Origin of the sequence: Prevotella sp. P2-180, from assembly GCF_002251435.1 — a bacterium.
GTDB lineage: Bacteria > Bacteroidota > Bacteroidia > Bacteroidales > Bacteroidaceae > Prevotella.
In genome coordinates this window covers 1-43176 of sequence record NZ_NPJI01000008.1, presented here as the reverse complement: position 1 = coordinate 43176, position 43176 = coordinate 1, and the positions used below count along the sequence as shown (strand labels likewise).

Annotated in this window: 29 protein-coding genes and 1 pseudogene; 10 read left to right on the top strand and 20 right to left on the bottom strand. The window is 47.8% G+C overall.

Features of this window, described 5'->3' with window-relative positions; translation table 11 throughout:
* The 9 genes and pseudogenes from CIK98_RS01035 to CIK98_RS00995 all read right to left on the bottom strand — a co-directional run.
* Nucleotides 1-2578: pseudogene (locus CIK98_RS01035) on the bottom strand (hypothetical protein); the annotation flags it as partial.
* A 413-nt stretch (nucleotides 2579-2991) separates the two neighbouring features.
* On the bottom strand, nucleotides 2992-4491 hold the full coding sequence (locus tag CIK98_RS01030; protein ID WP_094382442.1) for a BACON domain-containing protein: 1500 nt from the start codon (nucleotides 4489-4491) through the stop codon (nucleotides 2992-2994).
* 16 nt (nucleotides 4492-4507) lie between these two features.
* Nucleotides 4508-7780 (bottom strand): TonB-dependent receptor, encoded by a 3273-nt coding sequence (locus tag CIK98_RS01025; RefSeq protein ID WP_094382441.1) that lies wholly within the window; start codon nucleotides 7778-7780, stop codon nucleotides 4508-4510.
* A 161-nt stretch (nucleotides 7781-7941) separates the two neighbouring features.
* Nucleotides 7942-8988 carry a M23 family metallopeptidase gene (locus tag CIK98_RS01020; protein WP_094382440.1) on the bottom strand — a complete coding sequence of 349 codons (1047 nt, stop codon included), beginning with the start codon at nucleotides 8986-8988 and terminating at the stop codon, nucleotides 7942-7944.
* A gap of 35 nt (nucleotides 8989-9023) precedes the next feature.
* Nucleotides 9024-9809: a peptidoglycan editing factor PgeF gene (gene pgeF / locus CIK98_RS01015; RefSeq protein WP_094382439.1), complete on the bottom strand. Its 786-nt coding sequence runs from the start codon at nucleotides 9807-9809 to the stop codon at nucleotides 9024-9026.
* Nucleotides 9810-9812: 3 nt separating this feature from the next.
* Complete coding sequence (obgE, locus tag CIK98_RS01010; RefSeq protein ID WP_094382438.1) at nucleotides 9813-10985, bottom strand: GTPase ObgE; 1173 nt, start codon at nucleotides 10983-10985, stop codon at nucleotides 9813-9815.
* 109 nt (nucleotides 10986-11094) lie between these two features.
* The gene (locus CIK98_RS01005; protein ID WP_141210352.1) at nucleotides 11095-11592 is read right to left on the bottom strand and encodes a hypothetical protein; all 498 of its coding nucleotides are present in this window, start codon (nucleotides 11590-11592) and stop codon (nucleotides 11095-11097) included.
* Nucleotides 11593-11609: 17 nt separating this feature from the next.
* A complete protein-coding gene (locus tag CIK98_RS01000) occupies nucleotides 11610-12854 on the bottom strand; it encodes a dicarboxylate/amino acid:cation symporter (protein ID WP_253249600.1) in 1245 nt (414 codons plus the stop codon).
* Nucleotides 12855-13176: 322 nt separating this feature from the next.
* Entirely contained in the window at nucleotides 13177-14631 is a 1455-nt protein-coding gene (locus tag CIK98_RS00995; protein ID WP_094382435.1) for an ATP-binding protein, read from the bottom strand.
* 409 nt (nucleotides 14632-15040) lie between these two features.
* Here CIK98_RS00995 and CIK98_RS00990 point away from each other — a divergent pair, with 409 nt between their 5' ends.
* The 8 genes from CIK98_RS00990 to CIK98_RS00955 all read left to right on the top strand — a co-directional run bounded on the left by CIK98_RS00990 (nucleotide 15041) and on the right by CIK98_RS00955 (nucleotide 25525).
* Complete coding sequence (locus CIK98_RS00990; RefSeq protein ID WP_094382434.1) at nucleotides 15041-15931, top strand: Rpn family recombination-promoting nuclease/putative transposase; 891 nt, start codon at nucleotides 15041-15043, stop codon at nucleotides 15929-15931.
* Between the two features lie 109 nt (nucleotides 15932-16040).
* On the top strand, nucleotides 16041-17207 hold the full coding sequence (locus tag CIK98_RS00985) for an iron-containing alcohol dehydrogenase (RefSeq protein WP_094382433.1): 1167 nt from the start codon (nucleotides 16041-16043) through the stop codon (nucleotides 17205-17207).
* A 139-nt stretch (nucleotides 17208-17346) separates the two neighbouring features.
* Nucleotides 17347-17841: a methylated-DNA--[protein]-cysteine S-methyltransferase gene (locus tag CIK98_RS00980; protein WP_216358944.1), complete on the top strand. Its 495-nt coding sequence runs from the start codon at nucleotides 17347-17349 to the stop codon at nucleotides 17839-17841.
* 177 nt (nucleotides 17842-18018) lie between these two features.
* Nucleotides 18019-19101 (top strand): SGNH/GDSL hydrolase family protein, encoded by a 1083-nt coding sequence (locus tag CIK98_RS00975; RefSeq protein WP_094382432.1) that lies wholly within the window; start codon nucleotides 18019-18021, stop codon nucleotides 19099-19101.
* On the top strand, nucleotides 19098-22064 hold the full coding sequence (locus CIK98_RS00970) for a PEP/pyruvate-binding domain-containing protein (protein ID WP_094382431.1): 2967 nt from the start codon (nucleotides 19098-19100) through the stop codon (nucleotides 22062-22064). The genes CIK98_RS00975 and CIK98_RS00970 overlap by 4 nt, the downstream gene beginning before the upstream one ends.
* A 17-nt stretch (nucleotides 22065-22081) precedes the next feature.
* Nucleotides 22082-23668 carry a glycoside hydrolase family 43 protein gene (locus CIK98_RS00965; protein ID WP_253249599.1) on the top strand — a complete coding sequence of 529 codons (1587 nt, stop codon included), beginning with the start codon at nucleotides 22082-22084 and terminating at the stop codon, nucleotides 23666-23668.
* A 190-nt stretch (nucleotides 23669-23858) separates the two neighbouring features.
* Entirely contained in the window at nucleotides 23859-24863 is a 1005-nt protein-coding gene (locus tag CIK98_RS00960) for a class II fructose-bisphosphate aldolase (RefSeq protein ID WP_094382430.1), read from the top strand.
* A 125-nt stretch (nucleotides 24864-24988) separates the two neighbouring features.
* Nucleotides 24989-25525 carry a prolyl-tRNA synthetase associated domain-containing protein gene (locus CIK98_RS00955; protein ID WP_094382429.1) on the top strand — a complete coding sequence of 179 codons (537 nt, stop codon included), beginning with the start codon at nucleotides 24989-24991 and terminating at the stop codon, nucleotides 25523-25525.
* A 10-nt stretch (nucleotides 25526-25535) separates the two neighbouring features.
* On the opposite strand, the gene CIK98_RS17505 is transcribed toward CIK98_RS00955, so the two are convergent.
* The 6 genes from CIK98_RS17505 to CIK98_RS00930 all read right to left on the bottom strand — a co-directional run bounded on the left by CIK98_RS17505 (nucleotide 25536) and on the right by CIK98_RS00930 (nucleotide 35058).
* Entirely contained in the window at nucleotides 25536-25709 is a 174-nt protein-coding gene (locus tag CIK98_RS17505) for a bacteriocin (RefSeq protein WP_141210351.1), read from the bottom strand.
* A 129-nt stretch (nucleotides 25710-25838) separates the two neighbouring features.
* Nucleotides 25839-26381, bottom strand: a complete 543-nt coding sequence (gene rbr, locus CIK98_RS00950; RefSeq protein ID WP_094382428.1) for a rubrerythrin — start codon at nucleotides 26379-26381, stop codon at nucleotides 25839-25841.
* A 231-nt stretch (nucleotides 26382-26612) separates the two neighbouring features.
* On the bottom strand, nucleotides 26613-27260 hold the full coding sequence (locus tag CIK98_RS00945; protein WP_094382427.1) for a hypothetical protein: 648 nt from the start codon (nucleotides 27258-27260) through the stop codon (nucleotides 26613-26615).
* A 28-nt stretch (nucleotides 27261-27288) separates the two neighbouring features.
* The gene (locus CIK98_RS00940; protein WP_094382426.1) at nucleotides 27289-28359 is read right to left on the bottom strand and encodes a hypothetical protein; all 1071 of its coding nucleotides are present in this window, start codon (nucleotides 28357-28359) and stop codon (nucleotides 27289-27291) included.
* Between the two features lie 139 nt (nucleotides 28360-28498).
* Entirely contained in the window at nucleotides 28499-34453 is a 5955-nt protein-coding gene (locus CIK98_RS00935; protein WP_094382425.1) for a hypothetical protein, read from the bottom strand.
* A 269-nt stretch (nucleotides 34454-34722) separates the two neighbouring features.
* Entirely contained in the window at nucleotides 34723-35058 is a 336-nt protein-coding gene (locus tag CIK98_RS00930; RefSeq protein WP_253249598.1) for a LytTR family DNA-binding domain-containing protein, read from the bottom strand.
* Between the two features lie 1020 nt (nucleotides 35059-36078).
* On the opposite strand from CIK98_RS00930, the gene CIK98_RS00925 reads away from it, so the two are divergent.
* A complete protein-coding gene (locus CIK98_RS00925) occupies nucleotides 36079-37215 on the top strand; it encodes an ATP-binding protein (RefSeq protein WP_141210349.1) in 1137 nt (378 codons plus the stop codon).
* A 415-nt stretch (nucleotides 37216-37630) separates the two neighbouring features.
* On the opposite strand, the gene CIK98_RS00920 is transcribed toward CIK98_RS00925, so the two are convergent.
* From CIK98_RS00920 to CIK98_RS00905, 4 genes are all read right to left on the bottom strand, one after another.
* A complete protein-coding gene (locus CIK98_RS00920) occupies nucleotides 37631-38164 on the bottom strand; it encodes an N-acetylmuramoyl-L-alanine amidase (protein ID WP_094382422.1) in 534 nt (177 codons plus the stop codon).
* Between the two features lie 148 nt (nucleotides 38165-38312).
* Nucleotides 38313-38807: an HU family DNA-binding protein gene (locus tag CIK98_RS00915; RefSeq protein WP_094382421.1), complete on the bottom strand. Its 495-nt coding sequence runs from the start codon at nucleotides 38805-38807 to the stop codon at nucleotides 38313-38315.
* Between the two features lie 258 nt (nucleotides 38808-39065).
* Nucleotides 39066-39266, bottom strand: a complete 201-nt coding sequence (locus tag CIK98_RS00910; protein ID WP_094382420.1) for a DUF4248 domain-containing protein — start codon at nucleotides 39264-39266, stop codon at nucleotides 39066-39068.
* A gap of 169 nt (nucleotides 39267-39435) precedes the next feature.
* A complete protein-coding gene (locus CIK98_RS00905) occupies nucleotides 39436-41676 on the bottom strand; it encodes a VapE domain-containing protein (RefSeq protein ID WP_094382419.1) in 2241 nt (746 codons plus the stop codon).
* A gap of 225 nt (nucleotides 41677-41901) precedes the next feature.
* Between CIK98_RS00905 and CIK98_RS17845 the strand changes: the two genes are divergently transcribed.
* Nucleotides 41902-42048, top strand: coding sequence for a hypothetical protein (locus CIK98_RS17845; RefSeq protein WP_172409764.1), 147 nt, complete (start codon nucleotides 41902-41904; stop codon nucleotides 42046-42048).
* A gap of 724 nt (nucleotides 42049-42772) precedes the next feature.
* On the opposite strand, the gene CIK98_RS00900 is transcribed toward CIK98_RS17845, so the two are convergent.
* Nucleotides 42773-43176 (bottom strand): PD-(D/E)XK nuclease family transposase (locus CIK98_RS00900; protein WP_172409763.1); only part of this gene is annotated, 404 nt, incomplete at its 5' end.

Here is a 43176-nt window from a genome sequence, read left to right as displayed (position 1 = left end):
TATCGTTCGGCACATATACCGCCATGTTTGGCAGCTGCCACAGCGACACGTCGGAATAAGGATCATCAATGCTGATGTTGTAGAAATAGTTCTTCTTCGGGTTTGCTTCGGGGATGGCGTCGAAATAGGCATCCGCTCCTTCCGGCGACTTCGCCTTATAGTGCTTGGCGGAAACAAGCAATGGACGATAGACACCTTGCAGCCAGCCTGTCTTGCCATTGAACTTACTGTTCAATTCCGACTCTGAATCCAACTTTTTGCCACCGTTATTGTTGTCACTCACTCTGTAGTCGGAACATACAAAATAGTTGCCATTTGATTCGTTATTAAGGCCATTGGTGATTCCGTATGTATTTCGGGATCCCATCACGCTTGCCTCCACTTTGACATCAAACGAGGCATAGCAATTGAATATGCCCTCAGGGGATTCTGCCGATGTGTTTACTGTGCTATTGTTGTTATAGAAGGCAATTCCCGCCACATTGTAAGTACTGAACGTTTGTTGCTTGACGACAAACCTTCCCTTGAAATAGCAGTCGTGGATGGAAGAGCCATTGGCAAGTTGGAAGGCGAAGGTTGACGCATAGCCCAACTGGTCCCAAGGCGTATTGAAGGATATCGTGCCCGAAATATAGCAGTTGCTGACCTCTGCCTTATTGCTCTCGTCTCCAACCCTACTTGCGAGTGCCGTGGCATAATTGCCGTCCCAAATGTTGCAGTCAACGAGGGCAAGGTTCTTCACCGTGCCGTACATATATCCGAAGAGGCTCTTGCGCAGGCCTATGATGGCGTGACCGTTGCCGTCTAAATGACCATTGAAAGGCTTTTCATCACTACCGATGCACTCGTTTAGAGTGCCAGTTATACGGATGTCGGAGCCTAACTGTATATACTTACCGCTAAAATCTGTGCCATTATTGACAGCTTCCTTCAGTTTGTTGAGTTCACTCTCCGTATTTATTACGTACGGATTTCCCTCACTTCCATCTCCGTTATAAAATGGGCTGCCGCCGCAGATGACGGGCATGGGGTAGTCTTTAAGGTCGCCCTCAGTGGTTATCCTGCCCCACTGGTTGCCGCCATCGCTCAGAGCGTTCAGCCCGGCGAGAAGCTCATCTCCTTTCAGCTCTTCGGGGGTGATTGACTTGAATTTTATATTTTCGTTTTTGAAATAGAAGCCCTCGTCCTTCACACCGTTTACGTAGGTACAGTATTTTACTCCTTTTGCCCATTCCCAGGCGTCGTCAACATCTTGCTGTGAATCCCCATTATTATAGTCAAGGACTACTGGGTTGTAACCTATAGCGGTATTGCTCTTAATGATGTGGTTGCCTGCCACAATACAGTTTTTCAGCTTTAATCCCTGATACTCAGTATTACTTATCGCCAGTCCAAAAGAGGTGATGAAGGCATTGCCTTTGCTGTCGTCATGAAGATACAGTTCCACATTGGTATATGCAGCACACTGGTCTTTCATGTATGCTTTAACTAATTTTCCTACAGAGCTGAAGGTTCCTATACGTATGCTATACCACTCACGACATCGACTATCCAAGGGTTGCACACGTACCGGGTTGTCAGGCTCACCTACCTTGATGGTTCCGTATGTGGTGCACAGTGTACATCGTCCTGATGTATAAGCAAAGCTGGCCACGTCAAGTGAATGATACTTAGTCTCTCCGATATAGTATTCGCCGTGTGTCTGTATGTCGAAGTCCATGCCAGCCACACAGCCGTATGCATCCCCTATATCTGATCCTATACCATAGACGCCGATGGCGGGAGAGCCTGTAACCTTGAACTTACCTTTGGTAGAGCAGGAATAGAGATTGGTTATGCTTCCATTTCCTAATATTCCGCCTGCATTGACTAAGGATTTTATGTGGAAGGAATGTAGGACGAAGTTGCCGTTGAACGAACATTTGCGGAAAACACCATAATTCATGCTGCTGCCTACCAGGCCGCCAATAGCTACTTTATTCCATGAGTCGTTGCCGGTGTTCGTGACGCACGAGTTCTTGACGTGACAGTTCAGGAGGGTGGCATTGGATGTCTGGCCGGCAATAAAGCCATAAAAGTTGGAACTGTAGGAGTTGGATGCGCGCATATAGCTGTCGGCAATGGTGAGGTTGCGTATTGTGCCCTTGACAACCACGCCGAACAGACCATTGTAATAGTCATTGTCTTCGATAAATAGTCCGGAGATGGTATGGCTATTGCCGTTGAAGTTGCCCTTGAATATATTATCTCTCCCATTATTGCCTATGGGAGTCCATACCTGGAAGTTGCCTGTGTTGCGGTCTGTACAGTCGGCATTGACCAGGTTTTCGTTGAGGGTGATGTCATTGGTCATCACGAAGTGCTTGCCCGAGTAGTCCTCCCCTCCCTCGCGTACCATATAGGCAAGGTTGGCAAGGTCCTGGGCGTTCCTTATCTCGTATGGATTGGAGTATGAGCCGTCGCCGCTGGTAAAAGGGTATGACGGCTTAGAGGTGGGATAAGTCCAAGCATACAACTCAACCTCCCCAGTGAAGAATAGGAGGAGGTAAAGAATACTAATAATTCTATTCAAGTTCATATCGTTATTATTTTAGTTATTGTCAAAAACGCTGCAAAGTTAATGGAAAAAAGGGAAACAGGAATGTCAAAACGGAAAAACAATTTGTCAAAACAGCAAAATGTTTATTAAAAACGCGAAAAAGTTACAAAATCACCGTTATTTTTAATTCAACCTTCACTCTTAATTTTTAATTCTTAATTTCTAAATGCTTTCTTCCCATTCACGATAACCAGCCCTTTGGTCCGCTCATTGCGCCGACGACCGAGCAGGTCGTAGATATATGCTATATGAATAATTGGTGCGAAGATACACTATTTATTCAATATTCACAAGAAATAAAAGGGGAAAAACAGCAAAAGCAATAAAAATCGGCGCCATAACACCTATTAGGGTTATGTCGCCGAAATAATATAGATTAACTAAAGGACGTATTATTCAGCCTTTTTTACGCCGAAGCAAACAGCGTTCTTGCCTTGAGGAGCATTCTTATTTGATGTCTTGATGGTCACTACAGTGATGGTGTCGCCAACAGCGATTGCATTGTCCTTAATGAAGTACTGCTTGTTTTCACCTGTCCAGTCGCCATATACTCCATAGAGATAAACTTTCTCACCTGTCTCATCCTCGATATATACATTGCCATACTTGTCGTTGGCAATCTCCGTTATCTTACCGGTAAGGACATAGAACTTGTCGTTGCTGTCCTCAGCAGCATTGAAGTCGGCAAGTGAGATAGGCTCAGCAGAGGCGCATATTTCCTCGAGCTTTCCACTACCCACCTGAGGTGTACCCTTATATTCGGCATGCTTACCAACGATAGTAACTACATCATTAAGAGCGACTTCGCCAGATGCCTTATAAACATATACCTGACCAGTGTAGTCGCTGATATAGTACTTGCCAGAGGCGGCGTCGTCAACCTTTGTTACAAGACCAGTCAGGCGATACTGTGCATTACCTACCTCTGTGGCAATAAAATCAGCCACGGAAACCGGCACGATGGCACCCTTCTGGGCGATGTCAACCTTAGAAGTGTACTCCTTTTTGCCGTCGGTGGTGGTGAAGGTAATTGTGGTGCTGCGGTCGCCGCCCGTGTTAGGAGCAGCCTTGAACACAACCTCCGTACCGCCGTTTCTGATGGCAGCGATAGAGAGCCAGTCCTTGGCATCCTCAGGAATGTCAACCGACACGCCCTTGCCCTTGCATGATACGTAGGCAGTGAGTTCACCTCCTTCGAGAGGCAGTGTGTTGCCCATTTCTCCAGCCACGTATGTAGAGTCAACTTTGATGAGCGACTTTGTGATGCTGTTCACGGTAACATTCTTAAGTTCTATAGTACCATTGTGGGTAACTCTTGGACCCTCACAGTCCACCACATCACCAACCTCAATACCGAGGGAAGAGAAGTTTTTCTCAGCTCCCTTAGCGTCGAGAGTACCATAAATATACACCTCGCCAGTACCATCGTTGATGTACATGTTTCCGTATGTGGTGTTCTCAATCTTTGTCACAGCACCCTTAATACGGTAGCTGACGTTGTCAGAACCCTTGTTTACTTCAGCACAAGTAGAGACAGCCAGTTCCACCTTCTCTGCCATCTGCATTACCTTCAGCATCTGCTTGTCGCCGTTGCACTCAATAGTGACATACGCCTCATTCGACTTTGAAGTTGCTGGTGCAGTGAAGGTTACGGTAGTATTGCCAGAGCCAGATGTTGGCGACACAGTCACCCATTCAGGTATGTCAGATATAGTCCAATCTCCAGAGGCAGTTACATCTATGCTTGTCGAGCCTCCTTCTGCAGGCAGTGCCACGTAAGAAGAGGTGACACGAACATTGTCGAGATAGCTCACGACATCTTCATCAGAGCAGCTCGTTACAAATGTTGCAAGAGCCGCGATGACCATCGGGAAGAAATATTTCAGTTTCATATTTTTTGTTCTCTTATTAGTTGAAAATGTACTTGATACCGACAGAAGCATACCAGCACTGTCCCACGGCATGATTGAGGGTCCATGTCTGAGTATTACCGTTGATGGCTTCTGGTGTAGAGAATGTAGCATATCCTTGCTTGTCAACGCCCTCATACTTCAGGATTCGTGGGTCAGAACCAATCTCCGGATTGAGATACTTGCTCACGCCCCACTTCGAGTTGAAGAGGTTGAGTACATTCTTCACGTCGCAGCTGAGCTGAAGGGTATGCTTTGTTCTTCCCACATTGAGTGTAAAGTCATGCTTGTAGCTTATGTCAACACGATGAACCCATGGGTTGTAGAGGCTGTATGCCTCTGCATATTCGCCCTGGTGCTTGCTCAGATAGCCGTCATTGTGCACGAAGTCCATAAAGCGGGTCTTGTCGTCTTCTGACACGAAGCGGAACTCGCCGTTGGCAACCTGCTGGTCTGTTGGTATATACAGTGCATCGTAGTTATAGCCGTCACCGTTGATGTCATTCATCATCATGTACGAGTAGTTGTAGCCGCCGCGCCATGTCTCGTAGATAAGGCTCAAGTGGTTGCCGTGGCTGTCGTTGTTGGTTACGGAGAAGACGAATCGGTCTGGTGTCACGTTCTGTGAGTTATGGAGGTGCATGTTGTTAGGACCTTCCACTGTTGACACATAGTTGAGCACCGATGCTGCATTTGAGCCAGGGAGGCTGGTCACTTCCTTGCTTACAGAGTGAGTGTAGGCAGCCATAAGGCTAAGCCACTCAAATGGTTGCGCGTTAAGTTGGATGCTTGCCGACCATCCGTAGCCTCGGCTAGTGTTCTCAAGCACGTATGCGCTCTGCAGGGTCTGGAATCCCTTAGGGAATATGGCGCGGTTGTCGGCACCGTTCAGTCGTGGGAAATTAGTCACGTCAGGCACTGCCCAGTCTTTGATCATGGCAGCATTGAGAGTCTTGTTGTAGATATACTCTCCTGTGATGGTGAACGGGAATGACACTGGCAGCTGGTAGTCGATAGCTATTGAAGACTTCCACACCTGTGGCATCTTGAAATCGGGATCAACGCCGCAAATGGTTGAAGGTATTGCTCCTTCTTCAGGAGTGATGGTAGTTGGGAATCCCATAGATATGATTTTGTCGCGCAGGGCTGCGATAGAGGCGTTGCCGTTGGCATCGGTAACAAGACCTCCTTCAAACTGGCTCATGTCGACTTTGGTTCCCTTTACTCCTGTTGCATTGAGCTGTGCCTGATACTGCACCATACCACCGTTTGTAGGCATATTGGTGAAGAACACGAGCGGCAGACGACCCTGGAAGAGTCCGGTACCTCCGCGTACCTTAAGGCTTCTGTCGCCGAGTACGTCCCATGTGAATCCTACACGTGGAGATATGGAGAATCGTGAGTCAGGCCATTTTCCTGTGTCAACGTGGCGGCCAAAGTAGTCAAGTTCGAGCACGGCGTTGTTGGTCATCAGGTCGGCGTTGTCGAAGAACAATCCGTCGAAACGTATTCCCGCCGTGAGTTTGAAGTTGTCGGTGGCGTTCCACTCGTCTTGTGCATAGAAGCCGAGTTTGTTGAATGTCACTCGTGCAGCAGGACTCGACTCGCCATTGTAGCCATAGGTGAGACATACGATTTCAGGAGCGGCACCGTTGATGAAGTCGTCAACACTGTTGTAACGATAGTAGCCAGTACCGTTTCGCATATACTGGTTGTCGGCCATTTGGTGTTCATAGCTTACGCCACCCATGAGTTTGTGGTTGCCGAGATAGAAGGTCACGTCATCCTTCACGTTCCACACTGTGTTGTGTACGGCGTTGTTATATGTAAACAGCTCATAGCCAAGAGCTATGTAGTTGTTAGTGTCGCCCGAACCATCAAGAATGTCGATGAAGGGGAATTCGGAAGAGTCAGTTCCACGCACGTCGTCGAGTTTAGAGAAAGTAGCGAGGAACTGGTTTGATATATTGTCGCCGAAGCGGCTGTTCAGGTCGAATGACAAAGAGTGTACGAGATTCTTTATCGAGTACATTGAGTTGGCATACGACATTGCATACTGCGATGTACGTGCATAAGCCGAACGCGAACCACCGTCCATTGAAGAAGCGTTTGGTGCACTCCAGTTGGTGTTGTTGGTATGGTTGTAACGCAGCGCGAGGTGATGGTTGTCGTTGATGTTCCAGTCGATGCGGGCAAGAATCTTGTAGTTTTTCTCGTCAGCCGGGAAACTGGTCCAAGAGCCTGTGTCATATCCGTACTTGTTCTTCACATGCTCGCTCACTCGCTGAAGGTCGTATTCCGTACACTTGGAAATGAAGTTGTCGGCATCGGCAACACCATCTTGCGAAGCTCTCCAGCGGTTAGCAATGGTTGGAGTCTTAATATACTCTCCATTGGCGAAGAAGAATAGCTTGTCCTTGATGATTGGTCCGCCGAGGGTGAAACCGTATGTGGTCTGCTGGTCTTTCTCACGGGCACTCTGTATCTGCTCGCGGTCCACGGCGTCGCCACGCATGTTTTCGTTTCTGTGATAAACATACGCAGTACCCTTAAATGTGTTGGTACCCGACTTGGTCACGGCATTCACTCCACCACCGATGAAGTTTGTCTGACGCACGTCGAATGGCGAGATGACCACCTGGAGTTCCTCGATGGCATCAAGTGAGATTGGATTGCCACCACCAGGGAGAGCCGATGAAAGACCGAAGTTGTTGTTGAAGTCGGCACCATCTACTGTGAAGTTTGCCGTACGTCCGTCAGACCCCTGGAATGTCATTCCGTTACCTCCGTAAGGAGAGAGGCGCGTAACGTCGGTAATAGAGCGGCTGACAGTAGGCAGAGCCGTGATTTGTGCGCTTGTGACGTTGGTCGATGCTCCCATCTTCTCGATGTTGAGCTTTGTTGCCTTTCCCTTTACCACCACTTCGCCGAGCACCTGTGAGTCCTCTCTCATGGTCGTATTGAGGTTGTAGGTCTCACCAAGCTGGAGGACAACGCCCTGCACCTTCTTGGTCTCAAAGCCAATGTAGCTTATGGTCACCTCGTAAGGTCCACCAGAGCGCATACCATTGATGTTGAACTGACCTTTTGCGTTTGTTACTGCCACATACTTTGTGCCTGAAGGAGTGTGAACGGCTTCCACCGTAGCGCCGATGACGTCATCTCCGTCAGCCGACACTCTACCAGACAACCCAGACGTAGTAACCTGTGCCACCACCGACGATACCATCAGCATGAGTGTGGCGATTAGGAAGTACAATCTCTTTTGCATAAGAAATTTGAATGTTAAAAAATTAATACCTAATACCTATTTCCGGAGGCTTTTTGACTGCCTGCCAGATATATCGGGTGCAAATTTAACTAAATATTCTGATATATGTGTTACATAAGTGTTAAAACATGAATATACATACGCTTTTTTATCTATTTTATCTACTTATTCCTCAGTTTCCCTGTTTTCTGGAACGATTTGTACACATCTTCCTTCACTTTGTGTGCATTATGATCGAAGAGTGTCGAGGGGTTTACGGCACGACCGTTCAGCCTAAGTTCGAAATGCAGGTGGGCTGTTGAGGCACGGCCTGTCTGTCCGGTGAGGGCAATCACCTGTCCGGCCTTCACCTTGTCGCCCACACTGACCAGATTCTTCGAGTTGTGGCTGTACCATGTCTCCAGTCCGTTCTTGTGTTTGATTTTTATGAGGTTGCCATAGGCTGCATAGCGTTGCGACATGGTCACCTCACCATCGAATGCCGCAAAAATGTCGTCGTTAGGTTTTGTCTTTATGTCCACTCCAGAGTGCATTCGTCCTCCTCGCTTACCGTAAGCGCTTATCACCTTTGCGTCGGGCAGCGGATAGAAAGCCTGTTCGGTGGCTTTTCCCGTTTTCTGGTTTCCACCCACAACAATTGTTTCCACGTTTTTCCCCTTCAACTTAAACATCAGCGTCCGCCTTGTGAGCTTATGGCTTTTGGGGAATACTAACATTTCGGGGTTCAACCGTCCACCGTTGACCATTATATAAAAGGTGAGAAACGTACGTCCGTTTTCTCCACCTACAATGGCGATGGTCTGTCCGGCCTCCACCTTGTCGCCCACCTTCACAAGGTTCTCGGCGTTGCGTGCATATACAGTCTCAAGTCCGTTGTCGTGGCGCACTACAATTACGTTGCCATGTCCTGCAATATGCTTTGCGAGTCTTACCTTTCCATCAAACATAGCTTTCACGGCATCGCCTTTCTGCGAAGAGATTTCCATTTCGGTGCCATTCACTATTATAGCCTTTCCCACTGGCAGCGGGAAGGAGAAATCGGATGTACGGTAAGCGCCAAAGTCGATGGTGAAAGCGTCCGAATGGTCAAACAGTCCTGGGGTTTCGATGCTTATCTGCTGGCGTTCGAGTGCAGTAAACTCGTCCTTCACTGCTGAGGTAAGGACGATTATCACTGTATATATATATAATAGGTATCGTATTTTCATTATTCTTTTTTATAAGTAGTGAGGAGTGGGAAATGTTATGGGAGTAGTGCTCCGGTAAATATTCTGCCACTGTTTATTCCTTGTCTCCGTGCTGAGAAGAAGTCTGCATTTTCATTATAGGTGCATATTGGACTCACGATTATTGCCTCCGGTTTCACGCCGAGTTCCACGAGTTGCAGTCGGTTGCATTCCTTAAGGTCGATGTGCCATTTGCCCCGAACAAATCCCGTAACCATCTCGAAACCAGCCTGGCGGAACTGTTCGTACACTTCCATTCCCACTTCAAAGGCATCGAACGATATTCCCGGCCCTATGACGCAACGCAAGTCCTGTGGCTCACTCTTATATGCCACGGCCATAGCCTTGACCGCCTTCTCTACTATTCGTGCCACAGTTCCCCGCCATCCAGCATGAACCACTGCCACTGCATGATGCGGCTCGTCATATATAATAATAGGTATACAGTCGGCTGTTGACACTCCGATGCAGATGCCGCTTTCGTTGGTCATTACGGCATCCACCCCTTCGAGAATCATCCGTCTGATGTTGTCGGGCAGGCATATGAAGTCAGCTGCAATCTGCCTCACCTCCACTCCGTGGGTCTGGTGTGGCATTACAAGATGCGCCTCGTCTATTCCTAATTCGTCACACAACGCCCTTCGGTTGACTGCAATATTCTCCGCCAAGTCGCCGCAATACTCGTTTATGTTAAACTCCGCATATTCCCCTTGGCTCACTCCTCCATGGCGTGTAGTAGAGAAAAATACCGCTTCGCCCTCTTTATAATAGTGCAACCGTGGTACGAATTCCTCATTCTTCATTCTTCACTCTTCATTTTCTTCTTCTTCGTACTCAAAGTCGTCGAGTTCGTCAATATCCTCAACGTCAATATATTCAATATCCTCGTCCTCGCCTTCTTCCTCCATCTCTGCGGCAAATCGGGTCATGTCCTTGTCGCGGTGAACGATGATGTCCTCCTGCGTGATGGCCTGCAACTTGTTGCTTTCGCTGTTGAGTTCCTTCCACAGCAAGTCTTTCAGTTCTGTCAGTCCCATATTTGCCACCGACGAAATGAACACCACCGGCAGATCGTCGGGCAGTGTCTCTTTGAGCATCTCTATGAGTTCCTCGTCCAGCAGGTCGCATTTCGTCACTGCCAGCACGCGATGCTTGTCGAGCAGGTCGGGATTGAAGTTGCGTAGCTCGTTGAGAAGTATCTCATATTCCTTTTTTATGTCGTCGGTGTCGCCGGGCACCATGAATAGCAGCAGTGAGTTGCGCTCGATGTGTCTTAGGAAACGTAGTCCCAGTCCCTTTCCTTCGCTCGCACCCTCAATGATGCCAGGAATGTCAGCCATCACAAACGACTTATGGTCGCGGTAGCCAACGATGCCGAGAGATGGTTCAAGCGTGGTGAACGGATAGTTGGCTATCTTTGGCCTTGCGCTCGAGAGAGCGGAGAGCAGTGTCGACTTGCCGGCATTCGGAAATCCCACGAGTCCCACATCGGCCAGTAGCTTAAGCTCGAGAATGATGGTCATCTCCTGCATCGGCTCTCCAGGCTGTGCATAGCGTGGAGCCTGGTTGGTGGCTGTTCGGAACTGGAAGTTTCCCAGTCCGCCTCGTCCTCCCTTCAGCAGCAGCACCTCCTGTCCGTCGTAAGCCACGTCGCATACATATTTTCCTGTCTCGGCGTTATATACCACCGTACCGCATGGCACGTCTATGTAAACGTCCTTTCCGTCGGTTCCGTGACATTTGTCTCGTCCGCCGTTACCTCCATGTTCAGCAAAAATGTGGCGTTCATATTTCAGGTGGAGCAGTGTCCAGTAGTTATGGTTGCCTCTAAGATAGATGCTTCCACCCTTACCGCCGTCGCCTCCGTCAGGTCCGCCGTTGGGATTGTATTTCACATGACGCAAGTGCATCGACCCTTTGCCGCCCTTTCCCGAGCGGCAATATATCTTCACATAATCAACGAAATTCGATTCTGCCATTATAAAAATTGTTTTTGGTGCATTTGGAGTGCAAAGTTAGTGTAAATTGGACACAATACAAAATAAAAAAAGATTTTTTATGTTTTTTCTTTCACAACACAATGTCACATTAATCCCAAATCTGTTGGTCAATGATAAACCATTTAGCCACAGCCGACACAAAAGGCTCATAGTCCTCGTCGTTGGCAATGCCGTCGAGCTTTGGCAACATGCTCAGTATCGTAGAGGTTGTCCTTTTCCATTTGTGACCCTCAAAATGCCCCTCTCTCCTCACCTTCTTTACGACATCCTGCACCAAAGGCGCAATACGCTCCGTGACCATTCTGTCGAGAGTAGCCGCATATTCCATATTCTTTAGTTTCCGGTTTCTCTTCAGGTCTTGGTTTTGCCTCGCCATGTCCTCGTCGGCCATGAGACACAAGCGCGATGCCTTTAGCGAGAGCGACAGTATGTCGAACGTAAGTTCCTGTGTGCCATAGTCGTCCCATGCGCCGATAAGCATGTCCCACATGGCGATGAAAGATTTCATCTGCCTGTCAAACATTTCGTAGCTGAACACCGACGCGATGTCCTCGTAGTCAACAGTCATCGTTTGTTCTATTTCCATATTCCCAACTCCATTTTTCATACGTCACTACCCTTCGCCTTTATGTCGCGCTCGGTCATTGCCGCAACACAGGAGTCTGACCATACGTTCTCGGCAGTCTCTATCATGTCGATGATGGTATAGACAGGGAGGATAATGCCCATGATGGCAACCGGTGCTCCTATTCCCGACATCAACGAAAGGGTGAGGAAAAAGCAGCCCATGGGCACTCCGGCATTGCCTATTGCCGACATCACCGAGATGACAAGCCACAAGAGCATGACGGGAAGGGTGAGCTGAAACCCTCCATTCTGCATCACGAAGAGCGAAGTGACAAGGATGAATGCCGCACAACCGTTCATATTTACCGTAGTACAAATGGGCAATACAAAACGCGCCACACGCTGGCTGACTCCAAGCCGCTTCTCAGAAGTCTCCATGGTGACAGGCAGCGTGGCGGCGGAACTCTTGGTGAACAACGCCATAAGCACTGCCGGCATCATCTTCGACAAGACATGCACCGGATTGAGTCCGCGAGCGAGGAGGAACAGAGGCAGCACGACGAAAAACTGCAGGCAGTTGCCACCCACGATGACAAGGATATATTTGCCGAGCGAATCGGCAGCCACTCCAGCGGTCATCTGCGAAGCCAGTTGTGCCGAGAAGGCGAGAATGCCCAAGGGCAGTGTCCATATAAGCCAATGAATAAGATGAAACAGCAATTCCTGAAGGCCGAAAAGCAACTTCAGCACTGCCTCTACACCCTCGGTGCGCTTCATCCTCGACAAAGCCATTCCCACGGCAAAGGCAATGAGGATGAGCGAGAGCACATTACCTTCGAGGAAGGGGCGCACGATATTATTGGGCACAACAGAAAGGAAGTGCTCGCTATAGGACGTCTCAGCGACACCTATGGATTCACCTACATCGCCCACCCCCTTGGTCAGTTCGGCTGGCAGATTGCCCGGAGCCACAATGATAAAGAGCAGCAATCCCACAGCTGCTGCAGAAACAGTGGTGAGGACAGTGTATTTAAGAGCTGTACGGAAGATACGCCCCGAGTCCTTCTGTCCGCCGAGTGTTGACAGTGTGGTGATTACGGCAAGTACGATGGTGGGCACAGCCAACAGCTGGAACAGTCGGGTATATACACTTGCTATAAACTCCATTACGGAGTCAATCCATCCGACGTGTACCATACCGACGGCAGCACCCGCTACGAGAGCTCCTGTCCATAGCAACATCTGTCGGTGCTGTGATTTCTTGTTTTTGCTTGTTGTCATAATCATTTGAAAATTTCTGCAAAGATAAATAATAACTTTGCAATATTTGCAACTTTTCGCAAAAAAATAACAGAAATTCTTTAACTTCCCTACTTGGCAACCTAATCTCCCGAAACCGCCTTCGCCTTACATGTCTTCCAACGAAAATGCGTGAACAGAAAGATTATACTTGCCGAAACAGTCTTTAGGCAGGGCATTCATCTTGTCTTTGAGCTTTGGTATGCTTATCTTTCTCGAGGGTGATTGGGGGATTTTTCTTATCATCTACAAAGGTACAAAATATCTATCACATTGAGGAATAGATAGTTGTGAATGGTTTTTATTACTTGAACAGGTCTTCCATAGTAACTTCATTGCCCACGATGCCGTTGTGAATGCCGTTTGCCACTCCAAACGTGGTGACAAAGGTGGAGACCAATGACTTGCGGGTCTTGGTCTTCTCCCTGAATATCTGAATGCGATGGCGCACCTTTTTCTCATATTCGCCGGTGATTATGTATTCTTCGGTACTGAATTTCATTTCACACAAATTGATTACTTGGTCGCCCCTGTCTATTACAAGGTCTATCTGGGCACCTTCTTCGCCATCGGAGGATTGTGGACGAGGGACGTATCTCCATGATGAGGCACTTGTGGATATGCCGTCGATGCCTAACTTGCGACGAATCTGGGGAAGATGGGTGAGGCACACTAACTCAAAGGTTGTTCCCTGCCATGATGCCACAGAACGGGAATTGTAGTTGTGAAGCCACCATTCCTCGTCTTTGGTATCTGAGGACTCGATGAATTTCAAGTAAAACAAGGTGTAGAAGTCAACGAGACGATAGATGGTGCCCTTCGACTTATTGCCAAATTGGGAGTAGGACAGAACGAAATCACATCTTTCGAGATTATTCAATATTGTGGTGAGGCGGGAGCCAGTGATGCCTGTGGATTTCTGTACTTCTGAATATGTCATCCCTTCCTTGTTATTGTTCAATAGTTTTACTACCACAAGATATTTTCCTGAGTTGCTGAAAATTGCTGTGTAAAGTTCGTCAAACTCTGTTTTCAGCTCGCTGTTCTTGCGGAAAAACAGATGGTTGATGTTGTTGATTAGAGTCTTGCCGGGGTCTAACAGACTAAGATAAAAAGGAATGCCGCCCATTGACATATACAGCTGTAAAATCTGGTATTTGCTCCAGCTGAATCCTCGGCTTTGCAAATATTCTTCGGTTTCCCGTAGAGTGAATGGCCGAACATATATGTTATTTGTTATACGGGCATGAAGTCCACCTGGATTTTTCACCAGTTTGTCCATCATCCATGATGAAGCCGAACCGCTTGCCACAAGCACAATATCGTTGCGACGTGCTCCCCATGCATTCCAAAATCCCTCTAATGCCTCTACAAATTCCGACTGTGGGGTGTCAATCCATGGCATCTCATCTATGAAGACAACTTTTTTCCTGTCTTCGTCAAGCGACTCAAGATATGTCTCCAAGGCATCGAAGGCGTCAAACCAGTCGCTAAAGACAGGTTGCTTGGGCATTGCGGCATGCTTTTTCAGTGATTTGGCAAAGGCACGCAATTGTTTTGCCATTGCCTGATTGTTTCTTCCGACAAAGGAAAAATCGTATTCTCCATCAAAAAATCTATCTACCAAGAATGTCTTTCCTACTCGGCGTCTGCCATACACTATGACAAACTCCGACCTGTCGGACTCCATGCATCGCCTAAGCTCTGCCATTTCCATTTCTCGGCCTATAATCTTTTGTTGCTTCTTGTTTGTTGCCATGATCGCTCATTTTTAAAATCTGTGCAAATATAGGCAGAAAAGCCGAAATATGCAAGCTTTTTGTACTAAATCTCACTTTTTTCATGCGATTTAGTACAAAAAGGTGGCATAAACGGGATTGGCGGTGGAACCAAATAACTGTCCCCTGTCCCGCATGTAAAAACTACCGAACGCCAGTCATTGTAGGGTCTTACTTTATGTAAGACCGCCAGGGTTCATGGGCCAGGTACATTGACTCTTTATGGTCGATGAACCTGTCTCTATGATTCTTCAAGCACAACAACCTGGAGGGCAGGAAACGACATCTGCATAAAGAAATAAATAAATCTTAATCTGCAAAAATTCCGATGATTTATTTGCTGATTTAATATAAAAGTTGTATTTTTGCAGAAAAAAATATATTTGTGGTATGAATGGAATAGAAGAAAGATACATCAGCCTGCTTACCGACTTCGGTTTTAAGCGCATATTCGGCACTGCCCCCAACAAGGACTTGCTGATAAATTTCCTTAATAGCCTGTTCGCCGGCAAAGAGGTTATTAAGGACGTGAAGTATCTTAACACCGAGCATTTCGGCGACAACGCCTCGGCGCGCAAGGCCATCTTCGACGTGTATTGCGAGGGCGAGGATGGCGAGAAGTTCATCGTCGAGATGCAGAATGCCTATCAGGACTTCTTCAAGGACCGCTCCCTTTTTTATTCCACGTTCCCCATCCGCGAGCAAGCCAAGAAAAGCGCCGACTGGGACTTCAAACTCTCCCGCGTTTATACCGTAGCGCTGTTGAACTTCGACATGAAGGAGGAGGCTTTCGACAAGAAGGAGATAACCCACACCGTGAAACTCTGCGACATCAAGACCAACAAGGTGTTCTACAAGAAGCTCGACTTCATATACGTTGAGATTGCCAAGTTCAAGAAGAAGGAGGACGAGTTGGAGACGCTCTACGACAAGTGGCTCTTCGTGTTGAAGAACCTTTACAAGTTGGAGCGCCGCCCCAAGGCGTTGCGCGACAAGGTGTTCGACCGTCTGTTCAAGGAGGCCGAGATAGCCACGTTCACTCCCGAGGAACTGCGTGAATACGAGGACAGCCTCAAGGCCTACCGCGACATCAAGAATTCCATTGACACGGCGAGGAGGGAAGGTCACATGGAAGGTCGCGTGGAAGGGGAAGCTCAAGAAAAGAATGCCACAATCAAGAGATTGTTGGCATCCGGCGCATCTGTAGATATTATTGCCATAGCAACAGGTCTGCCCCATGATGAGGTAAAACACCTTATCGTCGAGATTTCAAAAGAATGATAAATGCAGCATATATATGGCTACTTCTTTTCGGGACACTGACCTGTCCCCTGTCCCGACAAATTTGCAGGCAGAAACAATTATATGCTTGAACAATAATATATAAGACATGAGGAACTTTGATTATCAAACACCCACGCGGCTGATCTTCGGCAAAGGCGTGGTGGAAAAGAAACTGAAAAGCGTTATGGAGAAGTTTGGCAAGCGAGTGCTAATCACCTATGGTGGCGGTAGCATCAAGCGCAGCGGACTTTACGACCAGGTGCTGCAAATCCTTGAAGACAAGGAGATATACGAGTTGCCAGGCATTGAGCCTAACCCGAAGTTCAATCCCAGCGTGCTCGACGGAGTGCGGATATGCAAGGAGAAGGACATCGACGTGATACTTGCCGTGGGCGGAGGCAGTGTGCTCGACTGCACAAAGGCTATTGCCGGCGCAGCCTGTTCCGACGCCGACCCTTGGGACATAGTAACGGGCAAGGCACCGACCCTCAAGGCTATACCTATTGTTGACATCATAACCCTCGCAGCCACCGGATCGGAATATGACTCTGGAGGCGTAATCTCGCGCACCGAGACAAACGACAAGCTCGCCTATTTCTCGCCATTGGTGTTCCCTGCCGTATCGTTCATCGACCCTTCTTACACCTTCACCCTGCCAGTGAAGCAGACTCTTGCAGGCGTTGCCGACTGTATCAACCACATTATGGAACAGTACTTCTGCGGCGAGCATATCATGATGAACGACGCATTCATGGAGGGAGCCGTGAAGTCGTTGGTGAAGAACGTGAGGATTGTGCTTGGCGAGCCGGACAACTACAATGCCCGCGCAGAGATATTCTATGCCACCACACTTGGCTGCAACGGCATCTACTCTTTAGGCAACTCCGAGAGCGGCTGGCCAATGCACGCCATAGAGCACGCCCTCTCAGGCCATTACGACATCACCCATGGTGAAGGCCTTGCCATCGTCACTCCACGCTGGATGCGCCATATTCTCAACAACACAACCGGCGAGCTTCACGACCAGGTGGTGGAGCGCATCACGTCGTTTGGAAAGAATGTGTTTGGCACATCCACTCCCGAAGAGAGCATACAGGCAATACATGAGTTTTATGAGAGCATCGGCATCCCGATGACACTCCGCGAGGTTGGCATCGACGACAGCCGCATCGGCGAGATGGCCCGTCACATAGCCGACAACGAAGGACTTGACAATGCGTGGGTTCCGCTTCACGAGGAAGACATTGCCGCAATACTGCGCGACTGTCTATAAAAAACCGTCACACACCATGGCATAATTGGTGTGTGACTTATAATTTTATAACTATTATTATTTCTGTTGGAAAAAAGTTGTAGATGACCACCTCATCGAGGTAAACTTTGTGAAACACCCAATAAACAAATGAAACAACATGGTTGATAATAAGAAATACGTTGATATGGTATCGTCTCCATGGGGATACTTGATACTTACGGCCGACGAAGAATCCCTTATTTCGTGTACATGGACCGATATGTGCCATGAGGAATATTGCGAGGAATGCGGTAAGCAATCGGAATACGAGCAACCGGAATGTATCAAGGCAGCCAAGCAGCAATTGGAAGAATATTTTTGTGGCAAACGCAAGACATTTGACTTGCCATTAAGACTGTGCGGCACAGACTTCCAGACTTCCGTGTGGCGTCAACTCAGATTGATACCCTATGGTTCAACCATATCTTATTCCTACCTTGCCTCCATCATAGGCAATCCAAAAGCAGCAAGAGCAGTTGCACAAGCCTGTCATTGCAATCCGTTTGCCGTCATAATTCCCTGCCATCGTGTAATAGGCAGCAATGGCAGTCTTACGGGATATGCAGCTGGATTGAAGCGCAAACAAGGATTGCTCGACATCGAGAGAGGGTAGACATACGACGGTGTCAATACAACCATACAACAGCAAAGATAACAACAAGTAATGCCTTTTTCTTACAAAATCCAATATATTATAAAGGAATAATTGAAGTTTTTCGGGTATTATGCATCATAATTGAAAAAAAAGTTGTAAGTTTGCAGCCACAAATAACAAAAAAAACTGCAATTTATGAAGAAACAACTTTTTACAATCGCTTTCTTGATGATGACATTAATGGCAACCGCTGCCGACAAACATGTAAAGGCTAACGACAAGGCTATCTCTTTTATCGGACGCACAGAAACACTTGCTGACGGAAGCGTAAGGTACGACTGGGTGGGAACTTACCTGAGAACTAAGTTCAATGGCGGAAAAATTGGCGTGACGGCATCGGAAACCGGAACAAGCTACTACAACGTGATAGTCGATGGAAAGGTGATGAAGAAAATTAAGATAACTGGCAATAATCCACAAAACTACCTGCTCGCCGACAACCTGCCTAAGGGAGAACACGAACTGATGCTGCAGAAATGCACCGAAGGCGAATATGGTTGCACTACCATTCACTCCTTGTATATTGACAACAACGCGACTCTCTCGCCCGTCACACCAAAGAAAAGACTCATTGAGGCTTACGGCGACTCATACACATGCGGCTACGGAACGGAAGGACTCACGGCAAGCGAAAAGTTTAAACTCGAAACCGAAAACTGCAACAAGGCGTACATTCCTATCATGGCACGATATTTCGATGCCGACTACAGAATCATTGCACACTCGGGCAACGGCATGGTAAGAAACTGGGGCGACAAAAAACAAAAGTCGGAAGTGAACATGTCTACCCGATACACTCAACTCTACGACGACTTCGCAAAAACACCATTCAACTACTCACAACGCCGGCCAGACATCGTGACAATCAACTTAGGCACCAACGACTTCTCTCCCACGGCAATACCCGAAGCCACGAAATATGTCGAGGCTTACATAAAAATGATTGAGACACTGAGCAAGAAATACGACAACGTGCCCATACTCTGCATCACCCCACACTCTTCCACGGAATACCTGCGGGCAGCAATACAACTACTGAAAGAACGCACCGCCAACAGATTTCCCAACCTTCACTTCGCCACAACTATGAACAATATACTCAACGACGACGTGGACCTCGGGTCCGACTGGCACCCAAACTATCAGGGACAACTGAAAATAGCAATGGCACTAATACCGCAAGTATCAAAAATAATGCATTGGAGGGTTAAGGAATGAACTCAAACATACCACAGGAATGGAATAAATTCTATCTGCGCGACGTGTCGTTCGTGAACCTCATGACACGACGCATCTTCAACGTGCTTATAGTGGCTAACCCTTACGACGCCTTCATGCTCGAAGACGACGGACGTGTGGACGAAAAAATATTTGACGAGTATATGGACCTCGGACTGAGATACCCGCCTACATTCACACAGGTGAGCACAACGGAAGAAGCCAACCAGGTGCTGCAAAATACCGACATCGACCTCGTGATATGTATGCCGGGCAATGCCGACAACGACGCTTTCGACGTGGCAAGGGCAGTGAAAGCCGACTCGCCAGACATACCATGCGTCGTGCTCACCCCCTTCTCTCATGGCATCACAAGACGCATGCAGGACGAGGACCTCTCGATGTTCGACTATATCTTCTGCTGGCTTGGCAATACAAACCTCATCCTCTCGATAATAAAACTCATAGAGGACAAGATGAACATCGACCACGACATCAAAGAGGCTGGAGTGCAGATGATACTGCTGGTGGAAGACAGCATCAGGTTCTACTCGTCCATATTGCCAAACCTATACAACTATATTCTGCTGCAAAGCAAGCGATTCTCTACTGAGGCACTCAACCCGCACGCCGCATCGCAAAGAAAAAGGGGCAGACCAAAGGTGGTTCTCGCACGCAACTACGAGGAGGCAATGGAACTATATGAACGCTATCACGAAAATACTCTCGGCGTGATTAGCGACACAAGATTCCCTAAAGACGGTGAGAAAGACGCTGAAGCGGGACTGAAACTGCTGCGCGAAATAAGACGACGGGACGAATATGTGCCGCTGATACTGCAAAGCTCGGAGAGCGAAAACAAGCAAAAGGCTGAGAAAGACGGATTCAGGTTCGTGGACAAGAACTCGAAGAAAATGAACATCGACCTCAGAAACCTCATGGAGAAACACATGGGATTTGGCGACTTCGTCTTTCGTGACCCGAAAACCCGAAATGAGGTGATGCGAATTCACTCGCTGAAGGAACTGCAAGACAACATCTTCAAAATTCCTGACGACTCGATGCTGTATCATATCTCACGAAACCACATGAGCCGATGGCTGTGCGCAAGGGCCATCTTCCCCGTATCGGAATTCCTGAAACATGTCACATGGCACAAACTACAGGATGTACAGGCACACCGACAAATCATTTTCGATGCCATAGTGCAGTACCGACAGATGAAAAACATCGGTGTGGTGGCTGTGTTCGACCGGGGAAAATTCGACGCTTACAGCCACTTCGCAAGAATTGGCGACGGATCGCTCGGAGGAAAAGGCCGTGGACTGGCTTTCCTCGACAACATCATAAAGCGACATCCGGAGATGAACCAATTGGCTGGGGTTCAGGTATCCATACCACGAACCGTGGTGCTCTGCACCGACATCTTCGACGAGTTTATGGATACCAACAACCTCTACCAGATAGCACTGAGCGACGCTCCCGACGACGTCATACTCGAACACTTCCTGCGCGCCCAACTGCCCGACTCGCTCATAGCCGACTTCTTCACCTTCTTCGACGCGGTGAAGTCGCCAATAGCCGTGCGCTCCTCCTCTCTGCTCGAAGACAGCCACTACCAGCCTTTTGCAGGCATTTACTCTACATATATGGTGCCTTACCGCGACGACAAATATGAGATGCTGCGCATGCTGGCATGTGCCATAAAGGGTGTATACGCCTCTGTATATTACAAAGACTCAAAGGCTTACATGACTGCTACAAGCAATGTGATAGACCAAGAGAAAATGGCGGTCATCCTACAGGAAGTAGTAGGAAAACAATACGGCGACAGATACTATCCTAACTTCAGCGGTGTGTTGCGCTCCATCAACTACTATCCAATAGGCGACGAAAAAGCTGAAGAGGGTATTGCAAGCCTCGCACTCGGACTGGGAAAATATATCGTCGACGGAGGACAAACGCTTCGTGTCAGTCCTTATCATCCTCACCAGGTGCTGCAGACAAGCGAGATGGAAACGGCCCTGCGTGAGACACAGACGCGCTTCTACGCTCTCGACATGAAAAACGTGAGCGAGGACTTTAAGGTGGACGATGGATTTAACATACTGAACCTCAGGGTGAAGGAAGCTGACAAGGACGGTTCGCTCAACTATATCGCATCAACCTACGACCCATACGACCAAGTCATCAGAGACGGCATCTATGAGGGCGGAAGAAAGGTCATCTCCTTCTGCGGTGTGTTGCAGCAGGGTGTTTTCCCACTGCCCGAACTGCTGCAGATGGCACAGAAATTCGGCGCGGGAGACATGAAACGCCCCGTGGAGATTGAGTTTGCATGCAATATCAACGCCGACCGCTCGGGCGAGTTCTACCTGCTGCAGATAAGACCTATCGTCGACAGCAAACAGATGCTCGAAGAGGACATCGCGGCCATTCCCGACGAAAAATGCCTGCTGCGCTCCAACAACTCCCTCGGACACGGCATCAGCGAAGACGTCTACGACGTGGTGTATGTGAAGACAGGCGACGACTTCACGGCGGCTAACAATCCTGCCATAGCCGAAGAGATAGAACGCATCAACAGGCGATTCCTCGACAATAAGACCGGATACATACTCGTAGGGCCTGGACGATGGGGCTCAAGCGACTATTGGCTCGGAATACCTGTAAAATGGCCTCACATCAGTGGCGCAAGGCTCATCGTGGAGTCGGGACTGAAAAACTATCGGGTAGACCCAAGCCAAGGAACCCACTTCTTCCAGAACCTCACCTCCTTCGGCGTCGGCTACTTCACCATCAACACCTTCAACAACGACGGCATCTTCCGTCAAGACCTCCTCGACCAAATGCCTGCAGTGGAAGAAACCCAATACGTCCGCCACGTCCACTTCAACCAGCCACTGAAAATCATGATGGACGGGAAAAGGCAAATTGGAGTCGTGGTAGTAAAAGAGGAGTAAGAAAAAAAAATACAATTATGAAAAAGAAAACAATCATTACAACACTGCTCGCCATGACGCTTTCGGCTCAGGGCTACCCGCAAAGCCCTAACCCAATGCCTACAACCCGACAAGCGACATTGGCAAATGCCCACCCGCTCATACCGGGCTATCACCCAGACCCATCGATATGCCGAGTGGGCAACGAATACTATATCGTCAACTCCTCGTTCCAGTACTTCCCCGGAGTGCCTGTCTTCAAAAGCAGCGACATGACACACTGGGAGCAGATTGGCAACGTGCTCAACAGAAACAGCCAACTTCCCCTGAAAGGGGCTTCGTCGTGGTTGGGCATCTACGCCCCTACCCTACGCTACCACGACGGCACGTTCTATATGATAACAACAAACGTGGGCAACGGCGGCAACTTCATGGTCACGGCTTCAAACCCAGAAGGACCGTGGAGCGAACCTATATGGCTGCAGCAACAAGGCATCGACCCTTCGCTGTATTTCGAAAACGGCAAATGCTATATGGTGAGCAATCCCGACAACACCATCACTCTCTGCGAGATTGACCCCACAACAGGCAAGCAGCTCACCGAAAGCCGCGGCATCTGGCGTGGCACTGGCGGACGATACCCTGAAGGACCGCATATATATAAGAAAGGTGACTACTACTATCTGCTCATCTCCGAGGGAGGCACAGAGATAGCCCATAGCCTCACCATCGCCCGCAGCCGCGACATCTACGGCCCATACGAAAGTTGCCCACGCAACCCGATATTCACCCATTGCTGCATGGCAGCGCAAGACAGCCAGGTGCAAGGCACGGGACACGGCGACCTCGTGGAAGACGCCAACGGACAGTGGTGGATGACATTCCTCGCCTTCCGTATATATAATGGAGCCTATCACCACCTCGGACGCGAAACCTTCCTCGTCCCCGTGGAATGGGACAACGAAGGATGGCCAGTGGTAAACCACGGCAAGCCGCTTCAGCCAGTTACAAAGGAAACCAATTTCGCTGTTCTTCCCCAAGCAGCCATCGCCAACTCCGCCGCAAAGGGCTTTAAGGCCATGGGACCGGAATGGGTCTATATCCAAAACCCAGACTCCACGAAATATGAGCTGCGCGGCAACACCCTCCGACTTCACGGTTCAAGGAGCACACTCACTGAAAACGAGCAGCCCACGTTCATAGGGCGTCGGCAGCAGCATGCCGACATGACCGTCAGCGTGACTCTCGACGCCTCACAGCTAAAGCCAGGCGACGAGGCAGGACTCACCGCATACCAGATAAACGACGGCCACTGTGAGGTGCTCGTAGGCAAAAGCGCAGACGGTAAGTTCTATGCCACAGTACGTTACCGCATGAAAAACCTTGAGAAGACAGAAGAGAAGGTATGGCTCGACAGTGCAAGACAAACGCTTGTACTGCGAGCCACCCCCGACAACTACGAGTTTCTTTTCGGAAAAGACGAGAAGTCGCTCCAAAAGCTAGGTACAATAGCCCCTCAGCTGATGAGCACCGAAGTGGTAGGCGGCTTCACCGGAGTCGTCCTCGGCATCTATGTCACCGGCACCGGCTCCGCCGACTTCAAATCGTTCGACTACAGGCATTGACAATATTTTGCCAACTCCACCTTGCAAATCAGACAAAAAGAGTAAGAAAAAGTTTGATTTATGCAAAAAAGTGTTGGAAAAGGGAATTAAAAAAGTACAAAACGCTTGTTTTTCAGAAATTAAAGTATTAACTTTGTGGCCGAAAAGAAAACATGGTTAATAATAACAATAAATATACAAATTAATTATTATGGTAAGTTACAAAGAATTGGGTCTTGTAAACACCCGTGAGATGTTTAAGAGAGCAGTTGCTGGTGGATATGCAATCCCAGCATTCAACTTCAACACAATGGAGCAGATGCAGGCCATCGTTCAGGCCGCAGTTGAGACAAAGTCTCCAGTTATCATGCAGGTTTCCAAGGGCGCACGCAACTATGCTAACGCCACTATCCTCCGCTATATGGCTCAGGGTGCTGTAGAGTATGCAAAGGAACTCGGTTGCGAGCATCCTGAAATCGTGCTCCACCTCGACCATGGTGACAGCTTCGAGCTCTGCAAGGACTGCATCGACATGGGCTTCTCTTCTGTAATGATCGACGGTTCTCACCTCCCATACGAGGAGAACGTGGCTCTCGCAAAGAAGGTTGTTGACTACGCTCACCAGTATGACGTGACTGTAGAGGCTGAGCTCGGTGTTCTCGCCGGTGTTGAGGACGAGGTTTCTGCCGCTGAGTCTCACTACACAAAGCCTGAGGAAGTAATCGACTTCGCTACACGCACAGGTTGCGACTCACTCGCTATCTCTATCGGTACTTCTCACGGTGCATACAAGTTCACTCCAGAACAGTGCACACGCGACCCGAAGACAGGTCTGCTCGTTCCTCCTCCATTGGCATTCGACATCCTTGCCGAGATAGAGCAGAAGCTCCCTGGATTCCCAATCGTTCTCCACGGTTCTTCTTCTGTACCACAGGACGAGGTTGCTACCATCAACAAGTTCGGTGGCAAGTTGCCAGACGCTATCGGTATTCCAGAAGACCAGCTCCGTCAGGCTGCTAAGTCGGCTGTTTGCAAGATCAACATCGACTCTGACTCTCGTCTGGCCATGACTGCTGCAATCCGTCAGCACCTCGCTGAGCATCCTGGAGACTTCGACCCACGTCAGTATCTGAAGCCTGCTCGTGAGAACATGAAGAAGATGTACATCCACAAGATTGTGAACGTACTCGGTTCTGACGGCAAACTCGCTCAGTAATCGGTTTATCAATAAGCATATATTAAAAAGGTTGACATTTCCGGTGTCAACCTTTTTTATTAACTCAACTTCCTTAACTTCTTTAACTTCCTTAACTTCTTTAACTTCTTTAATAAAATTATAGTATGAACAACAAGGAAATGACACGTGAGGAAACCGTGCTCAACTATTTGCGCGAACACGACATACCATTTGAGGTGTATAACCATCCCGAGGGAAAAACCATCGAAGAGGCGAAACGATGGTGGAGAGACGACGGCAGCGTGCATTGCAAAAACCTCTTTTTCCGCAACCATAAAGGCAACCGCCACTACCTCGTGTCGTTTCATTGCGACCACGACCTCGACATCCACGACCTTGAACGCCGGCTGAAGGAGTCGCTCGTGGCGCGCGGCCTGCCTTCCTGCGGCAAACTGTCGTTCGCCTCACCAGAACGCATGGCACGCTATCTTGGCCTTGAGCCTGGCAGTGTTTCGCCCTTCGGCCTCATCAACGACACCTCAAGCCACGTACATCTCTTCCTCGACGAGAATCTCCTCCACGCCGCCACCCTGTCGTTTCATCCCAACGACTGCCGCGGCACTGTGGTCATCACCCTCGACGCCTTCCTCCGCTATCTCTCATGCGTAGGCAACAGCTACGAATTCCTGCCGCTATACTAAAAAAAGATAATCAGATGTTCTTGCCTATGATTTGGGCGTCCTCCTCTGTAATAAGCCCCCTAAGAAGGGCATCCCTCAAGTCTGCCATGGTGTGATACTCAACGCCTTTATAAACAAAACCACCAACTACATTCTGTAACTCATTGTCACTAATCAAACTTTTATTCATTTCTTTCTCGTTCATAATTAAAAAATTTTATAGGTTTATAATGTTGGTGCAAAAATAGTGATTTTTTTATAAAGTATATAGTCAAAACGGGAAAAAAATGATTTTCACCATTTTTTTCCCGTTTTGACTCAATATATATTGATTTTACCAATTCTCGGCCCTAACCTCGAAATAGCTCTGTGGATGGTTGCATACAGGGCAGATTTCAGGAGCTTTCTTGCCAACCACGATGTGTCCACAGTTGCGGCACTGCCAGATGGTGTCACCCTCACGAGAGAATACGATGCCATCCTCAATGTTCTTCAGCAGCTTGCGGTAGCGCTCCTCGTGGTGACGCTCCACCTCAGCCACACCACGCATCTGTGCGGCAATCTCAATGAAGCCTTCCTCTTCAGCCTCCTTAGCCATACGGTCATACATGTCAGTCCACTCGTAGTTTTCGCCCTCGGCAGCAGCCTTCAGGTTAGCCATGGTGTCCTTTACTGCACCACCCTCAAGATGCTTGAACCAAAGCTTGGCGTGCTCTTTCTCGTTAGCGGCAGTCTCCTCGAAGAGGGCAGCAATCTGCTGGTAGCCATCCTTCTTTGCGCGTGAAGCAAAATATGTGTACTTGTTGCGGGCCATCGACTCGCCTGCAAATGCCTCGAGAAGATTCTTCTCGGTCTTTGTTCCTTTTAGTTCTTTCATTGTTGTTTAATTTTAAAATGTTATAATATTGATTTTTCTGCTGCAAAGATACTAACTTTTAGGTAAACCTCCAAACGAAATAATCTATTTCTCGATAGAAATATTCTATATAGGATGAAAGATTGAAGATGAAGAATGAAAATCGTAGGGGAAAAAAATGAGGGAGACGACGCATCTACGCGCCATCTCCCTCTTCACTCTACTACTAAAATAGGAAATGTTTTTCGATTTTTATCGAGTCTGAACGTATTTCTTTCCTTTCTTTACAAGAATACCCTTGCCATTCTTCGAAGCACGCTGACCGCCAAGATTGAATACCGGAGCATTGTCAGCCTCTTCTGCCTTAGCTTCATTGATGCCGGTAGAAGTGCCTTTGGTCACGTCTACATTAACATCGAAATACTGTCCACCATTAAACTTCACGTTCTTCAAGACAATCTGTGAAGCGTCGGCGAGAGACTCGTCAGCCTTAACCTTGAATGAAAGCAGGCTGCCTGGAGACTTCAGCAGCTTAAGGTCCAAATGATAGACAATAATCAGCAGTTCTTTATCGCTTTTATATGTAACATCGAAAGCATGAGTTGTCCTAAGGGCTGTTCCTTTGGTTGCATAGAAGGTGATAGGCTCTTCGTCTTCGTCAACACCTTCCTGTTTTACAAAACTAAGTCCCTCTGGTAGCAGGATGTTCATCTGGAATCCAGAACGCTCTACTGAGCTCTCATAATTGATGGTCAACTCCTTCTCATCACCAGCAGCTATGGTCACTGGGTCAATGGAAACCTTTTCAGGATTTTCTTCCTGGGCATTGGCGAAAGAAACTCCACCAATGAGCATCATCAGCATCAAGCCGAGTTTTGCTATATTCATATACTTTTTCATGTTTTTCGGTTTTAAATTTGTCTGTTTCTTATTCCTTCATAATTGCAATAAGGGCATAAACATCATCTATATCTACTACGCCATCGCCGTTTATGTCAGTATAAGGATTTGTATCTAAGCCTTTAATAACTGAGCTTACAGCATAAACATCATCAATGTCAACCACACCATCACCCGTTGGGTCGGTGATGCACTTCACATTATAAGTGAGAACGTCATCAAGGATGTATTCTACTCCAGTTGGGTTAACCACCTTAATGTCGTTGATCACCACGTCGCCGCTTGCCACTGTACCGTCAGCAACAATATTGAGACCGAGCAGAACGCCTTCTGTGCCTTCAAACACGTCGTTTGTGAGAGAAGAAACGAGGAGAGTCCATGTGTTGGGCTTGCCAGGCACTGGCTCCAAGTTTGCAATCACGTTGTCTGACAGACGGCCGGTATAAGTAACATACTCTCCGTCTACACCTTCTGTGAATGAAACACCCTCAGGAATGGTGACTGTTGCCTGAAGACCTACAATGTCGATATTGTTTGCGAGAGTGACATTGAGTAAGGCAGGCTCGTTAGGACGCACCTCTACGGCAGCCTCTTCAACACCTGCATGACCAGGGTCTACACTGACATTAGTAACCCATCCGTTCATGTCTACGCGCACTGGCTCAGCCACTGTTGCGTTGCTGCCAATGATTTCGACAATCTCAATGAAGTCGCCAGTGAAGTTTGCGTCGGCCTTTACATCGATAGTGAGAATGGCGCCAGAGTTGCCTTTGATGGCAGACTTAGCTGGGTCAGTAGCTGCTGAAAGCACGCCGAAACGCACACAGTCTGACTGCTTAGCTGCCATGACAGTGTGGCTGCTGCGAGTGATGCGGCTTGTAACCTTTGCCAAGCTGTTGTCGACATAAGTAAGACCGTCAGGCAGTACCAGATCAAATTGCAGCGAGGAGATTGGAGTTTCGTTGTCGAGTACAATCTCTACTGTCTTCTGCTGTCCGGGCACAATCTTGAAGTCACTGATGTACAGATGGTTTTCAGCGGCGAATGTGAAGATGCAGCCAAGGGTTAGCAGCATGAGTGTATTGAATAATCTCTTCATAATTCTGTTTGTTTACTTTGATTGAATGAAATAACGTAGGAACAGCTTTTCTCCATTTTGAGAATACAGGACTGCCGCCATCGAGGCGCTGCCCTTTGGCGGCAGCCTGTACAAATACATTATGGGGAAAATGTTATTCTTACTTAACCACCTTATGGCCCTTTCCGTCCTCGCCGACGATGATGTTGATGCCCTTCTTGAGAGCCTTCTTCATCTGACCGCCGATAGAGTAGATGCGCTCCTTAACGGTAGGAGCTGTGACGCCATCGATGCCTGTTGTCTCGCCATCGTTGCCTGGACCTACGATGCTGTAGGAAATACCGTTGGCATCTGAGAAGATGACATTAGAAACAGAGATTTCGCCACCGGTGTAGCTACCAGACACCTCAACGTCGATAAGCACGAGTGCTCCTGTGCGGCCGTTGAACTTGGTGTTGTCGATGGTAGCAGCCACCATACGGTAGAGTCCGTTGCCAATCTCGTTGCAAAGCAGCTCATGGCCGTTGCCACGCTCTGTGAGGCTCTGAGAAGCAATCTTCATGCCCTCTGGCAGCTTCACGTCGAACTGACCTGCGGTGAACGCAACGTTGTGTGCAACGTTTACAGCCACGCGGATGGTCTTGCCGAATACAGATGTCTCCTCAGACTCCTTCACGAGTGTGATCTCGTCGTTGTCAACAACTGTGAGCTGACCCTTGGCACCTGCAGCTTCCTCTTGCTTTCCTAATGGATTGCCGTAGAAGATGATGTTAGAAATCTGAGTCATGTCAGCCACTGTGAACTGCTTGTTGCCGTCCACGTCGCCGGCATAACGCTGAGACTCTGAAACATCTTCGAATGCGGTAGCGGTGAGAATCCAGTTGCGAACTGTTGAGTAGTCGTTCACTGTCACCTTCTTGTCGTTGTCAGCATCGCCCTTTATATATGCGAAGTCGTTAACATCCTTGGCGAGTTGATTAGCCTCTGCAAGCAGAGTCTCGACTTTAGCCTGGAGAGTTGGCCATGCCTCTTCGAGGTAGTCAATCTCAATGTTCACAAGATCTCCAGTTTCCTCGTTCTTGACGCGAACGTCCTTGCCGTCAATGTCGTTAGCAATTGAACCATTCCAGAATGCTGCATCGTTGTATGCCTTTGCGTTGGTATGAGCGTTATCGAGCTGTTTCATTCTGTTTACTAATTCATTATAACGGTTTCCACCATACAACTGATTGTCAGCAAGATTCTTTCTCAAGTTATTAGCTGCATCGAGATATGTCTCATGGAGATCCTTCAGCCAGCAAAGTCTAGCCTCATCGTACTTGATGGTCTTTTCATACTCAACTATTTTTGCACTTACTTCGTCAGTTGCTCCCTTGAGATCTTTGGCAGTGAGATTAATTGCGTCATGTGATTTTGCAAGATCATTAAGCTCAGTCTTAATAGTTGCGCTAATCACTTCATACTGGTTGTTGCGGTATTCAACATAAACGAATTCACCTGTAACAGGATCTTTAATTTTTACTAAGGACGAAGCGTGGAATCCGTCGGCAAGAGTCTTAAGATCGTCAAGCTGCTTCTGCAGTGCCTCGAAGCCTGCCTTGAGGGTGTTGTAGACTTTGTCGTTGGTGACATACTTGTTGTACATTTTGTTGAGTCCTGCAACGTAACTGAACTCTGCCTCAGCGCGGTCGAAGTCGGCAAGGAGGTTGTTCTTGTGGAACAGGATGTCGCCAGCTGCGTTCTTTGCCTCCACGTCAGCCTTAACACCTTCGAGATATGCCTTGAAGTCATCAAGGTCAGCACCATACTTGTCGTTGATGTCCTTGTGATACTCAGCCTTCTCGGTGAAGTCTTTGAGGAGTGCCTCAAGTTCCTCGGCACGTGCATTAAGCTCAGCGAGAGCAGTCTCCTGTGCTGCTGCATCGTAGAGGGCGGTCAGCTCGCGGCCAACACGTGAAATCTCGCTCTGGAGTTTAACGAGGTCTGCCTTGGCAGCGTCGAAGCCATACTTGCTGCGTTCGTTTGCCCACTTATATTGGATACCCTTATTGTTCGGGTTCTCCTTGGTAGGAGTAGCATCCAAGGTTCTGTAAAGAGCCTCAATCTGTGCGTCGTAAACCTTAACCTTCTCGAGGAGGTCTGCACTCTGAGTAGCAGCCTTGTTGTACTCTTCCTTCACGCGGTCAATCTCGCCTCTGAGAGCAGGAATTTCAGCATCGATTGCTGGAATCTTGATGTCGTTGATAGCTTTCTCGATGTTTTTAGCTCTGTTCTCTGCAGTAGTCTTGTTTGCAACACAAGAGCCATTTCCCTTCCAAGTCTCTGCATCTTTATAAAAATCTTCAATATCTTCGAGAATACTTGAATATTCACCGTAGATCTTGCTACCTGCAACATGAACGTTGAAGAGCGGGTCGATGGCCTCTGCACCAACGCTACCCTTATCTGATACACCATCAATAATGGCGATGATAGCATCGTATGCTTCAAGGTTGGCGGTATTGTACTTCGACTCGTCAACAGCCTTCTTGTAGATGTCAGAGTGGTTCTTCTTGTCTACAACAACTGGTGTGCCATTTTCTGCGTAGTACTTCTTAAGCTCTTTGAGGCAGTCAGGAAGTCTGACGAACTTCTTCTCTGCTGGCAGAGGATTGCCACTATTCACAACACGATATACGAACATATCGTAGGCATAATTAATAGAGCTTTGCTTTCTTTTAGCAAGCTGAGCCAGATAGTCTTGAGTGAGGTTTGCAAGTTTTGCGATTTCAGCCTTCTCTGAATTATAGAGGTTTGTGAAGTTGGTGTGCTGATATGTGAACTCATTGTCAGCAGCAGCTTCCTTGTCGGCATCAATCATATTGTCAACATTCTTGAACTGTGAGAGCCAGCCGTCGATCTTGGTAGCGAACATGCGGTCAACTTCCTTGTCTGTGAGTCCGGCAGCAGTCTGGGCAGCACCTACGAAGGCATCAACATCCGCGAATGCGTTCTTCTTGTCCTTATATGTGTAGTCCTTAATAGCGTCCTTAGCGTCAGCCAACTTCTTGACTGCAGCCTTAATTTCATCGGTGTAGTTATCGAGGGCTATCTTGTTGACAGCATCCTGATATTTCTTCAGGTTAGCATCAATCTCAGCTTCGTACAGGTCAGCCTTGTCAACCCAAGTTGCAGAGCTGTAGAGCTTAGGAGCCTTATACGTTGCATAGTCGGCACTTTCGTCGGCATTGAGCAGGCGGAGCTTGTCGGCATATTCGTAGATGGCGTCGTGTGTAGGCACGAGATCTTGGAGAGCCTTCACGAGAACAGGGTTCTGAATCTTTGCGAACTCGTTGAGTGCAGCCACAGCGTCCTGATACATCTTGTATGCAGCGTTGTACTGGCTTATGAACTTGTTATGCTGAGCGATATTGTCGGCAGTGATGGCAGCGTCGTAGCCTTCCTCCTGTGCTTTGACGATATTGTTAATCTCGTTGGTGATGCGTGTGATTTCAGCTGCGAACTCGCTATCCTTAGCCTTGCTTGTACCAGTCGCGAATGCCTTTGCGATATTGGTGTTGAGGGCATTAATGCCATCCTGAAGTGTACCGAGCTGTGCAAGGTAGTCCTTAGCCTGTGTAGACTCGTCCTTCTCAGAGATGCTGGTGTATGCCTTCTGCCAGTCACTCTGCAAGGTCTTCATCTTCTCAACCTGAGCGCTATGCATTGTCTCATTAGCGAGAGCGTTGGTCTGCAGGTCGCTAACAGCTGTAACGAGGCTATTAAGGGTGTTGATGTGACCATCCTTGTTGTCAACTGACTTCTTTTCACCGTATGACTTTTCGATGGCTTTGTTAAGGGCATCAACACTGTTTTTGAGTTTTGCCAGTTCCTGGAGGTAGAACATCTGACCATCACCGTTTGTGTTTGCCGTGATATAGGTCTGAGCTGCGACGAGCTTGCCATCAATAGAAGAGTCGGTCACAGCCTTCTTTGTTGCGTCGTAAGCAGCCTTGTTGTTCTTAGCCTTGATGGCAAGGTTCTCGGCTTCCACTACTTTTGGCTCCAACTCATCAAGAGCGTTGTTCACGTCAGAGAGTTTAGAGATAGTCTTCTGAGCCTCTTCTGCCTTTTTGTCATCAGCTGCATCGTTGTAAGTCTTTCTTGTGGCAGCAACGTCGTCTGTCAGCTTACCAAGCTCTTCTTGCAGTGGAGTGGTTTTTTCTGTCACTTCAGTTGCCATATTGCCGAGATCACCAGCCTCTGCCTTTGCAATTCTAGCCTTGAGGTCATCAATGCGCGCGTCAGCCTCAGCGAGAATGTTGTCTGCTGCAGCAATGGCAGAATTCTTATCAAATTCGGCCTTGTTATTATCATATTTGTCAAGATAAGTCTGAAGGTCGCCTCTTACAGAGAGAGCAGCAGCTTGCTCCATCGCAGCCTTATGGGCAGCGTCTTTCTTAGCTTTAGCTTTGGTAATCTGCGTCTTTATATCGCCAATCTCATTTTCTGCATCCTCCTTAACTTCCTGATAGGTCTCGTTGTCTGCATTCTTAACTTGTCCATCGGTAGTTACAGTGAGATCAGCCAGTTTTGCGTACTTATCTACAAGAGCCTGAGCGTCGGCAATTGTCTTAGCGGCTGTATTGTATGCACTAAGAGAAGCGGTGGTGTTAGCGGCGTATGTCTTGATAAGACCATCAACCTCAGCCATAGCTTTCTTATATTTGGCGCTGGCTTTGTAGTCTACGGAAGTCTTGGTATCAAGAGCATTCTTGGCAGCAGCGATGATAGCCTGACGCTTGGTGTTAATAGTGTTGTAAGATTCTGTGAAATAGTCAGAAGCCTTGTAATTGCCATCGTCAGACAGTGCGTCTGCAGCTTTCTTTGCATCCTCAAGAGTCTTATACTGAGCTTCCAATTCCGCAATGATATCTGCGTTAGCATCGTAATTGTCGATGATAGGCTTTGCTTTCTTATTTAACTCTGAGATGAGTTTGTTAATCTCTGTCTGAGACTTTGTGATGTTAAGTTTGCTTACAGTATTAGCCTTATAGCGAGACTCAACTGTAGAAGCCACAGTGTTTATCTTTGTCTGGATTGTGTTGATGTCGCCATCAAGTTCTGAGAGGCTACGCTTGCTAAGTTCGTCAGTGATAGCCTTAAGGTTTTTGTTGAGAGTATCAACGTCTTCCTTGCGTGCTTTGTAAGCAGCTTCCTCAGCATTCTTTAATTGTTCCCACTTGTCAGATATGCTTCCGATATTACCTTCTACTATGGCAAGTGTGCTCATGTTTTCTGAAGATATTACATTCGCATTTCCAGCTTCCCGGGCTGCAGCGTTCTTCTTCTCCACGTCGAGAATCTTGCGATACTCCTCGTTGAGCTCATCGATTGCCTTAGCCTGCCAGTTTCCATAAACATCAGGATCACCAGGCAGGATCTTGAGAAGAGCCTGAAGCTGCACATTATATGTTTCCTTAAGAGCCGTGATTACATCAACAACATCCTGATATGAAGCCTCGCTGTCAGCGGCATTAGCCTCTTCCTTATCAAGACCCTTAAGCATGGTCTGAACAGATTTGTTCATATTATAGCACTCAAACCACATATTCAACATCTTGTCGCCAAAAATGTCGTCTTGAGTAGCAGGGTCGAGAGCATCAACCCTTGCCTTCAGTGCCGGATAGCCGAGTTCGTCGCTCTCAAGCCATGCCTTTTTCTTTGCGCCAACGTTAGGATAGCTGCCATTCTGTACGGTGGTCAAAGCCTTCTCATAGGTTGAAGTCAGTTTGTCAAACTCGACTTTAATCACGTCATATCCATCATACTGGTTTTCGCGGGTCAAGGCATCAGCCTTTACGGTGCTGATTACTCCATCGAAGTAAGCCTTGTCGATTGTGCCGGCAGTTTTTGCAGCATCAATTTCCTTTTGGATGTTACTGAGCTTGTTAAGATACTCTGCCTTCACAGCTTCATGATAGCCGTTCACCTCATTAATAGCGGTGTTAAGAATACCGCAAACCTCATCATAGGTAGCCTGCAGTTTCTCCGCTTCCGTTTGGTCGGCAGCCTGCGACTGTACAGGCGCTCCAATAGCCGCTAATGCGACAACAGAAAGTGTAACTTTGTTCATAATCCGTTTTTTTTAATTAATAATATTATCTATAATTTATTGTTTATTGTTTATTTACCACTGTAAGCAGACTTTATTTCGATGGTTTTCACCTATATTAATAATAATAGGTAATGTAAGGCAGTCCGCTTTCTTTCGGCAAATTTAGTTGTTTATTGACTAATATCAACTATAAAAACAGACGGAATTCGTGAACCCTACGATTTTATTCGTGAAATTTTCCGTTGTCGAAAATCTTATGTCTTCAATGTCCCTTAATTACAGGAGCGTCAGACTTGCCTATGGGCTGTTTTTTCGCTCATAATGTCTATGAGTTGCCTGAGCGTGGCCTTAGGCAGATTTAGTGAATAGCTGTTTCCATGATTGTCGGAAAGCACAAGCACTTGCTTCACGGTATTAACATGGAACACGGCCCGCAGGTTAACAACATATTTTCTTCCTAAACGCAATAGGAACGAGTCGTTGGACAATACATTGTCAACGGAAGACATAACTTCAGAAAGTCCGAAAGGCACCATGAAATGGGCACCAGTAAGGTAATGGACATGAGTGTAGTGGTCGTCGGCTTCCAAATAAATTACTTTTTCACAATCTACAATATACATTTCGTTATAGGTAGAAAAACTGATATTTGTTTGCATAACAACTTAGCATCGCAGTATTACGGCTCTGCACTACCGAGACTTCTGATTCTCTAAAGTCTTAATAGGTGTAGTAAGATTTGTCAACTTAGTACAAATAATAAAGCGTGAGAACCACACATGTCCGTTCCAAACTCCGGGGCTCTCGCAATGCCTATACTCGCAGAACGAACAACGCATAGCCCCACGCTGACGTATACAGTATACTAAACGCCAATCCCGTAGACATGTCATACGGGCATAATACGTTTATTGAATACACTGTAACATCTGTCGGGCATCTATGGGTTGTCTTGGCTGCGAGTGTTCTGAACGTGCGAGATTCCGAAGTTTTGCTGACAAGACGCATAAACGCCTTAGTTATAAGTACACATCCTCTAACTTGTGGTTTTTCCAAACCATGACTATCCTTCCTTACAATTGGATTAGGATAGTGTAGAGGTTGCGGCTGCAAAGTTAAATAAAAAAAATGATATTTTGTTAAGAAGAGAGAAAAAAAATAATAAATCCATGCAATTTTATTCATTTTTTTGGCATTGGAAGCTGTCCTTTCAATATAAAATCCCAGTCCTTGTGCAAAATCGCACACAAGTCAATGCTGTCATGGTTATGTGAAGTTCTGGTAGAAGCAGGATGATAAAAGGGAACCCGACATCACGACGAGTTCCCTTCTTTTTTGTCATGGTATTAAGAGAGAGATCAGATTGTATATGCTATTATTATTTTGTCTCACTGACATATATATTACGTGACAACTCCCCAAAAGGGTACTCATTCTCTACCCTTTTTGAAGGTTTTTAACAAGCTTTGTCCTTCTTTAATAACAGTTTAAAATCTCTGTTAATAATCAATAATTCTTTGCCCTAACATTTGCTGCGATGCTTGAAAATATGTATCTTCGCTGCGTGTTTTCATTGAAAATCCTCAGTAGAGTTGAGCATTTTCATTGGAAATCCTCAGTATAAACTTTCCATAGCCATAGGTATGATAGAACGTAAATTAAAGATAGACAATGAATTAGAGGATAGCATATTCCTCTTTGGGGCAAGACAGACGGGGAAAAGCACTTTTCTTAGAGAGAAATTCCCCGATAGCATATATATTGACTTGCTCGATACATCAGTGGCATCACGATTCAAGCGTATGCCATCATTGTTGTATGACACTCTCATTGACAAACCGCGAGGCACACTTGTGATAATCGATGAGATACCCGAAGTGCCCGAGATGCTTAATGAAGTGCATCGCCTGATGTCGGAAAGGGAGCACGTCTTCATTCTTTGCGGTTCGAGTGCCAGAAAACTGAAGCGCAAGGGGTATAACACCCTTGGCGGAAGGGCATATCCTGTGTATTTATGTCCATTCGTCAGTGCTGAACTACCCGACTTCAACCTCGATCATGCCATAAACTATGGTATGCTACCCCCTCACTATCTTGCGAAGAATCCCACAAAGCGGTTGTCTGCATATATAGATGTCTATCTGAAGGAGGAAATAAAGCAAGAGGCGCTGGTCAGAAATCTTTCGGCATTTCAAAGGTTTCTTGAAGTGGCAGCGCTTACAGACGGCGAAATGGTCAACAACAACAATATAGCACAGGACTGTGGGGTAAGTGCAAATACCGTTGCCAACTATTTTGATATACTTGAAGACACTCTTGTGGGCTTTCGCCTGCCAGCATTTACCAAGGTGATGAAGCGTCGTCTTATTCAGGCACCACGTTTCTATTACTTTGACGTGGGAATAGTAAATCATCTGTTACACCGAGGTAATCTTGTTCGTGGCACATCCGAATACGGACACGCCTTTGAACACCTTGTGATACAGGAACTGAAGGCATGGCTTACTTATAATGATAGTGAAGAGCAACTTACATTCTGGCGCACCCACACTGGTCTTGAGGTTGATGCTGTGGTAGGCGATGCCCGTCTTGCCATTGAGATTAAATCGGTAGAGGAAGTTCTTCCCCGGCATCTGAAAGGACTGAAATCATTTGCCGAGGACTATCCTTCTGCACGCTTGCTAATCGTCAGTCTCGACCCATTTAATCGTCGCATAGGTGATGTGGAATGTATCCATGTCCTCGACTTCTTCAAACAATTGTGGGCAGGACAGTATTAAAAATGCTCCCTAACGTGAAAAATTCCTCCAAAAGGAGTGATTTTTTCAGATTTTATGCTTACCTTTGCCATGTCATTGATGATTTTTGCTTGTCTTGATTTGCAGCACTAAGGTAAGTGAAAAATCTGACATGGTAAAATTCTGAGCACGCAGCAGAGAAATCTTTTCTTTACTTTCTGTCAGATGAAAGAGGGTCACACAGACAGGTCCGTTGGTTCGTTAGTTTATCGCGAATCATTGATACCCGACCCTGTGACCCAGTAAGCAGGCGCTGGTGTCATTGGATATAAGCGCAACAACATTTGGCTAACTCCTGAAAGTCGAGTCATTTAGAAGCACACAGTTTACCTTTTAATCTTTAAGGTTCACCTTTTAATTCTTCCTCGCCACTTTAATTCTTTAATCTTTTAATCTTTCAACAGTTTATGTTCACCTCGTCGAGATAGCGGTAGCAGCGGCTGGAGAAACACGGGCAAGCCTTCGGCGTGGCACCAGGCATCTCGCTATGGCCGCGTATGAGAGCCTTCGGAAACAGTCGCTTGAGCTTTATCAGCAACTGCAGCAGTTCGTGACGCTGTGCCTCAGTCCGCGTGTCCTTCGGCTTGCCTTGCGCGTCGAGACCGCCCTCGTAGCACACGCCTATGGAGCAGCGGTTGTATGGACGGCAGTGAGCGCCTACCTCAAGCAGGCGGCGGTGTTGTGTCACCACGCCGTTGCGCCTGATGTAGAAGTGGTAGCCGATGGTGCGGAACTTACGTGCCTTGTGGTCGCGCATCATCTGTTCCACCGTGTAGTCGCGGTCTTCGCGTGTGGCGGAGCAGTGGAGAATAATCCACCGCACCGACTTCACACCGTCCATCATCAGTCCCGCCTCAATCTTTGTGGCGAGGACGCGCTCGCCGGCCACCTCGTCGCCGGCAAGCGTCATTGGATACAAGTAGTCAATCATATCAGTCCCTTTGCGCATGAGGTGATGGTTATTGCACTGATGATTGAGATTATCAGCGTGCCTACTGCCTTCAGCACCTGAGTCCAGTTGAAATTAAGTTTCGACATAAGCTTTAACAAATTTGCTGTTTTCTAAGTTATTTTGAAGATCAGTTTCCCAGGTCGCTATCGTCGCCGCTTCCTCCAGGCGTTTCAGTAGGAGTCTCCTCGGTGGTGTTGTTTGGCGGCACCACTCCGGTGTACTTCACGAGTGAGATCTTTTCCGGCATGAGGTCGTAGATACGCTTGCCGTTAACGATCTTAAACGAGGGCGAGAAGTCGGGTATCATGCCTTTCACCAGTGCGGCGGTGGCTTTCTTCTCGTCGTCCACGGTGCCCGACTTCACGAATCGGATGTCGAGTTTTCCGAAGCCAAGCAGTTCGATGCTGTAACCTTTCTTCAGGTTTTGCTTCACGTAGTGTGCGTATCGGTCGAGCACGTTCTTCACGTCGCCTGGTGTGGCAGACGACTCGGCGGCAATCTGGTTGGCCACGTCGTCGGTGGTGAGTAGTCCATAGCTGACGGGTTGTACACTGAATACGTCATGGATGTTGTCCTTGTTGAACTTGATGGTGTGACGTGTCACCTTGTAAGCTTTGCTCATAATGATTGTTGTTTTAATGGGTTAAACATGTTTCTTTTCACGATGCAAAGTTACTAAATCCCGAAAACCCATTTGGCCTTTATTGGCCTTAACTGTCGCTTATTGACCCTAACTGAAACACCAACTTCATTTCAGCTGAAATGCCGCCCTCATTCCTTAACAAATGAGGTCCTCATTCCTTAACAAATCACACCCCGAAACCTTAACAAATGAGACCGTGAAAAGTTAAGGAATGAGGAGAGAGGAGTGAGAAAACAACTACGGTTCCCCAAGATACTCCCAAATCAACCTTTGCTCCCGGTATGTGAGATTACGCATACCATCGAAGTCAGGGTTTCGGGCGAGCAGTTTCTGGTGAAGTTCCTTGCAGCGGAGGATGTCGGCATGCAGCTGGCGTACCGCATTGCGCACACTGCGGTCGGGATATAACTCCATGGCAATCTTTCTTCTTGTAGGCATAGTTTTGGTGGTGTTTTAAGAGTTGCGCCAAGTTCGCCAAGTTACTTTATAACATATTATATATATAAATAAAAAATAAAATATATTATTCTTTTTCTTATATAAATTAAAAATGTTGTTTTATTGATGGCAAACGTGGCGCAACAGTGAGAAACGACGTATTTTTGGCTTAGAACACAGCAGGGCCTGTGGATATTATTCTGTTGCTTTGAATTGTGGCAGAGTCAAGTTCCACAACCATATATCCTCGCGAGCCCTTTCGCCCGTTTCGAAAACGTACATACCCCTTCTTCTCCATCAGCACGTTCAGCTTCCTTATGCTTATCGGCTTCTTCAGGTTGCCCCAGGTGGTGAGCTTGGCGGATATTTCAGCGGGGGTGAGGAATGTCACCTGGCGCGTCTCGGGATTGTCGGGGTCGGTGCGCGGCACGTCGAAATACACGTCGAGAAGCTCGGCCTCCGGCGGGTTGTCGGCAAACTGCTCCACGTATCCGCTTATGCGGTCTATCTCTTCGAGCGTAAACCAGTAGTCGAAGTTGCCATGCTCTATCAGCCATACCGCCTCGTCGTACATCGCCCGGTGAGGTATCTTGTGATCGAAGGGCGAGTCGATGCTGTCCACATAGAACGGGAGGAAGCGCCGGTTGCCCGTCTGGTCGGTAAGAAACTGGAGCTTGTTGCCAGAGGCGCAGTAGGAGGCTATGCGGGTGCGGCGCTCCTTGGTGGTGCCGTATGGTGCGCGCACGTTCACGTCGGGAGTGGTCACGAGCGACTTAAGGTTGTCGAGGTCTCGTCCCGTGAGACGGTCAAACTCGTCGAAGTTCACCAGTCCGAATTCCGCACACCTGAGTAGTTCGTCCTTGTCGCTGAAGTTGGTGGCCGACTGTCGGCAGCGGTACCTGGCGAGCTCTGGCGGAATGAGTGCGTCGAGCCACGTGCTCTTGAATATTCCCTGCCTTCCTATGAGCACGAGCATCTGATGGTTCACCACCTCCGGCTTGAGCCACGACGCCACCATCGCCACAAACCACTTCTTGAAGCAAGTGCGCCATAAGGAATGAGGGGCGGGAGAATTCCCACTCCTCTCTCCACCTTCCTCGCTCCTTCCCACACACTCCATTGGCGAAAACGACACATGCACCATGTCAGCCACCCTCTCTATCACCCCCATTTCGGGTTCAGAGGCCTCTTGGCCTTTCCTGTCGGAAGGTTTCAGGTAGTCCACCAAGGGGTTGAACTCAGGTATGCAGTCGCTCATGAGTGCCGCACGAAACACCTGCGTAGAGATGTTATGCTCCGTCTCCACATTACAGGCCAAGAGCATTGAGTTGATGTCGCGGTCGGTAATCTCCGAACCGTCGGGTTTCACGATTTTTCGAGAGACGGAGTCAAAACGGAGACACTGGCGCCTTATGAATTCTGCTGACACAAGTATCTTCACGTCGCACTTCTTCTCCCCGTTTTTTTTCTTCTTCTTAGAGGGAAGTGCCTTCATGCCGTGCATTTTCTCCACAGTGCGGTAACAACCGCCCACGAGCGAGGGTATAGGCTCCTCGCCATACTGTCCTGCAAACTCGTCCTCCATCAGCTGCTGCGCCGTTTCCAAGTCCATGCCGAAGTCGGAAAGCAAAGCGGCCAAGGCCACAAGGTAGTGGTTGCGGTTGCCATGGGTGAATGGGCCCGCCGCCGACGCCTCCACCATCTCTTTTGCCATCTCATACACGCGCTCGGGAGTCCATTCCACCGGCCAGTCCTTCTGCGTCACCGCCTTCTTGTTGCCTATCGTGTCGTCCTTTGCCCTCTTGCCCATGTTGCGCTTCATGTCCACCTTCAATGGGCTTATCTCAGGGTTGAGCCAGGCGTCGGGGTCGTGGCAGATTGACGAACCGTGAACCGGGTCTTCAGCTGCACGGTCGTAGTCGCAGTTCACCGCCGCCGCAATCAGCTCGTTGCCCTGACGGAAAGCCTGCTCGTAGGTCTTAGGGTTCAGTCCGGCATTGGGCGTGAGGTATACGTAGTACACGTGAAGGCCCTCTCCGCTCATACTCGTGTGGTACATAGCCACAAACGGCAGCTCCCTTAGCCTCCGCTTCGCCTCGTCGATGCAGTCTGGGTTCATGTGGTCGAAGTCGGCCTGGCACATGTTGGTCCATCCCATAATGTCCTTCGCACTCCTTCCGTCCTTGCAGTAGACGGCGGGCAAAAGCATCGGAAACGTCTCCGTCTTCATCTTCTTCAGCTGCGAGGCGGGCAGGTTGAGCATCAGCGCGTTGCGGTAAGCCTCTGTGCGGTGCCGCAGCTCGGTATTGTTCTTCACCTTGTCGTAAATCTCTTTCAGCGGAACCATTTGGTATGTCGCCACCTGCTTGCAGTTGGAGTATACCGGAATCAATAATTTGTTGTAGTCCATGTCATTCGGTATTTATTTGAGAAAATATTTTGGCTGCGAAAATACATATATCCCGCGACATACGCAAATGGCAGTACACCCCCATGAGTGTGTACTTTGTTGTGGAAATTTAAGGAAATAAACATTTATTAATAGAGAATCCTTCACTTATTTCAAATTTATCTGTATTTTTGCACCTCTGAAAAAATTACTACGTTATAAACAACAGTATAAAAACAAAAAAAAATGACAACAAGCAAGATTTTTTATCCTCATCTTTCAGCAGAGCTGATGAAGGTGAAGAGACAGGTGAAGAGCTTCCACAGCGACTACACCGACTCACAGGCATGGCTGTCGCTGAACATCAGCCGCACCAATTTTTACAACGTCTAAAAAGGCCGTCTACGCTCTTCCGATGCCTATTTTCCTCTCATCCACTACTATTCCCGTCTCCTTCCCGAGCCCCGTCAAGTTTTCTTCCTGGCCACCTGCATGGAAGCCATATTTCGCGACCGTAGATTTAGCTAACCATCCCTCAAAATGAAGGCCTGGGGATGAGGTGACCCCATAATGGTGTCGCCTCTTCCCGCCTCTGTAGTTTTTTTACTTTATGTAAGCCCCGTAATTTTGGGTTCAATTCACACGCGCCTCATGGAGTCCACGACGCTGCGATAGTTTCAATCCACACTCCCACGTGGGGAGTGACCATAGGTCGAGTAGAGCGAGGGAGTTTCACCCTCACTCTACTCGACCCTGTCCCGTTTTGCAAATGATTTTGAACCACAGAGTTTAAGAGATAAAGAGTTTTTATACTAACGAAAGAGGTTGAATGCCAAGGCATTTAGAGCTAATAGAGAGCTGCGCATTATGTTTGCCGCATGGAAACTCTGTGTCCTCCGTCGCTTGCGACCTACTCTATAAAACGATAAATCTCTTTTTCTCTTCATCTCTTTGGTTTAAATAAAACCCTTATAAGGACAGGGGACAGGTCACTAAAGACAGGTGACAGGTCACTGTCCCGCAGGAATAGTCAAAAATATAATCTCAAATGTTATAAAATAATTGAGGAAACAGGTCACGGACCTGTCCCCTGTCCCGACGCTCAAAAAGTGAAGAACTACAAGCCCCTCACTTCATCTATTGTCAAACCCGTTATATCAGATATCATCTCCAATGTCAAACCGTAGGCCTTCATCTTGCGGGCATTTGCAATCGCTCCTTCCTTCAGACCTTCCTCGCGTCCCTCCTCGCGTCCCTCCATGCGTCCTTCCATACGCACACCCTCAAACACGCTGATGGTGTCGCGGTATTTCTTCAGCGCCTCGTCGTATTGCAGGCGCTCGGCACGGGTCATAGCGCCAACGTCGGCTATGCTCTCGAGCTTCTTGAAAACGGCACTCTGAGCCGCCCAGGGCAATCTGTTTAATGTTTCCATATTCTTTAACAAATAAATCCAACGTTCTACTTGATTCTCACATTCATCAGCCTCCTTCTTGAACAAAGGGAGCTGGAGGTATATCA

Coding starts and splice junctions, on each gene's coding strand:
- CIK98_RS00920 (WP_094382422.1), bottom strand. CDS start 38,164: ATGATTGACTACTTGTATCCAATGACGCTTGCCGGCGACGAGGTGGCC.
- CIK98_RS00990 (WP_094382434.1), top strand. CDS start 15,041: ATGAATGGAATAGAAGAAAGATACATCAGCCTGCTTACCGACTTCGGT.
- rbr (WP_094382428.1), bottom strand. CDS start 26,381: ATGAAAGAACTAAAAGGAACAAAGACCGAGAAGAATCTTCTCGAGGCA.
- CIK98_RS01005 (WP_141210352.1), bottom strand. CDS start 11,592: ATGGAAATAGAACAAACGATGACTGTTGACTACGAGGACATCGCGTCG.
- CIK98_RS00970 (WP_094382431.1), top strand. CDS start 19,098: ATGAACTCAAACATACCACAGGAATGGAATAAATTCTATCTGCGCGAC.
- CIK98_RS00960 (WP_094382430.1), top strand. CDS start 23,859: ATGGTAAGTTACAAAGAATTGGGTCTTGTAAACACCCGTGAGATGTTT.
- CIK98_RS17505 (WP_141210351.1), bottom strand. CDS start 25,709: ATGAACGAGAAAGAAATGAATAAAAGTTTGATTAGTGACAATGAGTTA.
- CIK98_RS00940 (WP_094382426.1), bottom strand. CDS start 28,359: ATGAAGAGATTATTCAATACACTCATGCTGCTAACCCTTGGCTGCATC.
- CIK98_RS00935 (WP_094382425.1), bottom strand. CDS start 34,453: ATGAACAAAGTTACACTTTCTGTTGTCGCATTAGCGGCTATTGGAGCG.
- CIK98_RS00930 (WP_253249598.1), bottom strand. CDS start 35,058: ATGTATATTGTAGATTGTGAAAAAGTAATTTATTTGGAAGCCGACGAC.
- CIK98_RS00980 (WP_216358944.1), top strand. CDS start 17,347: ATGGTTGATAATAAGAAATACGTTGATATGGTATCGTCTCCATGGGGA.
- CIK98_RS00910 (WP_094382420.1), bottom strand. CDS start 39,266: ATGCCTACAAGAAGAAAGATTGCCATGGAGTTATATCCCGACCGCAGT.
- CIK98_RS01020 (WP_094382440.1), bottom strand. CDS start 8,988: ATGAAAATACGATACCTATTATATATATATACAGTGATAATCGTCCTT.
- CIK98_RS00985 (WP_094382433.1), top strand. CDS start 16,041: ATGAGGAACTTTGATTATCAAACACCCACGCGGCTGATCTTCGGCAAA.
- CIK98_RS00955 (WP_094382429.1), top strand. CDS start 24,989: ATGAACAACAAGGAAATGACACGTGAGGAAACCGTGCTCAACTATTTG.
- CIK98_RS00915 (WP_094382421.1), bottom strand. CDS start 38,807: ATGAGCAAAGCTTACAAGGTGACACGTCACACCATCAAGTTCAACAAG.
- pgeF (WP_094382439.1), bottom strand. CDS start 9,809: ATGAAGAATGAGGAATTCGTACCACGGTTGCACTATTATAAAGAGGGC.
- obgE (WP_094382438.1), bottom strand. CDS start 10,985: ATGGCAGAATCGAATTTCGTTGATTATGTGAAGATATATTGCCGCTCG.
- CIK98_RS00975 (WP_094382432.1), top strand. CDS start 18,019: ATGAAGAAACAACTTTTTACAATCGCTTTCTTGATGATGACATTAATG.
- CIK98_RS01030 (WP_094382442.1), bottom strand. CDS start 4,491: ATGAAACTGAAATATTTCTTCCCGATGGTCATCGCGGCTCTTGCAACA.
- CIK98_RS00925 (WP_141210349.1), top strand. CDS start 36,079: ATGATAGAACGTAAATTAAAGATAGACAATGAATTAGAGGATAGCATA.
- CIK98_RS01025 (WP_094382441.1), bottom strand. CDS start 7,780: ATGCAAAAGAGATTGTACTTCCTAATCGCCACACTCATGCTGATGGTA.
- CIK98_RS00995 (WP_094382435.1), bottom strand. CDS start 14,631: ATGGCAACAAACAAGAAGCAACAAAAGATTATAGGCCGAGAAATGGAA.
- CIK98_RS00965 (WP_253249599.1), top strand. CDS start 22,082: ATGAAAAAGAAAACAATCATTACAACACTGCTCGCCATGACGCTTTCG.
- CIK98_RS17845 (WP_172409764.1), top strand. CDS start 41,902: ATGACAACAAGCAAGATTTTTTATCCTCATCTTTCAGCAGAGCTGATG.
- CIK98_RS01000 (WP_253249600.1), bottom strand. CDS start 12,854: ATGACAACAAGCAAAAACAAGAAATCACAGCACCGACAGATGTTGCTA.
- CIK98_RS00945 (WP_094382427.1), bottom strand. CDS start 27,260: ATGAAAAAGTATATGAATATAGCAAAACTCGGCTTGATGCTGATGATG.
- CIK98_RS00905 (WP_094382419.1), bottom strand. CDS start 41,676: ATGGACTACAACAAATTATTGATTCCGGTATACTCCAACTGCAAGCAG.